General features: G+C 73.7%; 48 protein-coding genes and 1 pseudogene. 20 read left to right on the top strand and 29 right to left on the bottom strand.

Annotated elements, in window-relative coordinates; genetic code table 11:
• Nucleotides 1-53 precede the first annotated feature (53 nt).
• Together ACFRAR_RS24525 and ACFRAR_RS24520 are read right to left on the bottom strand one after the other, a co-directional pair.
• Nucleotides 54-239, bottom strand: coding sequence for a PspC domain-containing protein (locus ACFRAR_RS24525; protein WP_350735952.1), 186 nt, complete (start codon nucleotides 237-239; stop codon nucleotides 54-56).
• Between the two features lie 194 nt (nucleotides 240-433).
• Entirely contained in the window at nucleotides 434-1,033 is a 600-nt protein-coding gene (locus ACFRAR_RS24520; RefSeq protein WP_380700315.1) for a hypothetical protein, read from the bottom strand.
• Nucleotides 1,034-1,179: 146 nt separating this feature from the next.
• On the opposite strand from ACFRAR_RS24520, the gene ACFRAR_RS24515 reads away from it, so the two are divergent.
• Nucleotides 1,180-1,854 (top strand): PhzF family phenazine biosynthesis protein, encoded by a 675-nt coding sequence (locus ACFRAR_RS24515; RefSeq protein WP_380700314.1) that lies wholly within the window; start codon nucleotides 1,180-1,182, stop codon nucleotides 1,852-1,854.
• A 60-nt stretch (nucleotides 1,855-1,914) separates the two neighbouring features.
• Here ACFRAR_RS24515 and ACFRAR_RS24510 read toward each other — a convergent pair whose 3' ends face one another.
• The 4 genes from ACFRAR_RS24510 to ACFRAR_RS24495 all read right to left on the bottom strand — a co-directional run bounded on the left by ACFRAR_RS24510 (nucleotide 1,915) and on the right by ACFRAR_RS24495 (nucleotide 5,227).
• A complete protein-coding gene (locus tag ACFRAR_RS24510) occupies nucleotides 1,915-2,430 on the bottom strand; it encodes a VanZ family protein (RefSeq protein WP_380700313.1) in 516 nt (171 codons plus the stop codon).
• A 176-nt stretch (nucleotides 2,431-2,606) separates the two neighbouring features.
• Entirely contained in the window at nucleotides 2,607-2,945 is a 339-nt protein-coding gene (locus ACFRAR_RS24505; RefSeq protein ID WP_380700312.1) for a hypothetical protein, read from the bottom strand.
• On the bottom strand, nucleotides 2,942-4,492 hold the full coding sequence (locus ACFRAR_RS24500) for a sensor histidine kinase (protein WP_380700311.1): 1,551 nt from the start codon (nucleotides 4,490-4,492) through the stop codon (nucleotides 2,942-2,944). The genes ACFRAR_RS24505 and ACFRAR_RS24500 overlap by 4 nt, the downstream gene beginning before the upstream one ends.
• A 57-nt stretch (nucleotides 4,493-4,549) precedes the next feature.
• A complete protein-coding gene (locus tag ACFRAR_RS24495) occupies nucleotides 4,550-5,227 on the bottom strand; it encodes a response regulator transcription factor (protein WP_030257458.1) in 678 nt (225 codons plus the stop codon).
• A gap of 435 nt (nucleotides 5,228-5,662) precedes the next feature.
• On the opposite strand from ACFRAR_RS24495, the gene ACFRAR_RS24490 reads away from it, so the two are divergent.
• Nucleotides 5,663-6,478: a SigE family RNA polymerase sigma factor gene (locus ACFRAR_RS24490; RefSeq protein ID WP_380700310.1), complete on the top strand. Its 816-nt coding sequence runs from the start codon at nucleotides 5,663-5,665 to the stop codon at nucleotides 6,476-6,478.
• A gap of 208 nt (nucleotides 6,479-6,686) precedes the next feature.
• On the opposite strand, the gene ACFRAR_RS24485 is transcribed toward ACFRAR_RS24490, so the two are convergent.
• The 5 genes from ACFRAR_RS24485 to deoC all read right to left on the bottom strand — a co-directional run bounded on the left by ACFRAR_RS24485 (nucleotide 6,687) and on the right by deoC (nucleotide 11,385).
• Nucleotides 6,687-7,325 (bottom strand): ATP-binding protein, encoded by a 639-nt coding sequence (locus tag ACFRAR_RS24485; RefSeq protein WP_380700309.1) that lies wholly within the window; start codon nucleotides 7,323-7,325, stop codon nucleotides 6,687-6,689.
• 47 nt (nucleotides 7,326-7,372) lie between these two features.
• Nucleotides 7,373-7,777, bottom strand: coding sequence for a hypothetical protein (locus tag ACFRAR_RS24480; RefSeq protein WP_380700308.1), 405 nt, complete (start codon nucleotides 7,775-7,777; stop codon nucleotides 7,373-7,375).
• Between the two features lie 224 nt (nucleotides 7,778-8,001).
• Nucleotides 8,002-8,904, bottom strand: a complete 903-nt coding sequence (locus ACFRAR_RS24475; protein ID WP_380700307.1) for an aldehyde dehydrogenase family protein — start codon at nucleotides 8,902-8,904, stop codon at nucleotides 8,002-8,004.
• Complete coding sequence (locus ACFRAR_RS24470; protein ID WP_380700306.1) at nucleotides 8,897-10,393, bottom strand: aldehyde dehydrogenase family protein; 1,497 nt, start codon at nucleotides 10,391-10,393, stop codon at nucleotides 8,897-8,899. Before ACFRAR_RS24470 ends, ACFRAR_RS24475 begins: the two co-directional genes overlap by 8 nt.
• Nucleotides 10,394-10,398: 5 nt before the next feature.
• The gene (deoC, locus tag ACFRAR_RS24465) at nucleotides 10,399-11,385 is read right to left on the bottom strand and encodes a deoxyribose-phosphate aldolase (protein WP_380700305.1); all 987 of its coding nucleotides are present in this window, start codon (nucleotides 11,383-11,385) and stop codon (nucleotides 10,399-10,401) included.
• Nucleotides 11,386-11,491: 106 nt separating this feature from the next.
• Between deoC and ACFRAR_RS24460 the strand changes: the two genes are divergently transcribed.
• On the top strand, nucleotides 11,492-12,196 hold the full coding sequence (locus tag ACFRAR_RS24460; RefSeq protein ID WP_380700304.1) for a PH domain-containing protein: 705 nt from the start codon (nucleotides 11,492-11,494) through the stop codon (nucleotides 12,194-12,196).
• 124 nt (nucleotides 12,197-12,320) lie between these two features.
• Here the strand turns inward: ACFRAR_RS24460 and ACFRAR_RS24455 are convergent, their stop codons facing one another.
• The 6 genes from ACFRAR_RS24455 to ACFRAR_RS24430 form a co-directional block, all read right to left on the bottom strand.
• Nucleotides 12,321-14,045, bottom strand: coding sequence for a phospho-sugar mutase (locus ACFRAR_RS24455; protein WP_380700303.1), 1,725 nt, complete (start codon nucleotides 14,043-14,045; stop codon nucleotides 12,321-12,323).
• A gap of 177 nt (nucleotides 14,046-14,222) precedes the next feature.
• A complete protein-coding gene (locus tag ACFRAR_RS24450; RefSeq protein WP_380700302.1) occupies nucleotides 14,223-15,044 on the bottom strand; it encodes a purine-nucleoside phosphorylase in 822 nt (273 codons plus the stop codon).
• Nucleotides 15,045-15,220: 176 nt separating this feature from the next.
• Nucleotides 15,221-16,294, bottom strand: a complete 1,074-nt coding sequence (locus ACFRAR_RS24445) for a C40 family peptidase (protein WP_380700301.1) — start codon at nucleotides 16,292-16,294, stop codon at nucleotides 15,221-15,223.
• A 16-nt stretch (nucleotides 16,295-16,310) separates the two neighbouring features.
• Complete coding sequence (locus tag ACFRAR_RS24440) at nucleotides 16,311-16,793, bottom strand: poly-gamma-glutamate biosynthesis protein PgsC/CapC (protein WP_380700300.1); 483 nt, start codon at nucleotides 16,791-16,793, stop codon at nucleotides 16,311-16,313.
• Complete coding sequence (gene pgsB / locus ACFRAR_RS24435) at nucleotides 16,790-18,388, bottom strand: poly-gamma-glutamate synthase PgsB (RefSeq protein WP_380700299.1); 1,599 nt, start codon at nucleotides 18,386-18,388, stop codon at nucleotides 16,790-16,792. The genes ACFRAR_RS24440 and pgsB overlap by 4 nt, the downstream gene beginning before the upstream one ends.
• A gap of 22 nt (nucleotides 18,389-18,410) precedes the next feature.
• Nucleotides 18,411-20,675: a cache domain-containing protein gene (locus ACFRAR_RS24430; RefSeq protein WP_380700298.1), complete on the bottom strand. Its 2,265-nt coding sequence runs from the start codon at nucleotides 20,673-20,675 to the stop codon at nucleotides 18,411-18,413.
• Nucleotides 20,676-20,900: 225 nt separating this feature from the next.
• On the opposite strand from ACFRAR_RS24430, the gene ACFRAR_RS24425 reads away from it, so the two are divergent.
• Nucleotides 20,901-21,890, top strand: coding sequence for a hypothetical protein (locus ACFRAR_RS24425; RefSeq protein WP_380700297.1), 990 nt, complete (start codon nucleotides 20,901-20,903; stop codon nucleotides 21,888-21,890).
• A gap of 4 nt (nucleotides 21,891-21,894) precedes the next feature.
• Here ACFRAR_RS24425 and ACFRAR_RS24420 read toward each other — a convergent pair whose 3' ends face one another.
• Complete coding sequence (locus tag ACFRAR_RS24420; RefSeq protein WP_380700296.1) at nucleotides 21,895-22,332, bottom strand: gamma-glutamylcyclotransferase; 438 nt, start codon at nucleotides 22,330-22,332, stop codon at nucleotides 21,895-21,897.
• Between the two features lie 99 nt (nucleotides 22,333-22,431).
• On the opposite strand from ACFRAR_RS24420, the gene ACFRAR_RS24415 reads away from it, so the two are divergent.
• Both ACFRAR_RS24415 and ACFRAR_RS24410 read left to right on the top strand, forming a co-directional pair.
• Nucleotides 22,432-23,886, top strand: a complete 1,455-nt coding sequence (locus ACFRAR_RS24415; protein ID WP_380700295.1) for an NAD(P)H-quinone dehydrogenase — start codon at nucleotides 22,432-22,434, stop codon at nucleotides 23,884-23,886.
• Nucleotides 23,887-24,122: 236 nt separating this feature from the next.
• Nucleotides 24,123-25,079: a DeoR/GlpR family DNA-binding transcription regulator gene (locus ACFRAR_RS24410; RefSeq protein ID WP_380700319.1), complete on the top strand. Its 957-nt coding sequence runs from the start codon at nucleotides 24,123-24,125 to the stop codon at nucleotides 25,077-25,079.
• Between the two features lie 105 nt (nucleotides 25,080-25,184).
• Here ACFRAR_RS24410 and ACFRAR_RS24405 read toward each other — a convergent pair whose 3' ends face one another.
• From ACFRAR_RS24405 to ACFRAR_RS24380, 6 genes are all read right to left on the bottom strand, one after another.
• The gene (locus tag ACFRAR_RS24405; RefSeq protein ID WP_380700294.1) at nucleotides 25,185-26,975 is read right to left on the bottom strand and encodes an acetyl/propionyl/methylcrotonyl-CoA carboxylase subunit alpha; all 1,791 of its coding nucleotides are present in this window, start codon (nucleotides 26,973-26,975) and stop codon (nucleotides 25,185-25,187) included.
• A gap of 235 nt (nucleotides 26,976-27,210) precedes the next feature.
• Nucleotides 27,211-27,945 carry a hypothetical protein gene (locus ACFRAR_RS24400; RefSeq protein ID WP_380700293.1) on the bottom strand — a complete coding sequence of 245 codons (735 nt, stop codon included), beginning with the start codon at nucleotides 27,943-27,945 and terminating at the stop codon, nucleotides 27,211-27,213.
• 65 nt (nucleotides 27,946-28,010) lie between these two features.
• Complete coding sequence (locus ACFRAR_RS24395) at nucleotides 28,011-28,613, bottom strand: nucleoside triphosphate pyrophosphatase (RefSeq protein WP_380700292.1); 603 nt, start codon at nucleotides 28,611-28,613, stop codon at nucleotides 28,011-28,013.
• 74 nt (nucleotides 28,614-28,687) lie between these two features.
• Nucleotides 28,688-28,828, bottom strand: a complete 141-nt coding sequence (mmpB, locus tag ACFRAR_RS24390) for a morphogenic membrane protein MmpB (protein ID WP_380700291.1) — start codon at nucleotides 28,826-28,828, stop codon at nucleotides 28,688-28,690.
• 128 nt (nucleotides 28,829-28,956) lie between these two features.
• The gene (locus ACFRAR_RS24385) at nucleotides 28,957-29,178 is read right to left on the bottom strand and encodes an acyl-CoA carboxylase subunit epsilon (protein WP_380700290.1); all 222 of its coding nucleotides are present in this window, start codon (nucleotides 29,176-29,178) and stop codon (nucleotides 28,957-28,959) included.
• A gap of 29 nt (nucleotides 29,179-29,207) precedes the next feature.
• Nucleotides 29,208-30,797, bottom strand: coding sequence for an acyl-CoA carboxylase subunit beta (locus tag ACFRAR_RS24380; RefSeq protein WP_380700289.1), 1,590 nt, complete (start codon nucleotides 30,795-30,797; stop codon nucleotides 29,208-29,210).
• A 267-nt stretch (nucleotides 30,798-31,064) separates the two neighbouring features.
• Between ACFRAR_RS24380 and ACFRAR_RS24375 the strand changes: the two genes are divergently transcribed.
• The 3 genes and pseudogenes from ACFRAR_RS24375 to ACFRAR_RS24365 all read left to right on the top strand — a co-directional run.
• On the top strand, nucleotides 31,065-31,958 hold the full coding sequence (locus ACFRAR_RS24375) for a biotin--[acetyl-CoA-carboxylase] ligase (protein ID WP_380700288.1): 894 nt from the start codon (nucleotides 31,065-31,067) through the stop codon (nucleotides 31,956-31,958).
• A 173-nt stretch (nucleotides 31,959-32,131) separates the two neighbouring features.
• A complete protein-coding gene (locus tag ACFRAR_RS24370; protein ID WP_380700287.1) occupies nucleotides 32,132-33,256 on the top strand; it encodes an adenylate/guanylate cyclase domain-containing protein in 1,125 nt (374 codons plus the stop codon).
• Between the two features lie 464 nt (nucleotides 33,257-33,720).
• Nucleotides 33,721-34,854 (top strand): annotated as a pseudogene (locus ACFRAR_RS24365) (diguanylate cyclase domain-containing protein); the annotation flags it as partial.
• Between the two features lie 608 nt (nucleotides 34,855-35,462).
• On the opposite strand, the gene ACFRAR_RS24360 reads toward ACFRAR_RS24365, so the two are convergent.
• Complete coding sequence (locus tag ACFRAR_RS24360; protein ID WP_380700286.1) at nucleotides 35,463-36,083, bottom strand: TetR/AcrR family transcriptional regulator; 621 nt, start codon at nucleotides 36,081-36,083, stop codon at nucleotides 35,463-35,465.
• Between the two features lie 124 nt (nucleotides 36,084-36,207).
• On the opposite strand from ACFRAR_RS24360, the gene ACFRAR_RS24355 reads away from it, so the two are divergent.
• Together ACFRAR_RS24355 and hutH are read left to right on the top strand one after the other, a co-directional pair.
• On the top strand, nucleotides 36,208-37,389 hold the full coding sequence (locus ACFRAR_RS24355; protein WP_380700318.1) for a macrolide family glycosyltransferase: 1,182 nt from the start codon (nucleotides 36,208-36,210) through the stop codon (nucleotides 37,387-37,389).
• A gap of 110 nt (nucleotides 37,390-37,499) precedes the next feature.
• A complete protein-coding gene (gene hutH / locus ACFRAR_RS24350; protein ID WP_380700285.1) occupies nucleotides 37,500-39,077 on the top strand; it encodes a histidine ammonia-lyase in 1,578 nt (525 codons plus the stop codon).
• 58 nt (nucleotides 39,078-39,135) lie between these two features.
• Here hutH and ACFRAR_RS24345 read toward each other — a convergent pair whose 3' ends face one another.
• Nucleotides 39,136-39,552 (bottom strand): hypothetical protein, encoded by a 417-nt coding sequence (locus ACFRAR_RS24345; protein WP_380700284.1) that lies wholly within the window; start codon nucleotides 39,550-39,552, stop codon nucleotides 39,136-39,138.
• A gap of 254 nt (nucleotides 39,553-39,806) precedes the next feature.
• Between ACFRAR_RS24345 and ACFRAR_RS24340 the strand changes: the two genes are divergently transcribed.
• Nucleotides 39,807-40,676 (top strand): MurR/RpiR family transcriptional regulator, encoded by an 870-nt coding sequence (locus ACFRAR_RS24340; protein WP_380700283.1) that lies wholly within the window; start codon nucleotides 39,807-39,809, stop codon nucleotides 40,674-40,676.
• Nucleotides 40,677-40,765: 89 nt separating this feature from the next.
• Nucleotides 40,766-41,104, top strand: coding sequence for a hypothetical protein (locus ACFRAR_RS24335; RefSeq protein WP_380700282.1), 339 nt, complete (start codon nucleotides 40,766-40,768; stop codon nucleotides 41,102-41,104).
• Nucleotide 41,105: 1 nt separating this feature from the next.
• Here ACFRAR_RS24335 and ACFRAR_RS24330 read toward each other — a convergent pair whose 3' ends face one another.
• Nucleotides 41,106-41,465, bottom strand: coding sequence for a Uma2 family endonuclease (locus ACFRAR_RS24330; RefSeq protein WP_380700281.1), 360 nt, complete (start codon nucleotides 41,463-41,465; stop codon nucleotides 41,106-41,108).
• Between the two features lie 179 nt (nucleotides 41,466-41,644).
• Here ACFRAR_RS24330 and hutU point away from each other — a divergent pair, with 179 nt between their 5' ends.
• From hutU to hutI, 4 genes are read left to right on the top strand one after another with little or no spacing between them, the layout of a single operon-like run.
• Nucleotides 41,645-43,351, top strand: a complete 1,707-nt coding sequence (hutU, locus tag ACFRAR_RS24325) for a urocanate hydratase (protein ID WP_380700280.1) — start codon at nucleotides 41,645-41,647, stop codon at nucleotides 43,349-43,351.
• Between the two features lie 20 nt (nucleotides 43,352-43,371).
• On the top strand, nucleotides 43,372-44,553 hold the full coding sequence (locus tag ACFRAR_RS24320; RefSeq protein WP_380700317.1) for an allantoate amidohydrolase: 1,182 nt from the start codon (nucleotides 43,372-43,374) through the stop codon (nucleotides 44,551-44,553).
• Entirely contained in the window at nucleotides 44,544-45,911 is a 1,368-nt protein-coding gene (locus ACFRAR_RS24315; protein ID WP_380700279.1) for a formimidoylglutamate deiminase, read from the top strand. Before ACFRAR_RS24320 ends, ACFRAR_RS24315 begins: the two co-directional genes overlap by 10 nt.
• Before the next feature lie 30 nt (nucleotides 45,912-45,941).
• Nucleotides 45,942-47,117 (top strand): imidazolonepropionase, encoded by a 1,176-nt coding sequence (hutI, locus tag ACFRAR_RS24310; RefSeq protein WP_380700278.1) that lies wholly within the window; start codon nucleotides 45,942-45,944, stop codon nucleotides 47,115-47,117.
• 58 nt (nucleotides 47,118-47,175) lie between these two features.
• Here the strand turns inward: hutI and ACFRAR_RS24305 are convergent, their stop codons facing one another.
• Nucleotides 47,176-47,358, bottom strand: a complete 183-nt coding sequence (locus tag ACFRAR_RS24305) for a DUF397 domain-containing protein (RefSeq protein ID WP_380700277.1) — start codon at nucleotides 47,356-47,358, stop codon at nucleotides 47,176-47,178.
• Nucleotides 47,351-48,217, bottom strand: coding sequence for a helix-turn-helix domain-containing protein (locus ACFRAR_RS24300; RefSeq protein WP_380700316.1), 867 nt, complete (start codon nucleotides 48,215-48,217; stop codon nucleotides 47,351-47,353). The genes ACFRAR_RS24305 and ACFRAR_RS24300 overlap by 8 nt, the downstream gene beginning before the upstream one ends.
• 288 nt (nucleotides 48,218-48,505) lie before the next feature.
• Between ACFRAR_RS24300 and ACFRAR_RS24295 the strand changes: the two genes are divergently transcribed.
• From ACFRAR_RS24295 to ACFRAR_RS24285, 3 genes are read left to right on the top strand one after another with little or no spacing between them, the layout of a single operon-like run.
• Complete coding sequence (locus ACFRAR_RS24295) at nucleotides 48,506-48,871, top strand: ATP-binding protein (protein ID WP_380700276.1); 366 nt, start codon at nucleotides 48,506-48,508, stop codon at nucleotides 48,869-48,871.
• Entirely contained in the window at nucleotides 48,868-49,122 is a 255-nt protein-coding gene (locus tag ACFRAR_RS24290) for a hypothetical protein (RefSeq protein ID WP_380700275.1), read from the top strand. The genes ACFRAR_RS24295 and ACFRAR_RS24290 overlap by 4 nt, the downstream gene beginning before the upstream one ends.
• Entirely contained in the window at nucleotides 49,119-49,241 is a 123-nt protein-coding gene (locus ACFRAR_RS24285) for a hypothetical protein (RefSeq protein WP_380700274.1), read from the top strand. Before ACFRAR_RS24290 ends, ACFRAR_RS24285 begins: the two co-directional genes overlap by 4 nt.
• Nucleotides 49,242-49,384: the final 143 nt, after the last annotated feature.

The raw sequence follows: 49,384 nt of genomic DNA, 5'->3' as shown, positions 1-49,384 counted from the left end.
CCCCGGGATCCTCCGGGGCGGGCGGCCCGTCGCCGTGTGCCGGGCCGCCGGGCTCACGGTTCCTGGGGGAGCAGGACCCACAGGGCCAGGTAGAGCAGGAACTGGGGGCCGGGCAGCAGGCAGGAGAGCAGGAAGATCAGTCGGACGGTCCACGGGGTCAGGCCGAAGCGTTCGGCGATCCCGGCGCAGACACCGGCGATCACGCGGTTGTGGCGGGGACGGGCGAGGCGCGCGCTCATGGTGTTCTCCGTACGGTGGCGGCCCGGTCCGGCCGGTCCGGCGGGCTGTTTCCATACTCCGCCACCACCGGCCCCCGTTCCTCAGCCCGGCAGGTGATTCGCCACCCCGAAGGGTCACCGGCTGGTCGGATCCGGACGTCGGGGTACGGCTCAGGGTGACCCTGAGGCCCGGGGCCGGTCCGCGGACCCGCCGGTCAGCCGGCCGGGTTCCGCGGCGGCTGCGGCTGGGCGTACGGGTTGTCCGCCACCGGCTGCGGTGCGACGCCCGGCTGGTACGGCGAGGCGCCCTGCGGCGGGACGGGCGGCGCGGCCTGCGGCGCGACCGGCGGGACGGGGGCGCCCGGCTGCGGGGCGTTCGGGTTGAACGGGGCCTGCGGGTTGAACGGGGCCTGGCCGGCGGCCGGGTTGAACGGGCCCTGCGGCGCGTTCGGGTTGAACGGCGCACCCGGGTTGAACGCCCCCTGCGGCGCGTTCGGGTCGAACCCGGCGGCCGGCTGGGCGGGCTGCTGATTCTTGGCGTTGCCGCGCTCGGTCAGTGCCTTCACCGAGGCGACGATCGCCAGGACCGGCACGATGAACACCTTGTAGAAGATGGTGTACGTGCCGCCCTCGAAGACGAACGCCAGGTAGTAGGCGTATCCCAGGAGGCCGAGGCCGATGACGATGTTGAGGATGCGCAGGCCGACCTTCATCCCGCCGACGGCGGCGCCGAAGACCACCATGATGACGCCGCTGATCGCCAGCAGCACGACGTACCAGGAGAAGAGCGGTGCGGCGCTGAAATCGAGATTCAAAGAAGCTTCCTGGGGAGGGGAAGTGCAAACGGTGGACACCGTTCGGGGACGACAGCGCAGAGTACTGGAGGCGGCCGACATTCGCCGCCGACTTTGTGTCACGGTGTCATTGCGCTCCATCGGAGCGGTGATTGAAGGGGTGGGAAATGACGGGTTTTGAGGTGCTACGGGTCTTTTGCGGGCCCGACGGGAGTCACGGGAACGAGCTCGGAGTGGTGCGCGACGGCGCCGCCGTGCCGGAACGCGCGGACCGGCAGCGGATCGCGCACGAACTCGGTTTCAGTGAGACGGTCTTCGTCGACGACCCCGGGCGGGGGGAGATCGACATCTACACCCCCTCGGTGCGCCTGCCCTTCGCCGGCCATCCGTGCGTGGGCGCCGCCTGGCTGCTCGGCGTGGACCGGCTGGTCACGGCGGCCGGCGAGGTGGCCGTGCGGCGCGAGGGCGGGCTGACCGGGATCGAGGCCCGGCCGGAGTGGGCGCCGGGGCGCACGCTGCGGCAGTACGGCTCGGCGGCCGAGGTGGAGGCGCTGGAGGTGCCGCCGCCGGGGGAGTGGATCTACGCCTGGGCCTGGCAGGACGAGGCGGCCGGCACCGTACGGGCCCGGGCCTTCCCCGGGCGGGGCGACGGGATCGACGAGGACGAGGCGACGGGCGCGGCCGCCCTGCTGCTGGCCGCGAGCCTCGGCCGGGCGCTGACCGTCACCCAGGGCCGGGGCTCGCAGCTGCTGGCCGGGCCGCGCCCGGGCGGGCTGGTCGAGGTGGGCGGCCGGGTGCTCCCGGGCCGGGCCCAGGAGGCGGACGGCGTCGGCTCCGTGTAGGTGTCGGCTCCGCGTAGGCGCGGGGCTCAGCCGACTGGAAGGCCCGACCGGCCGGCGGGCTCAGCCGACCGGCGGCGTCGGCTCCGCGTAGACGCGCCGGGCGGCGCCCGCGCCGACCGCCACCGAGGTGACGGCCGCGACCGGCGGCACGGCGAGCATCGCCACCCGGGCCGCCCGCGGCCGCCGGTCCCGCAGCAGGTGCCGCAGGCCGGGGACGAGCGCGAGGTGGGTGACGGCCACGCCGGCCACCGCGAGCAGGATGTGGTCCACGTTGAGGACGTGGCCGGGCGCCCAGGAGGAGAGGAACTCCAGCGCGGTCGCCAGCAGCGCGGAGGCGCCGGTGGTGCGCAGGAAGGACGGCAGCCAGGGGGCCCGGAGCCGGCCGCCGGCCAGTGGCAGCAGGACTCCGAGCGGGGCCAGCAGCAGGAGCTCGCCGAGCACCTGCCAGCCGGTGGAGGAACGGAGCGAGGCGAGGGGCGTCAGGTTGGCGTCGTACACCCAGGCCACCGGCAGCGGTCTCAGCACCAGCCAGAGCGCCAGGGCCAGGTGGCCGGTGAGACCCGCCAGCCCGGCCAACCGGAGGGGACGGTGGACGGCCGTCGCCGGGCTGCTCTTCGTCCCCGCGCCGGAACGCTGACCGCGTGTCCTGGTGCCATCTCGCTGCACGGGGGGAAGGACGTGAGCCGGAGGCGCGTCGGTTCCACACTGGGCGTGAACATTCCGAACGCGCCCCCGGAACCCCTCGTACGCGGCTACTTGCAGCGCGAGGACGTCGGCACCGCGCCGAACACGTTGTCGGGCGGCGGACTGCCCGGCGCCACCGGGGTGGGCGACGGGCTCGGGCTCGCGGCCGCCTTGGTACCGCGGGCCGGAGTCACGCTCGGGACGGGGCCCGGCGGGGTGACCAGGGCTGTCGGTATGTGCGGGGTGGTCGGGCAGGCCGTCCGGCTGGCGGGCGCACCGGCGTCGACCGGTACGGCGGTCGGCCGGATGCCGCAGCCGGAGGCCAGGGCGAGCAGCAGCAGCACGCCGGCGCCGCGGCGCAGGGCGGTGCGGGTGACGGCGGGAGCGGTGCTGGTGGGGGCGGTCACGTCGTGGCGTCCTTGTCGTCGGCGGCGGCGCCGACGGGGCCGCCCTCGGCCTCGCCCGCGGACGGCGGGGGCGGCGGGGCCAGCGGCAGGGTCAGGGTGAACACCGCGCCGACCTCCCCGTTGGCCGCCGTGATCGTCCCCCCGTGTATCTGTGCGTTGGCCATCGCGATCGACAGTCCGAGGCCGCTGCCTTCGGAGCGCGCCCGCCCCCGGTCCGCCTTGTAGAAGCGGTCGAAGACGTGCGGCAGCACGTCCTCCGGGATGCCCGGGCCGCTGTCCGAGACCTCGACCACGACCGAGTCCCCGTCCTGCCGGACCCTGACCCGCACCGGCGAGCCGCCGTGCTTCAGGGCGTTGCCGATCAGGTTGGCGAAGACCACGTCGAGCCGGCGCGGGTCGACCACGGCCAGGATGCCGCGCGGGGCGTCCAGCTCGACGGCGTCGTACCAGGCCCGCCCGTCGATGCAGGACATGATCAGGTCGGCGATGTCCACCTCGTCGGCGACCAGCTTGGCGGTGCCGGCGTCGAAGCGGGTCACCTCCATCAGGTTCTCCACCAGGTCCGACAGCCGCCGGGTCTCGCTGACCACGAGCCGGACGGCCGGCTCGATCATCGGGTCCAGCGACTCCGCCTCGTCCTCCAGGATGTCGGTCACGGCCGTCATCGCGGTCAGCGGGGTGCGCAGCTCGTGCGACATGTCGGCGACGAACCGCCGGCTCTGCGCCTCGCGCGCGCTCAGCTCCTCGACCTGCTCGTGCAGCGACGCCGCGGCCCGGTTGAACGTCCGTGCCAGGTCGGCGAGTTCGTCCACCGAGCCCTCGACCTCCAGCCGGGTGTCCAGTCGCCCCTCGCCGAGCCGCCGGGCGGCGTCCCCGAGCCGCTTGACCGGCCGCAGCACGGTCGCCGAGGCGGCCTGGGCGAGCAGCGCCGAGCCGATCAGCGCGAACAGCGTGGCGATGGCCAGCGACCAGCCCAGCGTGTTGAGGTCGGCCCGCTCGTTCTCCAGCGACTTGAACATGTACGCCGTCGGGCCGTTCGACACCACCTTGGTGCCGCCGATCAGGAACGGCCGGCCCTCCAGGTTCTGCCGCTGCCAGTACAGGTGGTACGGGTACGGGTTGTTCTCGGTGATCTCGCGGGGCTTGGCGACGGTGGTCTGGAGCGCGGTCGGGACGTCGGCCAGCGTGAAGTGCGCGGGGTCGGAGGAGGCCGAGCACTCCGGGCGCGCCGGGTCGACCACCACCACGTCGTAGGTCAGGCCGGAGCTGGCCACCGTGGACGCCAGCGTGGCGAGCTCCGCGCAGGTCGCGTTCAGCGGCAGCTCGGAGACGTTGCGGGTGAGCGAGACCCGGAAGTCGTTCAGCACGGTGTTCTGGGCGCGCTTGAGCACCGCGTCGCGGTTCAGCCAGTACGCGATGCCGGAGGCCGAGACGGCGGCGAGCAGCGCGACGGCCGCGAACACCGCGATCAGCCGCACCCGCAGGGAGCGCAGCCGACGCCACCGGCCCGTCGAGAACCGTCGGGCAGTCGTCTGATGGTCAGTCACAAGAGCCTGTCGTGGTACGGGAGTTCAGAGGTCTGGGGAGGGCGGCGGGCGCCGGGGTCAGGCCGGCGGGTCCAGCCGGTAGCCGACCCCGCGGACGGTGCGGATCAGCGTCGGCGCGGACGGGACGTCCTCGACCTTGGCCCGCAGCCGTTGCACGCACGCGTCCACCAGGCGGGAGTCGCCGAGGTAGTCGTGCTCCCAGACCAGCCGCAGCAGCTGCTGGCGGGAGAGCGCCTGACCGGGCCGGCGGCTGAGCTCCAGCAGCAGCCGCAGCTCGGTCGGGGTGAGCTGGAGGTCCTGCCCGTCCTTGGTGACGGTCATCGCCGCCCGGTCGATCACCACGCTGCCGTACGCCGAGGAGTCCGAGCTCTCCCGCTCGCCGCGCCGCAGCACGGCCCGGATCCGGGCGTCCAGCACCCGCGGCTGCACCGGTTTCACCACGTAGTCGTCCGCGCCGGACTCCAGACCCACCACCACGTCGATGTCGTCCGAGCGCGCGGTCAGCAGGATGATCGGCAGCTGGTCGGTGCGGCGGATCCGGCGGCACACCTCGAAGCCGTCGATTCCGGGCAGCATCACGTCCAGCACGATCAGGTCGGGCCGTTGCTCCTTGAAGAGCCTCAGGCCGTCCTCGCCGGACGCGGCGGTGGCCACGCGGTGGCCCTGGCGGGTGAGAGCGAGTTCGAGGCCGGTCCGGATGGCGTCGTCGTCCTCGATCAGTAGGAGGAAAGGCACGGCCCCATTTTGGCCCACCCGCAGCCCCGAATCACCCCCCGGACCGTTCCGGCCTCCGCCCGGGAACCGGAACGGACGCCACCGGCGTCCGGTTCACAGGGGAGCGGATCGGGATTCGCGGGCAACTCCTGTGACACCCCTGTGACAGTCGGCGGACAGTGCCATCACAACCGGCGGGCAGGATTTTCCATGTCGCCGCAGGACAGCGGGCCGAGAGGCCGGCTGAACGGCGGCCACCGGAACCGCTCGTACCGACCCAGGGGGCGCACGATGAACGCCACGCTTCAGACCCGGACCAACCCGGCTGTCCGCACCGCGCGTTCGTCAGCCACGTCCCACCGGACCCGGTACGAGGTCAGGACCGACGAGAACTCCGGTGCCGTGACCGTGCGGGGGTGCGCGCACAGCACCGGTGGAAACCCTGTCGTCCGTCGGGTGAGCGGCGGCGGCAGGACGGGGGAGCTGTACGGGATCGGCCGGCTGGGGAGTCCGGCCGACTCCGCCAACACCCTCACGCTGCGGGGAGTCCTCCCCGTCCGCGTCGAGGGCAAGGACGCCCCGGGCAACCGGGGGACCGGGGGGAACGGCCTGCGGACGGTCGGTTCGGGGGAGCCGACCGGTCGCGAGGCCGCCGGTGCGACGCTGCTGCGGCTGAACCCCGCACCGGCCCGCACCGCCGAGGCAGGGCAGGGGGGCGCGCAGGGGGAGCACCCGGCCGTCGCGGAGGACCACATCACGGAGTTCACCGCGTACGTCCGCGAGCGCCGCGCCTCCCTGTACGCCACGGCCTACCACCTGACCGGTGACCGCTACGAGGCCGAGGACCTGCTGCAGAGCGCGCTCTTCAGCACCTACCGGGCCTGGGGCCGGATCACCGACAAGGCCGCGGTCGGCGGGTACCTCCGCCGCACCATGACCAACCTGCACATCTCCGCCTGGCGGCGCCGCAAGGTCAACGAGTACCCGACCGAGGAGCTGCCGGAGACGGCCGGCGACACCGACGCGATGGGCGGCACCGAGCTGCGCACCGTGCTCTGGCAGGCGCTGGCGAAGCTGCCGGAGAACCAGCGCACCATGCTGGTGCTGCGGTACTACGAGGGCAAGACCGACCCGGAGATCGCCGACGTGCTGGGGATCAGCGTCGGCACGGTCAAGAGCAGCATCTGGCGCGCCCTGCGCCGGCTGCGCGAGGACGAGCACCTGAACAAGTCCGGCGACACCGTCCGGGCGTTCGGCGAGCTGGTCGCGTAACGAGGACTCCCGTCGGGGGACGGGGATCGGACGGTCACGGTCCGGGGGCAACGGCTCGGGGGAGCGTGCCCGTGGGGGAGCCGCGGATCGTTCGGGGAAGGCGGAGGGCCCGGTGCGGGGGAGACGCACCGGGCCCTCCGTCGCGTTCCCGGGCCCTTCGTTCCGGGGGCTGTCCGTCAGACCGCCGGGAGCTCAGACTGTCGGGAGCTCAGACCGCCGAGAGCTCCGTCGGCCGGGCCGCGGCGCGGATCCGTCGCTCGGCCTCCGGGCCGGCGCACGCGTACGAGCCGAGCGCGACCTGCCGCCCGACGATGGACCGCTCGGCCCGCATCAGCCGCGCGCCCCGGCGCAGCAGCACCGGCAGCGACTTGCGGCCCTCCCGGACGTCCCGGCGCAACCGGCGCCAGGCCGTGGTGAGCGCGCCGTTGCGCAGGCACAGGGCGTCGCCGAGCAGGCCCTGGTCGGCGCACTCGGCGGTGATCTCGGCGGCGAAGATGCCCTCCGCTATGAACGCGCCCGCCCCGTCCAGCTCCAGGCCGCGGGTGCCGGTCCGCCCGTTGTCCGGGATCGAGTACACCGGGACGTCCGCGCGGCCGTGCTCGTGCAGGGCGCGGATGGCGGCGACGGCCTGGTCGCGGTGCCAGGCCAGCGGGGAGTCCCAGTCGACGGCGCCGTCCGGCAGCCGCGGCAGGGTCGGGTCGTCCCCGTCCTTGTAGAAGTCGTCGAGCTGGAGCACCGGCAGACCGCTGCGCTCGGCGAGCGAGGACTTCCCCGACCCGGAGGGCCCGGAGAGCAGGATCACCCGGGCATGCCCGGTCGGTGCGGGGTTCATGGGGGAGTCACTCACGGGACACCAGTCTGACGCATCCCGGCCGGTTGCCGAAACGGGTCGGCTCAGACCTTTCGCGGCGGCGGCCCGGCGAGGGCGGCGCGGACCATCGGCAGGCAGCGGCTGTCCACCTGGAGGTAGACCGGTTCCCCGGCGCCGGGCGGCCGGTACGCGGTGGCGGCCCAGTCCTGGTCGTGCCAGGTGTCCGGCTCGGGCTCGTGGAAGGTGCCCCCGAGGGGCAGTTCGAGCGGTGTGGCGCCGCGGGCCCGGAAGCACGCGGTGGCGGCGCCGGGGGTGATCGCCAGTTTCCCGTTGACGTAGCCGGGCCGCCGGTCCGGTCGGTCGGTGCGGGCCGAGCACGGCAGCCGCACCGCCTTCCCGGCGGCCAGCCGGCGCCGGGCCCGGGCCACCTGCCAGCGGCGCAGCACGCCGTCCGTGACGAGTGCCATCAGCTCGCCCAGTTCCTCCATCGCGCCCCCTCGGCCGGTCTCCGTGACCGCGATTGTGGTCCGGGCGCGCCCCGCGCCGGGATCCCCGAAAGTCGGCCCGGGCGGAGACGAAAGTCGTCGGAACGCCGACGGACCCGCGCCAGGGGGGGAGAGGCGCGGGTCCGTCCAATGACCGTCCGGGCCCTGGGGGGGTGAGGGCACTGGGGACGGCCAGTCTGTGGGGTTGTTACGCGGAGCGGTCGAGGTCAGATACCCATCGGGTGCCAGACCGTCTTGGTCTCCAGGAACGAGAGTAGCCGGTCCGTACCGGGCACATTGGTCCAGTCCTGGGCGAACGGGTCCAGCACCGGACGGACTACCCGCTTCAGGGTATCCGCGGCAGCGGCTTCCAGCTCCTTCGCCGCGCCGGGACCGTCCTCGGCGATCGCTCCGGTGAGGTCCACCGCGTTGACGTCCTGGTGCGAGGCCAGGGTGGGGGCGATGTCCGCGGTCCGGCCCGAGACGATGTTGACCACGCCGCCCGGGACGTCCGAGGTGGCCAGCACCTCGCCCAGCGACAGCGCGGGCAGCGGGGCGTCCGCGGCGGCCGCGACCACGACCGTGTTGCCGGTGGCGATCGCCGGGGCGATCACCGAGACCAGGCCGAGCAGCGAGTGCCCGTACCCGGCCTGCGGGGCGACGATCCCGACCACGCCGGTCGGCTCCGGGGTGGAGAGGTTGAAGAACGGCCCGGCGACCGGGTTGGCGCCGCCCGCGATCTGGGCGACCTTGTCGGTCCAGCCCGCGTACCAGACCCAGCGGTCGATCGCGGCGTCCACCAGCGCGGCGGCCTTCTTCGGGCCGATGCCCTCGGAGACGGACACCTCGGCGGCGAACTGCTCGCGCCGGCCCTGGAGCATCTCGGCGACCCGGTACAGCACCTGGCCGCGGTTGTACGCGGTGGTGCCGGCCCAGCCCTTGACCGCCTTGCGGGCGGCCACGACGGCGTCCCGGGCGTCCTTGCGGGTGCCCAGCGGGACGTTGGCGAGCCACTGGCCCTTTGCGTCGGTCACCTCGTACACCCGCCCGCTCTCGGAGCGCGGGAACTTCCCGCCGACGTACAGCTTGTAGGTCTTGAGGACGTCAAGACGCGCAACGACATCAGACATCTCGGGCCTCGACATTCAGGTAGGGCTCCAGACCGTGGCGGCCACCCTCGCGGCCGTAGCCCGACTCCTTGTAGCCGCCGAACGGCGAGGTCGGGTCGAACTTGTTGAAGGTGTTGGCCCAGACCACACCGGCCCTGAGCCGGTTCGCCATCCAGAGGATGCGCGAGCCCTTCTCCGTCCAGATGCCGGCGGAGAGGCCGTACGGGGTGTTGTTGGCCTTCTCGACCGCCTCGGCGGGGGTGCGGAAGGTCAGCACCGACAGGACCGGGCCGAAGATCTCCTCCTGGGCGATCCGGTGGGCCTGGCTCACGCCGGTGAACAGGGTCGGCTTGAACCAGAAGCCGGTGCCCGGGAGCTCGCAGGCCGGCGACCAGCGCTCGGCGCCCTCGGCCTCGCCGGCCTCGGTCAGCGCGGTGATCCGGGCGAGCTGCTCGGCCGAGTTGATGGCGCCGATGTCGGTGTTCTTGTCCAGCGGGTCGCCGACCCGCAGGGTGGCCATCCGGCGCTTCAGCGCGTCCAGCACCTCGTCCTGGACCGACTCCTGGACCAGCAGGCGCGAGCCCGCGCAGCAGACGTGGCCCTGGTTGAAGAAGATGCCGTTGACGATGCCCTCGACCGCCTGGTCGATCGGCGCGTCGTCGAAGACGATGTTCGCGGCCTTGCCGCCCAGCTCCAGCGAGAGCTTCTTGCGGGTGCCGGCGACCTGCCGGGCGATCGCGCGGCCGACCGGGGTGGAGCCGGTGAAGGCGACCTTGTTGACGTCCGGGTGCGCGGTCAGCGCCGCGCCGGTGCGGCCGTCGCCGGTGACGATGTTGACGACGCCCTTCGGCAGACCGGCCTGGCGGCAGATCTCGGCGAAGCGCAGCGCGGTCAGCGGGGTGGTCTCGGCCGGCTTGAGGACGACCGTGTTGCCGGTCGCCAGCGCGGGCGCGATCTTCCACGCCAGCATCAGCAGCGGGAAGTTCCACGGGATGACCTGGCCGGCCACGCCCAGCGGCTTCGGGTTCGGGCCGAAGCCGGCGTGGTCCAGCTTGTCGGCCCAGCCCGCGTAGTAGAAGAAGTGCGCGGCGACCAGCGGCAGGTCGACGTCACGGGTCTCGCGGATCGGCTTGCCGTTGTCGATCGACTCCAGCACGGCCAGCTCGCGGCTGCGCTCCTGGATGATCCGGGCGATCCGGAACAGGTACTTGGCGCGCTCGCTGCCGGGCAGCGCCGACCAGTCGGCGAAGGCCTTGCGGGCGGCCGCGACCGCGCGGTCCACGTCCTCCTCGGTGCCCCGGGCGAACTCGGCGAGCACCTGCTCGGTGGCCGGGTTGACCGTCTTCAGGGCCTCGCTGCCGGAGGAGTCGACGAACTCGCCGCCGATGAAGTGGCCGTAGGAGGTGGCGATGTCGCCCGCGGCGGCCGGGGACTCCGGGGCCGGGGCGTAGGCGAAGAGGCCGCCGGCGGGCTTGGCCGCGGGCTCCTCGGTGTTCTTCTTCTTGGCCATGGTGATCAGTCCACCGTCACGTAGTCGGGGCCGGAGTAGCGGCCGGTGGCCAGCTTCTGGCGCTGCATCAGCAGGTCGTTGAGCAGGCTGGAGGCGCCGAAGCGGAACCAGTGCGGGCTCAGCCAGTCGTCGCCGAGGGTCTCGTTGACCATCACCAGGTACTTGAGCGCGTCCTTGGTGGTGCGGATGCCGCCGGCGGGCTTGACGCCGACCTGGACGCCGGTGGCCGCGCGGAAGTCGCGGACCGCCTCCAGCATCAGCAGGGTGACCGGCGGGGTCGCGTTGACGGCGACCTTGCCCGTGGAGGTCTTGATGAAGTCGGCGCCGGCCAGCATCGCCAGCCAGGAGACCCGGCGGACGTTGTCGTAGGTCTGGAGCTCGCCGGTCTCGAAGATCACCTTGAGGTGGGCGGAGCTGCCGTCGGGGCGCTCGCACGCCTCCTTGACCGCGACGATCTCGTTGAAGACGTCGAGGTAGCGGCCGGAGAGGAAGGCGCCGCGGTCGATCACCATGTCGATCTCGTCGGCGCCCGCGGCCACCGCGTCGGCGGTGTCGGCGAGCTTGACCGGGAGGGCGGCGCGGCCGGCCGGGAAGGCGGTGGCCACCGAGGCGACCTGGATGTCGGTGCCCTTCAGGGCGGCCTTCGCGGTGGCGACCATGTCCGGATAGACGCAGATGGCGGCGACGCGAGGGGTGGTCGGGTCGGTCGGGTCGGGGGTCCTGCCCTTGGCGCACAGCGCGCGCACCTTGCCGACCGTGTCCGCGCCCTCCAGCGTGGTCAGGTCGATCATCGAGATCGCCAGGTCGATGGCGTACGCCTTCGCCGTGGTCTTGATCGAGCGGGTACCGAGCGCGGCGGCACGCGCCTCCAGGCCGACCTGGTCGACGCCGGGCAGGCCGTGCAGGAAACGGCGGAGCGAGGCCTCGGACGCCGCAACGTCCTGAAGGCCGCTGCCCGCAACGCCGAGGGCATTGGCTGCAACAGTGGACATAGTCACCAGAGCAGCATATCTACGCGCGTAGTGAGTCGCCAGGGCACCCGCCATTCGTGGCCGGACCGAGACCTCGGGGTGAGGAGCATGGGGCAGAATCGACGCCATGACCGAATCCGACGGCAAGCCCCACCAGGGCCCGGCCGCCCCCGACGGGGAGCCCGAGTACGCGGACCGCGTGTACCGCTCTGTCCCCGGTGTGATCTCCGGAGTGCTGCTGCTGGTCGTCGCGGCCTGGCTGATCGGCGACGCGGTGGTGAGCGGCACGGGGAAGACCCCGTACGTCTCGCTCGCGGCGGTGCCGGTGTTCGCCTTCCCGGTGATCGCGTACACGCTGCGGCCGGCCGTGACGGCCGGGCGCGACCGGCTGGTGGTGCGCAACCCGTGGCGGACCGTCGTCGCGCCGTGGGCCTCGGTGGACGGATTGCGCGCGGGGTACTCGGTCGAACTGTTCGCGGGCGGAAAGAAGTACCAGGTCTGGGCGGTGCCGGTGTCGCTGCGCCAGCGCAAGCGCGCCACCCGGACGCAGAGCTCCGGCGCCACCCGGACGCAGAGCCCCGGCGCCGCCGGGCACGCCTCCCGGACGGGCCTGGGCATGGGCCTGGCCAAGCGGACCAACCCGGTCGTCCAGGGCTCGCCCGACCCCACCCGCGCCTGGTCCGACCAGGTCACCGCCGTCCTCCAGGAGATGGCCGAGCGCAACGCCGGGCGCCCGGCCGCCGCGGGCCCGGTCGCGGTCCGCTGGTGCTGGTGGGTGATCGCCCCCACCGTGCTCGGCCTGGTCGCGCTGATCACCGTCATCGCGGTCTGAACCCCGAGCGGTCCGAACCCCGAGCGGTCCGAACCCCGAGCGGTCCGAACCGCACGAGCCGGTCCGAACCGCACGCGAAGGGCCCGCCGGTGCGCCACCGGCGGGCCCTTCGCGTGCGCGGGCGTCAGGCGGTGATGCCGGCGGCCTCGGCCAGGTCCCGCTTGATGCCGGCCAGGAGCGCGGTGGCGGCCTCGCGGGTGGCGGCCAGGTCGGCGGCGCTGGTGACCGGGAGGACGACCTCCAGGTAGCACTTGAGCTTGGGCTCGGTGCCGGAGGGGCGGACCACGATCCGGGCGGAGCGGACGGCCTCGCCGGCCAGGTGGTAGCGCAGCCCGTCGGTGGGCGGCAGCTCGGCGGAGCCGGCCGACAGGTCGTCGGCGCGGGTGACCTGGAGGCCGGCCAGGACGGTCGGCGGCCGCTCGCGCAGGCGGCGCATGGCGTCGGCGATCAGCGAGAGGTCCTGGACCCGGACGGAGAGCTGGTCGGTGGCGTGCAGGCCGTGCTCCAGCGCCAGGTCGTCCAGCAGGTCGGACAGGGTGCGGCCGGACTTCTTGAGGGTGGCGGCGAGTTCGGCGACCAGCAGGGCGGCGGTGATGCCGTCCTTGTCCCGGACGCCCTGCGGGTCGACGCAGTAGCCGAGCGCCTCCTCGTAGCCGTAGCGCAGGCCCTCGGCGCGGGAGATCCACTTGAAGCCGGTCAGCGTCTCGGCGTAGCCCAGGCCCGCGGCCTCGGCGATCCGGCCGAGCAGGGTGGCGGAGACGATGGTGGTGGCGAAGGTGCCCTCGGCCTTCTTCGCGACCAGGGCCGAGCCGAGCAGCGCGCCGACCTCGTCGCCGCGCAGCATCCGCCAGCCGGAGGTGCCGTTGCCGCTGCCCGCCGCGTTGCCGCTGACCGGGACGGCCACCGCGCAGCGGTCGGCGTCCGGGTCGTTGGCGATCACGATGTCGGGGCCGACCGAGGCGGCGGTGCGGAAGGCGAGGTCCATCGCCCCCGGCTCCTCCGGGTTGGGGAAGGCCACGGTCGGGAAGTCCGGGTCGGGCTCGGCCTGCTCGGCGACCACGGTGGGGGCGGGGAAGCCGGCCCGGCGGAAGGCGGCGACCAGGGTGTCGCGGCCGACGCCGTGCATCGGGGTGTAGACCACCTCCAGGTCGCGCGGGCTGTGCTCGTCCACGATGGAGACGGCCCGGGCCAGGTACGCCTCGACGACCTCCTCGCCGAGGACCTCCCAGCCGTCCTCGGCGCGCGGGACCTCGTCCAGCGAGCCGATCGCGTCGATCTCGGCGGCGATCCCGGCGTCGGCCGGCGGGACGATCTGCGAGCCGTCGCCCAGGTAGACCTTGTAGCCGTTGTCCTGCGGCGGGTTGTGGCTGGCGGTGACGGTGACGCCGGCGGCCGCGCCCAGGTGGCGGACGGCGAAGGCGAGCACCGGGGTCGGCAGCGGGCGCGGCAGCAGCGCGGCGCGCAGGCCGGCGCCGACCACCACGGCGGCGGTGTCGCGGGCGAAGTCGTACGACTTGTGGCGGGCGTCGTAGCCGATCACGACCAGGTCGCCCAGCCGCTGCTGCTTCACGTACGCGACCAGGCCGGCCGCGGCCCGGATCACCACGGCGCGGTTCATCCGCATCGGGCCGGCGCCGAGTTCGCCGCGCAGACCGGCGGTGCCGAACTGGAGGCGGTCGGAGAAGCGCTCGGCGAGCTCCGCCCAGGCGAGCTTGCCGTCGGTCTCGACCTCCGGGGCCTCGGCCCGGACCAGCAGCGCGGTGAGCTCCTCGCGGGTCTGCGGGTCGGGGTCCTCGGCCAGCCAGGTCCGGGCCCGGGCGAGGAGGTCGGGGTTCAGTGCCTGCGTCATGCCAGCTCCATCGGGAAGTGCGTCGGGGTGTCGGCCGGAGGTTCCGCGCAAGTGAGGAAGGGAGAGCGGGGGAGGAAGAGGGGTGTGCGCATGCGGAGGGGCCCACGGGATGGCGTGATCAGCGGATCACGCCGCCCGTGGGCCCCGTCTCACTCATGATTCTGCGCCCGGCGGGCGTCAGATCCGCTCAAGGACCTTCGCCAGCAGCTCGCCCATGCGCTCGGCGGAGGCCTTGCCGGCCTCCAGGACCTCTTCGTGGTTGAGCGGCTCGCCGGTCATGCCGGCGGCCAGGTTGGTGACCAGGGAGATGCCGAGCACCTCGCTGCCGGCCTCGCGGGCGGCGATGGCCTCCAGGGTGGTGGACATGCCGACCAGCTCGCCGCCGATCACCCGGGCCATGTTGACCTCGGCCGGGGTCTCGTAGTGCGGGCCGCGGAACTGGACGTAGACGGCCTCGTCCAGGGTCGGGTCGACCTCGTGGCAGAGCGCGCGCAGGCGCCTGGAGTAGAGGTCGGTGAGGTCGACGAAGTTCGCGCCGACGATCGGGGAGTCCCCGGTCAGGTTGATGTGGTCGCTGATCAGCACCGGCTGGCCGGGCGTCCAGCCCTGGCGCAGGCCGCCGCAGCCGTTGGTCAGCACGATGATCCCGCAGCCGGCCGCGGCGGCGGTGCGCACACCGTGGACGACGGTGGCGACGCCGTGGCCCTCGTAGTAGTGGTTGCGGCCGAGGAAGATCAGGGCGCGCTTGTCGCCGATCTTCACCGAGCGGATCTTGCCGGCGTGGCCGGCGACGGCGGGGGCGGGGAAGCCCGGGAGGTCGGTGACCGGGAACTCGGCCACGGTCTCGCCCAGGGCGTCGGCGGCCGGCACCCAGCCGGAGCCCATCACCAGGGCGACGTCGTGCCGCTCGGCACCGGTCAGCTCGCGCAGGCGCTCGGCGGCGGCCTGGGCGGCGGCGTAGGGGTCGGCGGAGACGACCGACTGAGGAGAAGCGTTCACGGGTCCGAGGATAGACGGGATTCGGCTACGCGCGTAGAAATTCCGCCGGGGCGTGCCGGATCGTTACCCGGTTGACCCGAAAACACGGCTCGGCGGCGTTTCCGGGCTGTTCCGGGCCGCTCGGGCCGGTGGTTCCGGTGCGGACGGCGTCCACCGCCGGGCGCCGTCCGCGGGGCTCAGAGCCGCTTGGCGTTGCGCAGCCCCTTCGCGTACATGCCGTTGTCGTCGAGCCGGGAGGTGCCGCCCTTGTCGCCGAACGTCGGGCCGTCCGCCTCCTCCCGGCTGGAGATGTACCGGGGGTGGCCGTCCGTGTCCAGGCCCAGGTAGATGCCGATGTGGTCGAGCCGGGCGCCGGTGCGCGCGTCGATCTCGAAGAACACCAGGTCACCGGGTTGCAGCGGGTCGAGCGAGGCCGGGCGCAGGGTGGTGTCCGAGCCGGGCGCGGTGGTCAGCGGGATCACCGGGACGCCGGGGCCGACCCGGGCGAAGCCGTTGGCGGTGCGCGGCAGGCCGGGGCCGGCGACGTCCTTGGAGAGCATCGGGTAGCCGGAGCGGTAGCCGTACACCATCCGGACGAAGCCCGAGCAGTCGAAGCCGCCGTAGCGGGTCTTGTCGGGCTGCTTGGTCACCTTGTCCGCGAACGTGTACGGGACGCCGAGGTAGTCGAAGAAGTCGGTCTGCTCCAGCCGCAGGTCGTTGCCGACCGAGCCGTTCGGGTTGAGCGGGCCGAAGGAGGCGTCGCCCTTGAAGCGCACGCCCTTGGCGTCCTTCTCGGCGGGCGCGCCGTTCATGTACTGGGTCGCCACCGCGAGGACGTCCTCGGCGGTGGAGCCGAGCGACTGCTGGAACCAGGTGCGGAACCAGGCCTCCTGCTCGGCGCCCGCCTTCCAGGGCTGGGGCATCAGCCGGACCCAGGTGTCGGTCACGACCTTGGCGGTGGTGGTCTCCGGCTCGGCGAAGGTGCGGCCGGGGCCGGTCAGCACGGCGGTGCGGGCGTTGTCGGTCAGCGTGGCGACCACGCCGCCGTGGCCGTCCCGGACCACCGTGCGGTCCGGCCCGGTCAGCCGCTCGTAGCGGTAGTCGGCGGGCGCGCTCGTCCCGGCGGGGGTGGGGGCGGCGATCAGCGGCGCGCCGCTGCCGGCCGACGGCTGCCGGTCGCGGTCGCGCAGCTGGACGGTGAGGTAGCCGCTGGCGGCCAGCAGCGTCACGGCGAGGCCGCCGCTGAGCAGGGACTTGCGGGTGACGGGCATGGGGGCTCCCCGGGGATCAGGTGCCGGGCAGGGCGCCGAGCAGCACCCCGGCGGTCAGCACGACGTAGTTGGCGAGCGTCACCGTGCTGGTGGCCATCAGGGTGGCCGCCTTCGGCTGACGGACCAGCTGGTAGGCGATCAGGCCGGGGACGATGAAGCCGAGCGTCTGGTTGGCGTAGAGGGTGGGCAGCTGGTGCTGGAGGACCAGCATCACGGTGGCCTGGAGCAGCACGCCGATCAGCACCACGGCGGCGAACAGCCGCTTGCCGTACAGGATCACCAGCTTCTGGACGCCCCGGGTGGCGAGGTAGGTCAGCACCGTCACGCCGATCACGATGGCCACCCGCTGGAGGTCCTCGACCAGGGTGAGGGCCAGCCAGCCGGGGGTGATCATGCCGCCGGGGGAGAGGTTGGTGGTCAGGTAGCAGACCAGTGAGAAGACCAGACCGAGCGCGATGCCGATGGCGGCGATCTCGGGGGTGAGCTCGGTGGGGATCACTGCTGGTCTCCGTAGGGGGTCGTGCGGTGGTGGGGGTCGTACCAGGAGTCGGGGATCGGCTCGGGGCGGTAGACGGGCTGGGCGTAGCCGGGGTCCGGGTGGCCCGGGTCCGGGTGGCCGGGCTGGGCGTCGTAGGGCTGGGCGTAGCCGGGGTCGGCGTAAGCCGGCTGGTGGCCGTACCCCTGTTCCGGGTACCCCGGTTCCGCGTACTGCGGCGCGCCGTGTGCCGGTGCGCCGTAGGCCTGGTACGGGACCTGGTCCTGGTACGGGTACGAGTACGGGGCCTGCCCGTAGGCCGGTTCGGCGTGGACCGGTTCGGCGTGGCCGGGTTCGACGTACGCGGGGTCGTCGTAGTCCGGCTCCGGGTAGAGCGGTTCGGGTTCGTGGTACGCGAACTCCGGTGCCCCGCCGTCCTCGTCGGGCTCCAGCCGGGCCAGCTCCTCCAGGAACAGCTCGCCCTGGCCGTGGATGTTGCCGACCGCCACCAGCGAGGAGTCCGGCCCGAGTTCGGCCAGCAGTTCGGCGGTGAGCCGGGCCGGCTCGCGCCGGTCGCCGCCGAGGTCGACGACCCGGCCCGACCAGCCGGCCGGGATGCCGTCGCGGGCGCTCTTGGTGGGGTGGCCGATCAGGAAGACCGTCTCCGGGTCGAGGTCCGGGACGATCTGGCCCATCTGGCCGTTGCGCTCCACCCGGTCGGGGCGGCAGTTGATCACCACGCTGAGCGGCCGGTGGATCGCGCCCAGGTCCTCCAGCTGGCGGACGTTCATCAGCGTGGACTCGGGGTCGTTGGCGGCGAAGACGTTGGCGAAGCGCAGCCGCTTGCCGTCCGCCGTCCGGTAGCGCTCGACGGAGAGCACGCCCGGGTCCGGCGGGGCCGCCCACATGCCCTGGAGCGCGGTCTGCCGCTCCACGCCGAGGAGTTCGGCGACGGCGAGGGCGATCGCCACGTTCTCCTTGAAGGTGAACCAGCTGAACCCGCGCAGCTCCTCGTCGGTGACCGTCTCCGGGTCCACCACGATCAGCCGGCAGTCCCGCTTGGCCGCCTCCTCGCGCAGGATGTGCGCGCGCTCCCGCTCGGCGGTCACGCACACCCCGCCGACCGGCATCGAGCGGGACAGCGAGCGGGCGACGTCGTCGAGGGTGGGCCCCATCTCGGCGAGGTGGTCCTCGCGGACGTTGCACAGCACGCCGATCGTGGACCGGATCAGCTTGGTCTGGTTGACCTCCTGGAGCGCCGGCATGACGGCCATGCACTCGATGACCAGGGCGTCCGGCCGGTAGGTGGCGGCCCGGCGGACGATGCCGATCTGCTCCACCACGTTGGCGATGCCGAACTTGCGGTAGACCGGCTCCTCGGTGGCGTCCGGGTGGATGAAGCGGGCCGCGGTGCCGGTGGTCTTGGCGACCGTCACCAGCCCGCCGCCGCGCAGCGCGCCCGCGCACAGCCGGGTGATCGAGCTCTTGCCGCGGATGCCGTTCACCAGCACCCGGGTCGGGATCTGCTCCAGGGCGGTGAAGTGCCGGCGCTGCTCGACGATGCCGGCCACCAGCAGCACGGCGCAGCACACCAGCAGCACGACGTAGAGGAAGAGCACGGGGGGTCCTTCGGGCGGGGGCTCAGCGGGCGGTTGTGGTGGTGGCCGGGGCGGCGGGTGCGGACGGCCGGCGGGCGGCGCGTTCGGCCTGTTCGGCGCGCACCAGCTCCTGGCGGATCAGCTCCAGGCTGCGGGCGACGGCGCCGACCTCGTCGTGGTGGACGGGGTAGAGCACGGTGCGGCGGTCGCCGGCGGCCAGCGCCTCGGCGCTCGCGGCGAGCCGGCGCAGCGGCAGGCCGACGGCGATGAACAGCCAGCCGAGGCAGAGCGCGGCGGCGGTCAGGCCGAGCATGCCGGCCAGCACCACCCGCCGGTCGGCCCGGTTCTGGTCCAGGTGCAGCCAGGCCACCGGGTGGACGGTGACCACGGACCAGCCGAGCTTGGCCACGCTGCCGTTGCCGCCGAGCGGGGCGGCGGCGAGCAGCGCCGGGTCGCCCCCGTCGCGCAGCACGTCGGCCGCGGCGGACTTCTTGGCGGTGTCCAGGATCTTGCGGGCCCGGTCGTCCGGCAGGTCGCCGAAGGAGCTGTAGCCCTCGTTGGCGGCCAGCACCCGCTGCCGGTCGTCGACCAGCCAGACCCGGCCGAGGCCGGGGCGCACCAGCAGCGAGCCCAGGAAGTCGGTCTTGAACTCGCCGACCACCACCGGGCCCTTGGGCTCCGGGGCCCCCTCCTTGCCGGCGTCCGCCTCGGCGTCGGCCGGGGCAGCGGTCAGGGCGACCCGCGCGGCGATCCGGGGCTCCTTGCCGGAGGTGTTGAGCAGCAGCACGCCGCTCGCGCCGAGCGCCTCCGGGCCGGTGCGGTGCGGGGCCTCGCCGGCCCGGGCGAGCACCTCGCCGTTCGCGCCGAGGACGTAGAGCGCGCGGTAGCGGTCGTGTTCGGCGAGGGTGGCGCGCAGCAGGTTCTCGGCCTTGCCGACGGAGGCGTCGGTGAGCGAGGGGGCGAGCGAACGCAGGTCCGCGTAGCCCTCGTTGAGCGCCTGGCGGATCCGGTCGGCGGCGGTGTCGGTGCGGTCGCGCTGCCCGGCCACGACCTGGGTGGGCACCCGTACGCCGGAGTCGTTGCCGCCGAGGAACATCAGCGGGACGGACCAGCCGAGCACCAGGACGGCGCAGAGCGCGAGCGGCAGCGCGGTGCCGGGGCGGCGCTTGCCCGCCGGGGCCGGCGCCGGCGGGCGGGCCGGGTCGCGCAGCTGGAGCCGCAGCTCCTCCAGCGCGCGGGCGATCCGGGCCGCCTCGCCGCGCTTCGGGCCCCGTACGGGCTGCTCCAGCCGCTCGCCGCGGGTGAGCCGACGGGACTCCAGGAACAGCCGCAGCAGCGGGCGCTGGAGGCTGCGGCTCAGGTACCAGGCGAGCAGCAGGGCGAGGACGAGCAGGGCGCCGGCGGCGGCCAGGCCGAGCATGGGGTGGCGCAGGCTGCCGGGCTTGCCGTCGACGGTGCTGGTGGAGACCACGGTGAGGCCGAGCGGGGCGGCCAGGTCGCGCCCGTCGGGGTTGGCGACGGCGGCCCAGCCGGCGACCCGGCGCACGCCCTTGCCGTCCGCGTCGCCGGTCAGGCTGCCGGAGGCCGTCTCGCCGGGGACGGGGCGTTCCCGGGCGGCGCGCTCGCGGGCGGCGGTGACCACGGCGCGGTCGGCCTCGGCGTCCAGTGCGGCGCCGGTGGTGTCCAGGACGGCGCCGGTGGCGTCCAGGACCTGGATGGTCTGTTCCTTGCGGGTGGCGATGCCGGGCAGCCGCAGGTTGTCGGAGGCGACCAGCAGCGCGCGGCCGTCGGCCTTGGTGGCGACCAGCGCGAAGGTGAGCAGCCGGGTGCCGGTGGCGGAGGGCACCAGGAGGGGCGCGGGAGCGGTGTCGGTGACCTTGGTGAGGTCCAGCCCGGCCAGCGGGACGGTCTCGCCGCGGGCGGCCAGCAGCCGGCCGGTGTCGGGGCGGACCATCACCGTGCCGCGCCACTTGTGGTACGCCTGGCCGAGCGCGCTCAGCACCTCGGAGGGCTCCGCGGGGGCGCTCTCGTAGCGGGCGGCGGCCCGGCGCAGGTCGGTGGCGCTCTCGTGCAGTCCGGCGCGCAGCGAGGCGGCGGTGTCCTCGGCGGCGTACTGGTGGGACTCCCGGACGGCCTGCGGGGTGTCGTCGACGCGCAGTCCGCCGACGGCCAGGGCGGTGATCGCGGCGACGGCGAGCAGTAGTACCAGCAGCAGCGCGATGGGGGGCCGGATGCCTCCGAGCAGCGGCATGTCGGCCCGGCGGCGGGAGCGGTGCTGCCGCGGCGGATTGGGTGCCGTGCCGCTCACAGGGGCCTCGTTCTCCTCCGGGCCCGGGGCCGCCCGTTCCGGGAGTCCGCGGCCGGCCTTCTCGGTCAAGCAGTGATCAAGAGCTGGTCAAGCCGCCTCAGCGTACGAAGAGGATTCGGAAAAGTTGTCACGAATTGGTCTCCTACGGGTGTCTCTTTGGTGGAGATCTGTTCGGCGCGCCTGTGGATCATGGCCTTCGCGACCGGCAGGGTAGGTTCGTCCGCCATGGAGATTCGGGGTTCGCGACGCTCGTTGCTGCTGCCCGTGGCGGTGCTGCTGGTGCTGGCGGCGCTCGCGGGGGTGCTGACCCTGGCCGCGCGCGGCCGGGCCGAGCGGCCGCGGGCGGCCGAGCCGTCCCGGACGGCCCAGGTGTCCGGGACGGCGCCCACCGGTCCGGCCCCGGTGGACCTGGCGGCCCGGGTGGACGGGTTCACCGGGGACTTCGCGCCCGGAGGCCCCTACACCGCGCCGGACGCCGGGCAGCGCCGGGCGCTGGCCGACGGCGTCCTGGGCCTGCTCGACGGGCAGACCGAGCAGGCGGACCGCGCGCTGGCCCGGGTCGGCTACCGGCGCACCGAGTTCACCGAGGCCGTCACCGGCCGCCGGGTGGCCGAGCTGGCCGACGCCGTGGCGGAGCCGGGCCGCGGCTGGGGCCGGGTCTACCTGGACCTCTCGGTCCGCTCGGCCTGGTCCGTCCAGGTGCCCCACCCGGTGTCGGACGCCCGCACCGAGGCGCTCGGGGTGGACGTGTTCCGGGCCGCGCCGGGCGGGGTGCTGGTGCTCGCCGGGGCGCACCGCCGGGCCGGGGCGGACGGCTCCTCGGACGTCGCGCACCGCACCGACACCGTCTTCGCCGCCGTGGTCGAGGCGCTCGCCGGACGCGGGGTGCCCGGCATCCAGGTGCACGGCTTCGACGAGGGCAGCCTGCCCGGGCAGGACGCGGTGGTCTCGCCCGGTGTCGGGCAGCCGGGGACGGCCGCCGAGCTCACCGCCACCGGGCTGACCCGGAGCGGGTACGCGGTCTGCCGGGCCTGGCGGGAGAAGTGCGGGCAGCTGGGCGGCACCACCAACGTCGAGGGCCGGTTCGCGGCCGGCGTCGGGGTGCCGTGGCTGCACGTCGAGCTGGGCAACGGGCTGCGCACCGAGCCGGCCCGGCGCGCGGTGGTGGCCGGGGTGCTGGCGGACACCGCGCTCGCTTGGGGGCCGCGCCCCTGAGGGATCAGCAGGGGCGGCGGCGCAGGTCCAGCACGTAGTCGTGCGGGGCGCCGGCGCTCTCCGCGGCGTCGGCGACCAGGCCGAGGTAGCGGGCCGCAGGCAGGCCGCCCTCGTAGTCGTTGAGCACGTACGTCCAGACCTGGATGTCCCCGTCCAGGGTCTGCGCGCGCAGCTTGATCTTGCGGTAGATGCCGAGCTGGACGCCCTCCCAGCGGTCCAGGCCCTCCTCGTCCATCGGCGCGACGTCGTACAGCGAGACGAAGACCCGGTCCTTCTCGTCCTCGACCACGGTGGCCAGCGAGCCTTCCCAGCCCAGCTGCTCGCCGCCGAAGGTGAGCCGCCAGCCGTCCAGCCACCCCGTGCCGCGCAGTGGGGAGTGCGGGGCGCGGCGGGTCATCTGCCGGGCATCGAGGTTGGTGGCATACGCGGCGTAAAGGGGCATGGGGGCCAGCGTAGCCCGGGTGGCGGGCGGGCCGGGGCGACTGGGCGAAGGTACGGAAGCCGGGACCCCGGCGTGGCGGCGCTCCGGGCGTGCGGGACAATGGGGAACGTGACTCGGATCGTGATCATCGGTGGCGGACCCGGCGGCTACGAGGCGGCCCTGGTCGCCGCACAGCTCGGCGCGGAGGTGACCGTCGTCGACACCGACGGTCTGGGTGGATCGGCGGTGCTCACGGACTGCGTTCCGTCGAAGACGCTGATCGCGACCGCGGAGGTGATGACCACCTTCGACAGCTCGTACGAGGAACTCGGCATCCTGGTCGCGGACGACACCCCGCCGGTCGAACAGGCGGCCCGGGTGATCGGCGTGGACCTGGGCAAGGTCAACCGACGCGTGAAGCGCCTCGCCATCGCGCAGTCCCACGACATCACCCAGTCCGTCACCCGGGCCGGCGTCACCGTGCTGCGCGGCCGCGGCCGGCTCGGCGGCGGCGGGCAGGCCGTGGACGGCTCCCGGGAGGTGCTGGTGGACGCGCCCGACGGGACCGTGCAGTCGCTGCGCGCCGACGCCGTGCTGATCGCCACCGGCGCCCACCCGCGCGAGCTGCCGGACGCCCAGCCGGACGGCGAGCGGATCCTCACCTGGACCCAGGTGTACGACCTGGAGGAGCTGCCCCGCGAGCTGATAGTGGTCGGCTCCGGTGTGACCGGTGCCGAGTTCGCCGGCGCGTACCAGGCGCTCGGCTCCAAGGTGACCCTGGTGTCCAGCCGCGACCGGGTGCTGCCGGGCGAGGACCCGGACGCCGCCGAGGTGCTGGAGGACGTCTTCCGCCGCCGCGGCATGAACGTGATGGGCCGTTCGCGGGCCGAGAGCGTCAAGCGGATCGGCGACCGGGTCGAGGTCATGCTGGCCGACGGCAAGGTCATCGAGGGCACCCACTGCCTGATGGCGGTCGGCTCGATCCCCAACACCTCCGAGATGGGCCTGGAGGAGGCCGGGGTCAAGCTCAACGACTGGGGCCAGATCCAGGTCGACCGGGTCTCCCGCACCAGCGCCCCGGGCGTGTACGCGGCCGGTGACTGCACCGGCGTCTTCATGCTCGCCTCGGTGGCGGCCATGCAGGGCCGGATCGCGATGTACCACGCGCTCGGTGACGCGGTGCAGCCGCTGAACCTCAAGACCGTGGCCTCCAACGTCTTCACCGACCCGGAGATCGCCACCGTCGGCTACACCGCGGCCGACGTGGAGTGCGGCAAGATGGACGCCGTCGTGGTCAAGCTCCCGCTGCGCGGCAACCCGCGGGCGAAGATGCAGGGCATCCGGGACGGCTTCGTGAAGCTGTTCTGCCGCCCCGGCACCGGCATCGTGGTCGGCGGCGTGGTCGTCGCCCCGCGCGCCAGTGAGCTGATCCACTCGATCTCGCTCGCGGTGGACGCCAATCTGACGGTCGAACAGGTGGCCAGCGCCTTCACCGTCTACCCGTCCGTGTCCGGCTCGACCGCCGAGGCCGCCCGGCAGCTGCACATCCGCAAGCGGGCCGACGGCGAATCCTGAGCATCCGGCGCGCAGTTGGGGGCGGCTGCCGATCGGCGGCCGCCCTTCGCGCGGGCATGGCCGTCACCCGGACGGCGGGCGCAGTTCCGGGCAATCGGCGGCGCGTATTCTACGGTCACGCGCCGCTCGGGCGTGAGCAATTCCCGCTACTAGCTGGAAACGCCTGAAAGCAGACGGTCACGCAGGTTACCGTCAGTTCTGTGTTTGCTGCAGAACGTCGCCAGTTGATCCTCGAAATGGTGCGCGCCAACGGAGCCGTCTCGCTCCGGGAGTTGGCCCGCGTCGTCCAGACCTCCGAAGTGACCGTGCGCCGTGACGTGCGGGCGCTGGAGGCAGAAGGGCTCCTCGACCGCCGGCACGGCGGCGCGGTGCTCCCCGGCGGCTTCAGCCGCGAACCCGGTTACCCGCAGAAGACCCACCTGTCCGCGGCGGAGAAGAGCGCCATCGCGGACGCCGCCGCCGCCCTGGTGGAGGAGGGGGACTCGGTGGTGGTGGGGGCCGGGACCACCACCCAGGAACTGGCCCGCCGGCTGGCCCGGGTGCCCGGGCTGACCGTGGTCACCAACTCGTTGCTGGTCGCCCAGGCGCTGGCACACGCCAACCGGGTCGAGGTGGTGATGACCGGCGGCACCCTGCGCGGCTCCAACTACGCGTTGGTGGGCAGTGGTGCGGAGCAGTCGCTCCAGGGGCTGCGGGTCAACAAGGCCTTCATCTCCGGCAGCGGACTGACGGCCGAACGCGGCCTGTCGACCGCGAACATGCTGTCCGCGAGCGTGGACCGGGCCATGGTGCTGGCGGCCGCCGAGGTGATCGTCCTCGCCGACCACACCAAGCTCGGCGCGGCCGGCATGTTCCAGACCGTCGCCACCGAGACCATCACCCGCCTGGTCACCGACGAGCAGGCCACCGCGGACGACGGGACCGCCCGCGAGCTGGACGCGCTCGCCGACTGCGGGGTGCAGGTCGATCTCGCCCCGCTGGGCGGCCCGGGCGGGGACGCCCCGGTGCACGGCACCGGCAGCGGCCCGGTCCACCAGACCCAGCCCGGCCCGATGGCCCGGCGCGGCGGCCCGCCCCCCGGCGGCGCCCCGCTGCCCGGCCAGCGCCGCCCCGGCGCGCACGGCGGGCCGGCCGGCCCGGGCGGCATGCCGACCCGGCTGGCCGAGATGGGCCTGCCGCGCGGCGGGCGCTGAGCCGTACCGCCTCGGCCCCGCGACCGGTGGAAGGGCCCGGGGAAGACGGAACCGGTCCGCACACCCCCGAAGGGCGTACGGACCGGTCCGAGGGTCAGGGACGGGTCAGTCCTTGATCTCGCACAGCGCGGCGCCGCTGCTGACGCTCGCGCCGACCTCGGCCTTGAGGCCGACGACGGTGCCCGCCTTGTGGGCGTTCAGCGGCTGCTCCATCTTCATCGCCTCCAGGACCACGATCAGCTCGCCCTCGGCGACGACCTGGCCCTCCTCCACGGCGACCTTGACGATGGTGCCCTGCATCGGCGAGGCCAGGGTGTCGCCGCTGACGGACGAGCCGGCCTTCTTGGCGCCCACCCGGCGCTTGGCCTTGGCGGCACTCGTGGCACCGGCCGCCGGGGCCGCCGCGACGCCCAGCGAGGACGGCAGCGAGACCTCGATCCGCTTGCCGCCGACCTCGACCACCACGGTCTCCCGGGTCTCGGCCTCCTCGCCGTCACCGGCCGCGCCGGCGAACGGCGGGATGGTGTTGTCGAACTCGGTCTCGATCCACCGGGTGTAGACCTTGAACGGCTCGTCGCTGCCGGATCCTTCAGGAGCACAGACCTCGGGCGCGAACGCCGGGTCGGTGACGACCGCCTGGTGGAACGGGATGGCGGTGGCCATGCCCTCCACCTTGAACTCGGCCAGTGCGCGGCGGGCCCGCTCCAGGGCCTGCTTGCGGTCCCGGCCGGTGATGACCAGCTTGGCCAGCAGCGAGTCCCAGGCCGGGCCGATGACCGAGCCGGTCTCCACGCCGGAGTCCAGGCGCACGCCCGGGCCGGACGGCGGGGCGAACAGCGTCACGGTGCCGGGCGCGGGCAGGAAGCCGCGGCCCGGGTCCTCGCCGTTGATGCGGAACTCGAAGGAGTGGCCGCGGACCTCGGGGTCGCCGTAGCCGAGCTCCTCGCCGTCGGCGATCCGGAACATCTCGCGGACCAGGTCGAGGCCGGTGACCTCCTCGGTGACCGGGTGCTCCACCTGGAGGCGGGTGTTGACCTCCAGGAAGGAGATCGTGCCGTCCAGCGCGACCAGGAACTCGCAGGTCCCGGCGCCCTCGTAGCCGGCCTCCTTCAGGATGGCCTTGGACGCCCGGTACAGCTCGGCGTTCTGCTCGGGGGTCAGGAACGGCGCGGGCGCCTCCTCGACCAGCTTCTGGTGGCGGCGCTGGAGCGAGCAGTCACGGGTGGAGACGACCACCACGTTGCCGTGCTTGTCGGCCAGGCACTGGGTCTCCACGTGCCGCGGGTTGTCCAGGTAGCGCTCGACGAAGCACTCGCCGCGGCCGAAGGCGGCGACGGCCTCGCGCACCGCGGACTCGAACAGCTCGGGGATCTCCTCCAGCGTGCGGGCGACCTTGAGGCCGCGTCCGCCGCCGCCGAAGGCCGCCTTGATGGCGACCGGCAGGCCGTGTTCCCGCGCGAACTCGACGATCTCGTCGGCGCCCGCGACCGGGTCGGGGGTGCCGGCCACCAGCGGGGCACCGGCCCGCTGGGCGACGTGGCGGGCGGTCACCTTGTCGCCGAGGTCGCGGATGGCCTGCGGCGGCGGGCCGATCCAGATCAGGCCCGCGTCGATGACGGCCTGGGCGAATTCCGCGTTCTCCGACAGGAACCCGTAACCGGGGTGGACGGCGTCGGCGCCGGAGTCGGCGGCCGCCTTCAGGACCTTGGCGATGTCCAGGTAGCTGGTGGCGGGGGTGTCACCGCCCAGCGCGTAAGCCTCGTCGGCCGCGCGGACGTGCAGCGCATCCCGGTCCGGCTCGGCGTAGACGGCGACGCTGGCGATACCGGCGTCCGAGCAGGCCCTGGCGACGCGGACGGCGATTTCCCCGCGGTTGGCGATGAGCACCTTGCGCACTGTGGCTCCCTTCTTGAACCTCGTCGAGTTTATGGATTCCTCAGCAGTACCGGCGAGTAGCCCCAGGTTGTGAACTATCCCACACACTGGGTGATCCGTTTCCCGGCCCGGCGGGCGGACGCGCGGACGGCGCCGCTGGTCGGTGCGGGTGAGGTCGGAGCACCGGAGCCGCGGCGGCCCGCCGGGCGGCGGCGTGGCGGGAGGGTGGCATCGGCCACACTCCCGCGCGGACCGCTCAGGCGGCGCCGGAACGAGCGCCGGGACGCTCCAGCGCCTCGGCCGTCACGTCGGCCGCGAGCTCGACCATGTCCGGCCCGTACGCCTCCGGGTTGACCACCCGCAGGACGAGCGCGAAGGTGCCGTCCGGCCCGTACTTCCGGGCGAGTGCGCGGTGGTGGGAGACCAGGTAGCGGACACCGGCCTGGTTGGCGGTGCCGGTCTGGCCGGAGACCAGGAACACCGGGCGGCCGCCGTCCGGGGTGGCGATCCGGGCGAGCAGGGTGTGCGCCCGGTCGTGGTCGGCGGTGTAGTCGTGCCCGCCCACCACGATCACGTTGCTGCCCGGCCCCGGCCCCGAGGTGACGTGCGCGCCGGGCAGGCCCCAGGCCAGGTGCGCGGCCATCCGCTCGTTGGAGACCGGACCGCCCAGGCACAGCTCGGTCTTGGCGCCCAGGCCGCGGTGCGCGGCGTCGTGGGCGACCAGCTCGGGCCGAGCCCCGCACTCCTCGACCAGCCCGGCCAGCCACATCAGCGCGTAGGCGTCGCGCCGGGTCACGGTGTGGGCGTGCGAGCCCGTCCCGATGCTGCGCGGCACCACGATCAGGCACTCGCCGCCGCTCGGCAGCCCGAAGAAGGCCCGCACCCGCTCGATCCTGCGGCGCCGGCGCAGCGCCTGGGCCAGCCAGCCGAGGCCGGCGCTGATCGCGCTGGCCACCAGGCCGAGCACGACGTTGAGCACGCTGTCGTTCATCTGCCGCGTTCCTCCCCCGGATCGAACGCGGCCAGCTTAGAGGGGCAACGGCAGGGTGCGGCAGGTCAGTTGGCCCAGAGGTCCGTGATGCGCACGTCCAGGTCGGCGAGCAGCCGGCGCAGCAGCGGCAGGGAGAGGCCGATGACGTTGCCCGGGTCGCCGTCGATGCCGTCGATGAACGGGGCCGAGCGGCCGTCCAGGGTGAACGCCCCGGCCACGTGCAGGGGTTCGCCGGAGGCCACGTACGCGGCGATCTCGGCGTCGTCCGGGGTGCCGAAGCGGACGGTGGTGGAGGCGGTGGCCGAGGACTGCCGGCCGGTCGCGGTGTCGATCACACAGTGGCCGGTGCGCAGCACACCGGCCCGCCCGCGCATCGACCGCCAGCGGGCCAGCGCCTCGGTGGCGTCGGCGGGCTTGCCGAGGGCCTGGCCGTCCAGCTCCAGGACGGAGTCGCAGCCGATCACCAGTTCGCCGCCGGAGAGATCGGCGGCGACGGCCTTCGCCTTGGCCTCGGCCAGGACGAGCGCGAGCTCGGCGGGGGTGGCGGCGGTGATCGCGTCCTCGTCGACGCCGCTGACCACCACGCGCGGGTCGAGCCCCGCCTGGCGCAGCAGCCCGAGGCGGGCGGGGGAGGCGGAGGCGAGGACGAGGGCGCGCTGGTCGGTCATGCCCACCAGGGTAGGGGGTGCCGGTGTCCGCCGTTCGGGTGAAGGGGTTCCTCCGGACGGCTCAGGCGAACGGCTCAGGTGAACGAGCGGGCGATCATCACCAGCACGGCGCCCACCAGCGCCAGGGCGGCGAGCACCCGGCCGGCCCGCTGCATCCGCTGCTGCATCCGACGGGCCTCGGGCGAGGGCTCGTCGCGGGGGTCTGACCAGAGCACCCGTCCAGAGTGCGCCGTGCGGGGGCGCGGGCGCCTGAGTATCCGTACTCAGGTTCCGGGCCGAGCGGTCTCCCGGCGGTGCGGAGCGGGCGGCCGGCGGGGCCGACTTCCCGCTCCGCACCGGGACTTCAGTGCGCCCAGCCCGAGGTCCGCCAGGCGTTGGCGCCCGGGTGGACGGCGGGGCGGAGCGTCCGGGCGCGGTCGTTCCAGGGGGAGGCCGGGCCGGCACCGGTCAGGCGCGCCGCCTCGGCGGCGGCCTGCGCGGCGGCGGCCCGGGACTGGACCACCGCCAGGACGGTGGCCAGCTCCTCGGGGGTCGGTTGTCCGTGCAGCACGTGGATCGGGGACATGGCTGGTTCTCTCCCGACAGGGACGGGGCCTACAGGGGGATGTTGCCGTGCTTCTTCGGCGGCAGCACCTCGCGCTTGCCGCGCAGCGCGCGCAGGCCGCGCACGATGTGCCGGCGGGTCTCGCTCGGCGCGATCACCGCGTCCACGTAGCCGCGCTCGGCCGCCAGGTAGGGGTTCAGCAGGGTGTCCTCGTACGAGGCGATCAGTTCGGCCCGCTTCTCCTCGGCGGTGCCGGCCGCCTCGGCCTCGGCGATCTCCCGGCGGTGCAGGATGTTGACCGCGCCCTGCGCGCCCATCACGGCGATCTGCGCCGTCGGCCAGGCCAGGTTGAGGTCCGCGCCCAGGTGCTTGGAGCCCATGACGTCGTAGGCGCCGCCGAAGGCCTTGCGGGTGATCACGGTGATCAGCGGGACGGTGGCCTCGGCGTAGGCGTAGATCAGCTTGGCGCCGCGCCGGATGATGCCGTCCCACTCCTGCTCGGTGCCGGGCAGGAAGCCGGGCACGTCCACGAAGGTCAGCACCGGGACGTTGAAGGAGTCGCAGGTGCGGATGAAACGGGCGGCCTTCTCGCTGGCGTTGATGTCCAGGCAGCCGGCCAGGTCCATCGGCTGGCTGGCGACGATGCCGACGGACTGGCCCTCGACCCGGCCGAAGCCGGTGATGATGTTGCCCGCGTACAGCGGCTGGGTCTCCAGGAACTCGCCGTCGTCGACGATGTGCTCGATCACCTGGCGCATGTCGTACGGCTGGTTCGCCGAGTCCGGCACGATGGTGTCGAGTTCGAGGTCCTCGTCGGTGACCGTGAGGTCGGCCCGCTCGGGGTAGGACGGCGGGTCGCTCAGGTTGTTGGAGGGCAGGTACGAGAGCAGGCTCTTGACGTACTCGATCGCCTCCTTCTCGTCCGCGGCCAGGTAGTGGGCGTTGCCGGACTTGGTGTTGTGGGTGCGCGCGCCGCCCAGCTCCTCCATCGCGACGTCCTCGCCGGTGACGGTCTTGATGACGTCCGGGCCGGTGATGAACATGTGCGAGGTCCGGTCGGCCATCACCACGAAGTCGGTGATCGCGGGGGAGTACACCGCGCCGCCCGCGCACGGGCCCATGATCAGCGAGATCTGCGGGATGACGCCCGAGGCGTGCACGTTGCGGCGGAAGATCTCGCCGTAGAGGCCGAGCGAGACCACGCCCTCCTGGATCCGGGCGCCGCCGGAGTCGTTGATGCCGATGACCGGGCAGCCGGTCTTCAGCGCGAAGTCCATGACCTTGACGATCTTCTCGCCGAAGACCTCGCCGAGCGAGCCGCCGAAGACGGTGAAGTCCTGGGCGAACACGGCGACCTGGCGGCCGTCCACGGTGCCGTAGCCGGTCACCACGCCGTCGCCGTACGGGCGGGTCCTCTCCTGGCCGAAGTTGGTCGAGCGGTGCCGGGCGAACTCGTCGAACTCCACGAAGGAGTCCTCGTCCAGCAGTTCCACGACCCGCTCACGGGCGGTCAGCTTGCCCTTGGCGTGCTGCTTCTCCACGGCCTTCGCGGAGCCGGAGTGCCCCGCCTCGTCCAGCCTGCGGCGCAGGTCGGCGAGCTTGCCCGCGGTGGTGTGGGGGTCGTACGGCGCCTCGGTCATCCGGTGGCTCTCCCTGATCCATGGCCGACCTGTTCGAGTGCGCGCGGGGCCGGGTGGTGGGCCCGCGCAGGAGGGCAGGGCGGCGCTACGAACTACCGCTGGGTAGCGTAGCCAGCGCGGAGGGCGATCCGGCACGTCCTGGCGTTATGGCCCTCGACACAGTGTGTCCGGCCGCGTTCTGCGGGACGATGGGGCGGACTGCGGACTGCGGACTGCGGACTGCGGCCTGGGGCGCGGCCGGGGGAGCGGCCCCCTAGTCTCGACACCATGACCGCATCCGACACCCCCCGCCGCAGTGGACTGCGCGGCTTCGGCCACGCCGGACCGTCGCCCTGGACCGACCTGGACCGTCCGCCGCTGGACGAGGAGGCGCTGCGCCGGGACCTGCTGGTCCCCGGCGGTCTGTGGACCTCCCTGGACGTCGTCGCCGAGACCGGCTCCACCAACAGCGACCTCGCCGCCCGGGCCAGGGCGGGCGCCGGGCAGGGCGCGGTGCTGGTGGCCGAGGCGCAGAGCGCCGCGCGCGGCCGGCTGGACCGGCAGTGGACCGCCCCGGCCCGCTCCGGGCTGTTCCTGTCCGTCCTGCTGCGCCCCGAGGAGGTGCCGGTCGAGCGCTACGGCTGGCTGCCGATCCTGGCCGGGGTGGCCGTGGCCGGCACGCTCGGCCGGGTCGCCGGGGTCGAGGTCGGGCTGAAGTGGCCCAACGACCTCCAGGTGGAGATCGACGGCGCGGAGCGCAAGCTCGGCGGCATCCTCACCGAGCTGGCCGGCGGCGCGGTGGTGGTCGGCATGGGCCTGAACGTCTCGCTGCGCGCCGCGGAACTGCCCGTCCCCACCGCCGCCTCGCTCGCCCTGGCCGACGCCACGACCACGGACCGGGGCACCCTGCTGCGCGCCCTGCTGCGCGAGTTCGCCGTGCTGTACCGGGAGTGGACGGCCGCCGCCGGCGACCCGCACGCCAGTGACCTGCTGCGCGCCTACGTGGACCGCTGCAGCACGCTCGGCCGCCGGGTGAAGGTGCACCTGCCGGGCGACCGCGAGCTGGTCGGCGAGGCGGTGGCGGTGGACGGCGACGGCCGGCTGGTGGTCCGTACGGCCGACGGCGCACGCCGGGCGGTCGGCGCCGGGGACGTCGTCCACGTGCGCCCCGAGCCCCGCTGAACGGCACTCTTCACCTCCCCTTGACCCGGGCTGATGCCCCGGATCCGACGATTCCGTGCGAACATTCCACCTGGCAGTGGTGTGAGGCGCGCCACTGCCCGCCCGGGTGGCGGACGGCGCGCCCGGACAGGTAGGACACGAGGCGAGTGCGGCGATCGCACGGGGACGGACCGGTGGCAGAGGACGGCGGCAGCGGCGCGACGGGGGGCAGCAACGACCCCACGGTCGCGCTCGAACTGGAACACCTGATCCTGGACGCGCCACGCCGCTACACCCCGTACCAGGCCGCGCGCGCCGCCGACGTCCCGATGGAGCTGGCCACCCGGTTCTGGCGGGCCATGGGCTTCCCCGACATCGGCCAGTCCCGGGCGCTCACCGACGGCGACGTGATCGCGCTGCGGCGGTTGGCCGGCCTGGTCGAGTCCGGGCTGCTCAGCGAGTCGATGGCGATCCAGGTGGCCCGCTCCACCGGCCAGACCACGGCCCGGCTGGCCGGCTGGCAGATGGACACCTTCCTGGAGAACCTCACCCAGTCCGCCGAGCCCGGGCTGACCCGGGCCGACGTCGCGTACCCGCTGGTCGAGCTGCTGCTGCCGGAGCTGGAGCAGTTCCTGGTGTACGTCTGGCGGCGCCAGCTGGCGGCCGTCACCGGCCGGGTGGTGCAGGCCGCCGAGGACAACGAGATCACCAGCGGGCGGCTCGCCGTCGGCTTCGCCGACCTGGTGGGCTTCACCCGGCTGTCCCGGCGGCTGGAGGAGGAGGAGCTCGGCGAGCTGGTCGAGACCTTCGAGAACACCTGCTCGGACCTGATCGCCGGTCAGGGCGGCCGGGTGATCAAGACGCTCGGCGACGAGATCCTCTACGTCTCCGAGGACCCGGCGACCGCCGCCGAGATCGCGCTCAGCCTGATCGAGGCGCTGACCGAGGAGGACACCATCCCGCCGCTGCGGGTCGGCATGGCCTTCGGCACGGTCACCTCGCGGATGGGCGACGTCTTCGGCACCACCGTCAACCTGGCCAGCCGGCTCACCTCGATCGCGCCCAAGGACGCGGTGCTGATCGACGGCGAGTTCGCCGCCGCGCTGGAGCAGAACGGCAGTGTCGCCCCGGCTGACTCCGAGGGGCCGGGCCTGGCGGAGGCGCTGTCGGCCGCGGCCGGGATGCCCGCCTCCGGGCTGCCGATGCCGGGCCCGGACGCCGGGGCCCGGTTCCACCTCCAGCCGATGTGGCGCAGACCGGTGCGGGGCCTCGGGCTGGTCGAGCCCTGGCTGCTCACCCGGCGGCTGAAGGCCGAGTAGGGCCCGGCCCGGCGGGGCCGTCGCGCGGGGCCGGGGGGCGGCCCGACACGCGGGGCCGGGCCATGGCGGGCGACGGCCGGGTGGCGGCCGACGCGCGGGGAAGACGTCCGCGGTGGAGCAGCCCGTGGGCGCGCCCCGCCGAGAGGCGATTCCCATGGGCAGTGCGGCGTTCCGGGCATCAAGCGGTTGAAACCCGTACGGTCTACTGCGGGTCCTTCCGGGCAAACAGGGCATAACCGAACGAAATCGCCCTAGTCTTGGTGCAAGCGGCCGATCGGGTACGGCCGTCCGACGGGGGCCGTCGACGGGGGTCCGGCAGGACCGCGCAGAGGGAGCGAGGCGAGTCGGTGAGCAGTGAGGCGATCATGATGGACCGCGACCACGACTGCGACTGCGGCCGTCCGCGGCACCCCGACCCGCTGCCCGACCTGCGGCTGCAGTCCGTGGTCGAGCTGGCCCAGGACATGGCCGCCGCGATCACCCCGCTGGAGGCCGTCCGGGCCGCCGCCGCCCGGGCCACCGAGGCGCTCGGCGCCACCATGGCCGCCGTCTCGGTCTGGGACCGCGAGTCCGGCCGGCTGCGGGTCCTGGTCAACCACGGCGAACTCGCCCCGGGCGAGGAGGAACTGCCCGAGGACGAGTCGTACCCCGTCGCCGACTTCCCCGAGATCGTCACCTACCTGGAGGAGCGCTGGACCACCGGGCGGCTGCCGCGCGCCTGGCTGCAGAGCGCCGAGAACACCGAGCCGCACGCCGGGCACGCGCACCCGACCGCCGGCGCGTACTGCCAGGAACGCGCCGCGGCGCTGCGCCGGCGCGGGCGGGCCTGCTGCGTGGTCGCGCCGATCGTGCTGCACGGGCAGGCCTGGGGCGAGCTGTACCTCGCCCGCTCGGCCGGGATGCCCGAGTTCACCGACGCCGACGCCGACTACGCGACGCTGCTCGCCGCCCAGGTCTCGGCCGGGCTGGCGCAGACCGAGCGCCTGGCCGACCTGCGCAGGCTCGCCTTCTCCGACCCGCTCACCGGCCTCGCCAACCGCCGAGCGGTCGACGCCCGGCTGGAGAACGCCCTGCTGGCCCACAACCGGGACGACACCGTGGTCTCGCTGGTGGTCTGCGACGTCAACGGGCTGAAGCGGGTCAACGACCGGCTCGGCCACGAGATGGGCGACCGGCTGCTGGAGCGCTTCGCCCACCAGCTCTCGCTGGCCGCCGCCAAGCTCCCCGGCAGCCTCGCCGCCCGGCTCGGCGGCGACGAGTTCTGCCTGCTGGTCGAGGGGCACAAGGCCGACGAAGTGGTCGCCGTCGCCGAGGAGTTGTGCGCCCGGGCGCTCGCGCTGTCCGAGGGGGAGGGGGTGGCCTGCGGCGTCGCCTCCACCGGGGACTCGATCGGGCCGGTCACCACCCCGGACCGGCTGTTCCGGCTCGCCGACGCCGCCCAGTACCGGGCCAAGGCCGCCCGGGCCGCCCACCCCGTGGTCGCCGGACGCAGCCACGGCCCCGGCTTCTCGCCCGACCCCACCGTGCTGCTCGCCGACGCCGCCGACCCGCACCACCGGGCGGACGGGCGGCGCGGGTCGAACGGGCGCGCCGGGGCGGCCGACCGGCGGCGGTTCCGCGGCGCCGCCCACAGCGCCGACCCGGGACAGCTGCTCACCGCCGTCCTCGCCTCCCTCGACCAGGCCGCCGCCGGCCGGGCCGTCCACCCGGCGGACACCCTCGGCAAGCTGGTCGTGGTCGCCGACTCCTCCGCCCGGCTGCTGGACGCCGTGGGCTGGTGGGTCTCGTACGTCCCGCCCGGCTCCCACCTGATGCGCACCGCCCAGCACGCCGTCTACCGGATGACCAGTGGGCCCAGCAGTACCCGCGCGGAGACCCAGCGGGCCCAGATCGAGGCCCCCGACGCGGTCTTCGACCTCCGCCACTACCCGATGACCCGCCGCGCCGTCCGCGGCGGCGCCTTCGCGCTGCGCGCGGGCGCGGCCGGCAACGACCCGGCGGAGGAGGCGATGCTCGTCGTCTCCGGCTACCGGGGCATGATCGCCGCGGGTGGCCAGAACCCGGCCGGCGGCTGGCTGGTGGAGCTCTTCGCCGACGACGCGACCCTCCCGTTGGGCCAGGCGGCGTGCGCCATGCGGGCGCTGGTGGCGGTGGCGCTGGCGGGGCCGGCTTCGCCACCGGCGGTGTGAGGCGCCCGGGTGCTGGTTCAGGCGACCGAACCGCGGCTGGCCGCGGGCGGGTTGAGGGCCCGTAGCGCGGCGTCGACCAGGCGGTCGGCGTGCTCGTGGGTGAGCGGGCCGAGCCGGTACTGCCAGCGGTAGTAGAGCGGGCCGTAGAGGAGTTCGACGGCCAGGTCGAGGTCGGCGTCGGGGGCGATCTGGCCGGCCTCGCGGGCGCTGCGCAGGCGGTCGCGGGTGACGTCCAGCAGCGGGTCCAGCAGGCGGGTGCGGTACTCGGTGTGCAGCGCCGGGTCGTTGAGGATCTCGGCGGCGAGCGCGCGGTAGGTGCGGTCGGTGTCCGGGTCGCCGAGTTCGTCGCTGGTGGGGCGCAGCACGGCGCGCAGGTCGGCGGCGAGGTCGCCGGTGTCGGGGAGGGCGAGGCCGCCCTCGTGCTCGCCGGCGGCGAGGAGGGCGTCGAAGACGACCGCCCCCTTCGACGGCCACCACCGGTAGATGGTCTGCTTGCCGACCCCGGCGCGGGCGGCGATCGCCTCGATGGTCAGCCTGCCGTAGCCGATCTCGGCGACGAGTGCGGCGGCGGCGGTGAGGACGGCGGTGCGCGAGCGTTCGCTGCGGCGGGCCGGGTCGGGGGCGGTTCTGGAGGTCATGGAGAAAATCCTAGGCGAGAAGGCGAGACGAGACGTATTGTCTCTTCTCGACACAGCGAGACGGAACGTCTCGTCTCACCCATCGTCCCCGGAGGTGCCCGTGAACCGCCCCGCACACATCCTGATGGTCTCCGTCCCGGCCCACGGGCACGTCAACCCCAGCCTCGCCGTGATCGCCGAGCTGGTGGCCCGAGGGCACCGGGTCGGCTACGTCAACGACCCCTCCTTCCGCGAGGTCGTCGAGTCCACCGGCGCGGCCTTCGTCCCGTACCCGACGAAGCTGCCGCTCGCCGACGACCCGAGCGGCTGGCCGGAGGACCCGGTGGCGATCCAGGACGTGTTCCTGGACGACGCGCTGTCGATGTGGTCCGTCCTGCTGGAGGCCTTCGAGGAGGACCGCCCGGACCTGGTGCTCTGCGACATCGCGGGCTTCGCCGGGCGGGCGCTCGGCGAGCGGCTGGGGGTGCCGGTGGTGCAGCTGTCGCCCGCCTTCGTCGGCTGGGAGGGCGCCGAGGAGGAGATGGCCGAGGTCTTCGAGGCGGTCCGCAACGGCCCCGGCGGCCCCGGGCACTACCGCCGGTTCGCCGCCTGGCTGGCCGACGCCGGCGCGGTGCAGCGCGACGTGGATGCCTTCAAGGGCCGCCCGGAGCGGGCGATCGCGCTGATCCCGCGCGCGCTCCAGCCCAACGCCGACCGGGTCGACGAGCGGCGGGTCAGCTTCGTCGGACCCTGCTTCGGTGACCGCGCCCACCAGGGGGAGTGGCGGCGGCCGGCCGGCGCCGAGAAGGTGCTGCTGGTCTCGCTGGGCTCGGCCTTCACCCACCAGCCCGCCTTCTACCGGGCCTGCGTGCAGGCCTTCGGCGGGCTGCCGGGCTGGCACACCGTGCTCCAGGTCGGCAGGCACACCGACCTCGCCGAGCTGGGCGAGGTGCCGGACGGCGTCGAGGTGCACCGCTGGGTGCCGCAGCTGTCGGTGCTCTCCCAGGCGGACGCCTTCGTCACCCACGCGGGCATGGGCGGCTCCAGCGAGGGGCTGTTCCACGCCGTGCCGATGATCGCGGTGCCGCAGGCCGCCGACCAGTTCGCCAACGCGGACGCCCTGGTGGGCCTCGGCGTCGCCCGCCGGCTGGACACCGGGGAGGCCACCGCCGAGGCGCTGCGCGCCGCCCTGCTGGAGCTGGTCGGCGATCCGGCGGTGGCCGACCGGCTGCGGGGGCTGTCCGCGGCGGGCCGGGCCGAGGGCGGCACCGCCCGGGCGGCGGACCTGATCGAGGCGGAGCTGATCGAGGTGGAGCTGACGAGGTAGCGGAGGGGAGGGGGCTCGGGGGCCCGGGGTCCGTCCGGAGGGTGGAGAATCCGGATGGCGAGCACCTGTTGTCATATCTTCATTCACCTGATGTGATGGTGTATATGGATATGCACAGTGCTGTGGCCCCCGACGCTCCGCTGGTCCTGGTCGGCAAGGCCGACGTCGGCGCGGAGGACGTGCTGGCCGTCGCCCGGGGCAACGCCCGGGTCGAGATCGACCCCGACGCGCTGGCCGAGATGGCGGCCGCCCGTGCCCGGATCGACGCCCTCGCGGCCGAGCCGCGCCCCGTCTACGGGGTGTCGACCGGCTTCGGCGCGCTCGCCGTGCGCCACATCAGCCCCGAGCTGCGCGCCCAGCTCCAGCGGTCGCTGGTGCGCTCGCACGCCGCCGGCATGGGGCCGGTGGTCGAGCGCGAGGTGGTCCGCGCGCTGGTGTTCCTGCGGATGAAGACGCTGGCCTCCGGCCGCACCGGCGTCCGGCCGCTGGTCGCCGAGACCATGGCCGCCCTGCTCAACGCGGGCATCACCCCCGTGGTGCGGGAGTTCGGCTCGCTCGGCTGCTCCGGCGACCTCGCGCCGCTGTCGCACTGCGCGCTGGTCCTGATGGGCGAGGGCACCGCCACCGGCCCGGACGGCGTGGAGAAGCCCGCCGCCGAACTGCTCGCCGCCGCCGGGATCGAGCCGGTCGAGCTGCTGGAGAAGGAGGGCCTGGCCCTCATCAACGGCACCGACGGCATGCTCGGCATGCTCGTGATGGCCATCGCCGACCTCCAGCGGCTCTTCACCACCGCCGACATCACCGCCGCGATGAGCCTGGAGGCGCTGCTCGGCTCCGACAAGGTGCTCGCCCCCGAACTGCACGCCCCGATCCGCCCCCACCCGGGCCAGGCGCTCAGCGCCGCCAACATGCTCGCCGTCCTCAAGGACTCCGGCCTCACCGGCCACCACCAGGACGACGCGCCGCGGGTCCAGGACGCGTACTCGATCCGCTGCGCCCCGCAGGTGGCCGGCGCCGGCCGGGACACCCTGGCGCACGCCCAGCTGGTCGCCTCGCGCGAGCTGGCCGCCTCGGTGGACAACCCGGTGGTGCTGCCGGACGGCCGGGTGGAGTCCAACGGCAACTTTCACGGCGCCCCGGTCGCGTACGTGCTGGACTTCCTCGCCATCGCCGCCGCCGACCTCGGCTCGATCTCCGAGCGCCGCACCGACCGGCTGCTCGACAAGGCCCGCTCGCACGGCCTGCCGGCCTTCCTGGCCGACGACCCGGGCGTGGACTCCGGTCTGATGATCGCCCAGTACACCCAGGCGGCGCTGGTCAGCGAGAACAAGCGGCTCGCCGTCCCGGCCTCGGTCGACTCGATCCCGTCCTCCGCGATGCAGGAGGACCACGTGTCGATGGGCTGGTCGGCCGCGCGCAAGCTGCGCCAGGCGGTGGCGAACCTCGGCCGCATCCTGGCCGTCGAACTCACCGCCTCCGCCCGCGCGCTGGAGATCCGTCAGCAGGCCGACGGGGTCGGCGGGCTCGCCCCGGCCACCGCGGCCGCGTTGGCCGCCGCCCGGGAGGCCGGGGTCGGCGGCGCCGGCCGCGACCGCTTCCTGTCGCCGGACCTGGAGGCCGCCGCGGCGCTGGTCGCCTCCGGTGAGCTGGTGCGGGCGGTCGAGCGGGTCACCGGCCCGCTGGCCTGAGGTGTCGCGCTCGCCGCGGGGTGGCTGGGGCTCGGGTCCTCTCCCGGGAAGGGAGGACCTAGTCCCAGTCGCTCCGCGACGAGCGCTCCCGGCGGTCGCGGCGGTTGCCCAGCGCGGCCGCGAAGTTGACCCCGACGATGCCCGCCCAGCAGGCCAGCAGCCCGGCGAAGCCGCCGCTCTCGGGGCTGGCGGCGATCGCGCTCAGCGGGATGCCGAGGGCGAGCGAGACCACCGCGAGGCGGTTGCCGGCGCGGCCGGAGCCCCGGGAGCGGTCGTCGCGGTCCAGGTCCCGGCGGGACGGCTCGAAGTCCTCCGTCCGCCGGGCCGCCGACCGGTCGACCCGGGCGTCCATCCGGGCGTCGAGCCGCTTCATGAAGGAGTCGACGAGGGCGTCCTCGTACTCCTTGCCGAGTTCCTTGCGGGCCTGGAGGGTGGCGTCGAGGTCGCGCCGCAGTTCGTCCTGACGAGTGTCCATGGGGACCAGCCTGGGGCAGCCGGGGCGTCCGGTCCATCCGTTCGCGGAGGAATCCGGGCGGACTCAGGGACAATTCAGGGTTTCCCCGAACCCGCGGACCGGGCGGGCCCGCCGAATCCGTCCGATCCGTCCGATCCGTGGGCGTCTCACCAGGCGTCTCATCGGGCGTCCCGCCGTGCGAGACGTCTTTGCCCAGCCGAGGCGCGCTGCTGCACAGTCGACGTCCGAACCGCTCCCATCCGGAGGTACCGCTGATGACCGCCACCGACGAGGCCGGCAGCGTCGGCCCCTCCGCCCGGCTGCTCCAACTGTTCGAGGGGCACCGGCTGACGCCGACCCAGCGCCGGATCGCCCACTCGCTGGTGCGGCACGCCACCGAGGCGCCGTTCCTGTCCAGCGTGGAGGTCGCCGAACTCGCGGGCGTCAGCCAGCCGTCCGTCACCCGGTTCGCGGTCGCGCTCGGGTACGACGGCTACCCGGCGCTGCGCAAGCAGCTGCGCGAACTCGGCGGCGGCGAGCCGGCCGCGCCGGAGAGCCCGGACGACGCGGTGCGCAACGAACACCAGCAGGCGGTGCTCGCCGAGATCGCCCACCTGCGCCACCTCGCCGAACTCCTCGCCGACCCGGCGCCGATCCTCCGGGCCGCCCGGCTGCTCGCCGCCTCCCGCCCGCTGCCGGTGCTCGGGCTGCGGGCCGCCTCGGCGCAGGCGCGCGGCTTCGCGTACTTCGCGTCCAAGGTGCACCCGGACATCCGGCTGCTGGACGAGGGCGGCAGCATGCTCGCCGACCGGCTGGAGCAGGCCCGGGCGGCCGGGGCCAGCGCGCTGCTCTGCTTCGCGCTGCCGCGCTACCCGCGGGAGTTGATGGACGCGCTGACGGTGGCCCGGGAGTGCGGGCTGACGGTGCTCACCGTGGCCGACAGCGCCTTCGCGCCGGTCGCCAAGCTGTCCGACCTGATGCTGCCGGCCGCCGTCGGCACCGGGCTGGTCTTCGACACCGCGTGCGCGCCGATGATGCTCGGCCGGGTGCTGCTGCAGTCCATGTGCGACGAACTCCCTGGCGCGGAGGCCCGCTTGGAGGCGATCGAGCACTCGGCGGCGGCGCGCGGGCTCTTCCTGGAGTAGGCGTGGCCCGGAGTGGGCGCGGCCCGGAGCGGTGGCGGGGGAGTAGCCGTCACAAACCCGGGCATCCCCTCCTACAGGGGGTGCCGCCCATGCGCGTGATCCACGAGATGAAGTTCGTCGCCCGCCTCGCCTCTGGCGCCGACGAATGGTCCTGCCCCACCTGCGGACGCCGCGTCACCCTGCGGCGGCTGCCCGATCCCGAACTGACCGTCCTCGACCCGGGCGACGAGTCCGCCGTCCACGTCGGCGTCATCGAACCCGACGCCCGCTCCGCCGCGGCCGCCGAGAGGTACGGCCTCGGCCCCGTCCAGAACATCCCCCGCCCGCCGTCCCCGCCCGCCCCGGACGCCGCCGACCGCCGCTGGCTCGCCGAGATCGGCATCGACTGGGACGGCGGCGACTGGGACGGCGGCGACGCCGCGGCGTGACTCAGCGGCGCGGGGCGTACAGCGGGAGGCCGGAGGTGTCCAGCTCGGCGGGCAGTGGCGCGGGCAGCGGGACGGGCTCGCCGTACTTGCCGAGCAGGACGCCCTGGTACGCCCCGTCGCGGGGGTGGGTGTGGAGCGCCCAGGTGCCGTTGCGGGGGTCGAGTGCGAGCAGGGCCGGAGCGCCGGCGCTCGCGTACCAGTCCGTCTTGGTGGAGACGGCCTTCACGCCCTCCGAGTTGGAGACCACCTCGACGACGAGGGCCGCCTCGTGGGGATCGGCGAGCCATCGGTCGTCGTTCTCCCGGTCGGTGGGGAGGACGATCAGGTCGGGTGTGGCGTAGTCCTCGTCGTTGCCTGGCATGTAGACCGCTCCTTGGCGCTGGGCCGAGTGGCTGGTGTTCGCCGGGTTCAGGCTAGCGCTCCGAGTCGCTCGACGGCGTGGCTGATCGGATCGGTTCGGGGTCTGGTCGTGAATTGATTGTTTGGTTATATTCAGCCGAAGCAAAGCTGAATGAATCCATCCGCAGGGAGGCCGGGACCATGGTGCAGCAGCAGGCGAGCGGGCCGCGTGAGGTGCGCGCGGCGCGGGGGACGGGGCTGACGGCGCAGGGGTGGCAGCAGGAGGCCGCCCTGCGGATGCTGATGAACAACCTCGACCCGGAGGTGGCCGAGCACCCGTCGAAGCTGGTGGTGTACGGCGGGACGGGCAAGGCGGCGCGGGACTGGCGGTCCTTCGACGCCATGGTGCGGACGCTGGAGGGGCTGAAGCAGGACGAGACCATGCTGGTCCAGTCCGGCCGCCCGGTCGGCGTGATGCGGACCCACGAGTGGGCGCCGCGGGTGCTGATCGCCAACTCCAACCTGGTCGGCGACTGGGCCAACTGGGAGGAGTTCCGCCGGCTGGAGAGCCTCGGGCTCACCATGTACGGGCAGATGACCGCCGGCTCGTGGATCTACATCGGCACCCAGGGCATCCTCCAGGGCACCTACGAGACCTTCGCGGCCGTCGCCGACAAGCGCTTCGAAGGGACGCTGGAGGGCACCATCACCCTCACCGCCGGCCTCGGCGGGATGGGCGGCGCCCAGCCGCTGGCCGTCACCATGAACGGCGGCGTGGCGATCTGCATCGACTGCGACCCGTCCCGGATCGCCCGCCGGATCGAGCACCGCTACCTGGACGTCGAGGCCAAGGACCTCGCCCACGCGCTGGAGCTCGCCACCGCCGCCCGCGACAAGCGGCAGCCGCTCTCCATCGGCGTGCTGGGCAACGCCGCCGAGCTGGTCCCGCAGCTGCTCGCGATGGACGCGCCGATCGACATCGTCACCGACCAGACCAGCGCCCACGACCCGCTGGCCTACCTGCCGGTCGGCGTGGCCTTCGAGGACATGGCCGACTACGCGGCCGCCAAGCCCGCCGAGTTCACCCAGCGGGCGCGCGAGTCGATGGCCCGGCACGTCGAGGCGATGGTCGGCTTCCTGGACCGCGGCGCCGAGGTCTTCGACTACGGCAACTCGATCCGCGGCGAGGCCCAACTGGCCGGGTACGACCGCGCGTTCGCCTTCCCGGGCTTCGTCCCGGCGTACATCCGCCCGCTGTTCTGCGAGGGCAAGGGCCCGTTCCGCTGGGCCGCGCTGTCCGGCGACCCGCAGGACATCGCCAAGACCGACAAGGCCGTCCTCGACCTCTTCCCGGAGAACGAGTCGCTGGCCCGCTGGATCCGGCTGGCCCAGGAGAAGGTGCACTTCCAGGGCCTGCCGGCGCGGATCTGCTGGCTCGGCTACGGCGAGCGCGACAAGGCCGGGGAGCGCTTCAACGACATGGTCGCCTCCGGCGAGCTGTCCGCGCCGATCGTGATCGGCCGCGACCACCTGGACTGCGGCTCGGTCGCCTCCCCGTACCGGGAGACCGAGGCGATGCTGGACGGCTCGGACGCGATCGCCGACTGGCCGCTGCTCAACGCCATGGTCAACGTGGCCTCCGGCGCCTCCTGGGTCTCCATCCACCACGGCGGCGGCGTCGGCATCGGCCGCTCGATCCACGCCGGCCAGGTCACCGTCGCCGACGGCACCGCGCTGGCCGGGGAGAAGATCCGCCGGGTGCTCACCAACGACCCGGGCATGGGCGTCATCCGGCACGTGGACGCCGGGTACGACCGGGCCGCCGAGGTCGCCGACGAGCGTGGCGTGCGCATCCCCATGAACGAGCACGGCCCGATGAACGAGCACGGCCCGACGGGTGAGCTGTGACGGCCTCGTCCTTCGAACAGATGTGGGCGGAGCTGCTCCCGGTGGGCCGCTCCGCCGCCTCCGGCGGCTACCGCCGCTTCGCCTGGAACTCCGCCGACGCCGAGTGCCGCGCCTGGTTCGAGCAGCAGGCCCGCGACCGCGGTCTGGCGTACGAGCTGGACCGCAACGGCAACCAGTGGGCCTGGCTGGGCGACCGGACGGCGCCGGGAGCGGTCGTCACCGGCTCGCACCTGGACTCCGTCCCGGACGGCGGCGCCTTCGACGGCCCGCTCGGCGTGGTCTCCTCCTTCGCCGCGCTGGACGAACTGCGCGCCCGCGGAGCCGAGTTCACCAAGCCGCTGGCGATCGTCAACTTCGGTGACGAGGAGGGCGCCCGGTTCGGCGTGGCCTGCATCGGCTCCCGGCTGACCTCCGGCGTGCTCAGCCGCGAGCAGGCGTACGAGCTGCGCGACGCCGACGGCGTCCGGCTGCCCGACGCGATGGAACGGGCCGGCTACGACCCGACCGGGATCGGCGCGGACGACGACCGGCTGGCCCGGATCGGTGCCTTCGTCGAGCTCCACGTCGAGCAGGGCCGCTGCCTCGCCGAGGGGCAGCCGGTCGGTGTGGCCGGGGCGATCTGGCCGCACGGCCGCTGGCGGTTCGACTTCCACGGCGAGGCCAACCACGCCGGGACCACCCGGATCGAGGACCGCCGCGACCCGATGCTGACCTACGCCAACACCGTGCTCGCCGCCCGCAAGAAGGCGAAGCTGGCGGGCGCGCTGGCCACCTTCGGCAAGGTCGCCGTCGAGCCCAACGGCACCAACGCCATCGCCTCGCTGGTGCGCGGCTGGCTGGACTCCCGGGCGGCCGACGAGCGCACCCTCACCGAGCTGGTCGCCGAGATCGAGCGGGCCGCCGCCGAGCGCGGCGGGCGCGACGGCGTCCGGGTCGAGCTGACCCGCGAGTCCTACACCCCGGTGGTGGACTTCGACGGGCCGCTGCGCGACCGGCTGGCCAAGCTGCTGGACGCCCCGGTGCTGCCCACCGGCGCGGGACACGACGCCGGCATCCTGGCCTCCGCGGTCCCGACCGCCATGCTGTTCGTGCGCAACCCCACCGGCGTCTCGCACTCCCCGGCCGAGCACGCCGAGCGGGCCGACTGCCTGGCCGGGGTCGCCGCCCTCGCCGACGTACTGGAGGACCTGGCGTGTCAGTGACCCCGTCGACCCCCGTGGCGTACTGGGCGCAGTACGCCTGGCTGCCGTACGACAACGGGCCGGTGGTCGAGCAGGACGTGCTGATCACCACCGGCCCCGGCGGGACGATCGCCGCCGTCACCCCGGACAGCGGCCCCTGCCCGCCCGGCGCCGTCCGGCTGGCCGGGCTGCTGCTGCCCGGCCAGGCCAACGCCCACTCGCACGCCTTCCACCGGGCGCTGCGCGGGCACGTGCAGGTCGGCTCCGGCACCTTCTGGACCTGGCGCGACACCATGTACCGGTTCGCCGGCGCGCTGGACCCGGACAGCTACCTGGAGCTCGCCACCGCCGTCTACGCCGAGATGGCGCTGGCCGGCATCAGCGCCGTCGGCGAGTTCCACTACCTGCACCACGCGCCCGGCGGCGCCCGTTACAGCGACCCGAACGCGATGGGCGAGGCGCTGATCGAGGCCGCCGCGCGGGCCGGCATCCGGCTCACCCTGCTGGACACCTGCTACCTGTCCTCCGGCTTCGGCGCCGAGCCGACCCACCCGCAGCTGCGGTTCAGCGACGGCGACGCCGAGGCTTGGGCCGTCCGGGCGGACGCGCTCAAGCCGCGCGAGCACGCCCGGATCGGCGCGGCCGTCCACTCGGTCCGGGCCGTCCCGGCCGGGCAGTTGGGCACCGTCGCGCACTGGGCGGCGACGCGCGAGGCGCCGCTGCACGTCCACCTGTCCGAGCAGACCGCCGAGAACGACGCCTGCCTCGCCGCGCACGGCGTCACCCCGACCCGGCTGCTCGCCGACCACGGCGTGCTCGGCCCGCGCACCTCGGCCGTGCACGCCACCCACCTCACCGACGAGGACGTCGAGCTCCTCGCCGGCTCCTCCACCACCGTCTGCATGTGCCCCACCACCGAGCGGGACCTCGCGGACGGCATCGGCCCGGCCCGCCGACTGGCCTCGGCGGGAAGCCCGATCAGCCTGGGCAGCGACAGCCACGCGGTGATCGACCCGTTCGAGGAGGCCCGGGCGCTGGAGCTGGACGAGCGGCTGCGCACCCGGACCCGCGGCCACTGGACGGCGAACGCGCTGCTGCGGGCCGGCACCGAGGACGGGCACGCCTCGCTGGGCTGGCCCGAGGCCGGGCGGGTCGAGGCCGGGGCGCTCGCCGACTTCACGGTGATCGCGCTGGACACCGTCCGTACGGCGGGACCGCCGCCCCGGCTCGGCGCCGAGATCGCCGTCTTCGCGGCCTCGGCGGCGGACGTACGGCACGTGGTCGTCGGCGGGCGGCACGTGGTGCGGGACGGCGTGCACCAGCTGGTGGACGACGTGCCGGGGGCGCTGCGCTCCGCGATCGGCGCGCTGAACAGCTGACGTTTCCAACCTCCTCAGGAAGGCGTTGTCTTGAGCACCAGGACCACCTTGATCACGGGCATCGGCAGCCTGGTCACCAACGACCCCGGGCAGGGCGCCGGGCCGCTCGGCCTGCTCACCGACGCGGCCGTGGTGGTCGACGGCGGTACCGTCGCCTGGGTCGGCCCGGCCGCGCAGGCCCCGGCGGCGGACGAGCGCTTCGACGCCGGAGGCCGGGCCCTGCTGCCCGGCTTCGTCGACTCGCACGCCCACCTGGTGTTCGCGGGGGACCGTACGGCCGAGTTCAACGCCCGGATGTCCGGGCAGGCGTACTCGGCGGGCGGCATCCGGACCACGGTGGCGGCTACGCGGGCCGCTTCGGATGCCGAACTGGAGGCCAACCTGGCCGGGTTCGTCCGGGAGGCGGTGCGCCAGGGCACCACCACCATCGAGTGCAAGTCCGGCTACGGGCTGACGGTCGAGGACGAGGCGCGGGCGCTGCGGATCGCCGCCGGGTACACCCCGGAGACGACATACCTGGGGGCCCACGTGGTCGCCCCCGAGTACGCCGAGGACCCGGCGGCGTATGTGGACCTGGTCACCGGCGAGATGCTGGACGCCTGTGCGCCGCACGCCCGTTGGGTGGACGTGTTCTGCGAGAAGGGCGCCTTCGACGGGGACCAGGCGCGGGCTGTTCTGACGGCGGGGATCGAGAAGGGCCTCACGCCGCGCGTGCACGCCAACCAGCTCACCTACGGGCCGGGCGTGCAGCTGGCGGTGGAGCTGGGGGCCGCCTCGGCGGACCACTGCACCCACCTGACGGACGAGGACGTGGCGGCGCTGGCGGGGTCGGCGACGGTCGCGACGCTGCTGCCGGGGGCGGAGTTCTCGACGCGGGCCGAGTACCCGAGCGGGCGCAGGTTGTTGGACGCGGGCGCGGTGGTGGCGCTGTCGACGGACTGCAACCCGGGCTCCAGTTTTACGAGTTCGATGGCGTTCTGTATCGCGGTGGCGGTGCGGGAGATGGGGATGACGCCGGACGAGGCCGTCTGGGCGGCCACGGCGGGCGGCGCCCACGCGCTGCGGCGCACGGACGTGGGGGTGATCGCTCCTGGCGCCCGCGCGGACCTGCTACTGCTGGACGCGCCGTCGCACGTCCACCTGGCCTACCGCCCGGGCGTGCCGCTCACGGCGGCGGTCTGGCGGGCGGGCGTTCGGGAGGTCTGAGCCTTTGGGTGGCAGACGGCCCCCGTGCCCCCGTGATGGCGGGCACGGGGGCTCTTCGCTAGTCGAACTCGCCGTCCTTGGCGCCCTGGAGGAAGTCGGCGAGGTTGAGGCGGGTGGTGCGGACGGTGACATCGCCCTCGTCGGACTCGCGTACTTCGACCAAACCGTCGATGGACCGCACCTCGACGCAGTTGTCGCTTGCGGCAGAGTAGCTGGACTTCTGCCACGCGGAGCTAGACATGCTGGCCTGCCATTTCTTCCTTGATCGACTGCAGGAGGTCACGTGACTTCTCCTCGGAGAGTGCCGTGGAGTCCATCATGGCAAGGAGAGCGCGGAACCTCGTGAGGTGGGCGGGGCTGTCGAAGAGCTGGCCGCCATGGCCTGTGTCCATCTGCGCGGCGTCGAGGTCCGTTATGGGCCCTTCGGCATAGATGAAGTTCTCGCACGGGCTCGGGACAGCACCGGAGGCGAACGGTACGACTCGGACCGAGATGCTGGGCTGTTCCGAGTCGGCGAGGAGTGCCTCGATCTGTTCGATGTTGACCTTCGGATCACTGAACTGCATGCGCAGGGCAGCCTCGTGGATGAAGGCCGTATACGGCGTCGCTCCGGATCGGACGATGCGCTGTCGCTGCATGCGAAAGGCCGTCTTGAGATCGACCTCGTGACGCAGCGGTGGCGGGTAGGCCTGAGCGAACAACGCTGCCGTGTAGGCGCCGACTTGGAGTAGGCCAGGCACGAAGGTGGTCCCGTAGGTCGAGAGCCTCCGAGCGTGACCCTCCAGTTCGGCGACGTCGAGGAAGTCTGCTGCCAGAGTCTCCCGATACTCCTCCCACCATCCGGGCTTGCCTCGCTCGGTGATGATGTCGGCGAGCGCGTCGATCAGCGGCTGGTTGGAGCACATGCATGTCGTGGCGATCGTGTGCAACCGCTCCACGCTGATGCCGATTCTTCCGGCCTCCATCTGCGTCACCTGCGCTGGGCTCATACCGACGAGGCGGCCGAGCTCGCTGCCACCGAAGCTGGCCTGCTCACGCATCCTTCGCAGCTCTGCACCGAGCCGTCGCTGACGGAGCGTCGGGTTTGCGCGTGGAGCCATGACTTCCTTCCGGGGTGGGTCGCCCCCAGTCTGCCGCGCGTCTTGCCGGTCGGTCCATCTGGGGCGGCCAGTACCACGATAGAGGGAAGATCTGAGCTTGGGGTAAAACTTGATCTCATCTTGGGCTATCGTCATTCTCAGATCGATCCGACGGATCGTCAGTAATGCCTGCATCCACGGCAGTAGGCGCCTGCTGCCCGCGCACCGAAGAGCAACCGCCGCCCCGGCCTGGCTCACGGCGACGACCGTCATCCCCCCTCCCCACACCACAGCCTCACGGAGGTTCCCGTGTGCACCCGTAACACCCCCTCGCTCACCCTCTCCCGCCAGGCCCTGCGGGACGCCATGACCCACAGCGGCGGCTGGGACGGCGACACCATCTTCAACGCCGAACTCGCCCTGATGGAGCTCGTCGTCAACGCCTGGCGGCACGGCGACACCCCCGCGCCCGTCGTCTGGTTCTCCGTCCTCGGCCGCACCCTCCGGGTCACCGTCTCCGACGAGAGCGACGCCCTCCCCCAGCAGCGAACCCCCACCGACTCCGCCGAGTCCGGCCGGGGCCTCCAGCTCGTCGCCGGGCTCACCCACCGCTGGGGCGTCGACCCGCAGAAGCGCGGCAAAACCATCTGGTACGAGCTGGACTCCCACGCGTGACCCGCGACCCCGTCCTGCCGGAGGACCCCCGGATGCGCGACTACACCAAGCCCCACCTCATGGCCCTCCTAGGCGAGTTGCACCGGCGCGGCCTGCCGCACGGGCTCCTCTGGGGGTCCGCCTCGCCGGGCGAGACCACCATCGACGGACGTGTCCTGATCGACTTCGGGAACGCTCCGGTGAGCACGCTGCTCAACCTCCTTCACCTGCTCCGCGACCTGGACGACGACGACGAGGCGTGGCACCGGTGAGGTTCTTCGTCGGCGCGGCCCTCCTCGCCCTCCTCGCCCTCGCGATCGCCACCGTGGCCCTCGGCGTCGTCGTGACCCTCAGGATGCCCCGCCCCGAGGGCCACGACGAGCAGCACTGAAAACACGCGAAGGCCCTCGCCCACCCCTTGGGTTCAAGGGGTCGTCGCAACACCGCTTGGTTTCAGACGGTGAGTAGATCACGTAGACGCGCGGGGGGGGGTTGCCACCCCGGCGGCGGGCGGGGGGGGGCGGTGTGGAGCGG

Source organism: Kitasatospora sp. NPDC056651 (genome assembly GCF_042792155.1).
Lineage (GTDB): Bacteria > Actinomycetota > Actinomycetes > Streptomycetales > Streptomycetaceae > Kitasatospora.
The sequence above is the reverse complement of the archived record's forward strand: the minus strand, read 5'-3'. Positions and strand labels throughout refer to the sequence as shown.

What these genes read in the sequence shown, in the direction of transcription:
- ACFRAR_RS24525 (WP_350735952.1), bottom strand. Translation starts at nt 239, where the DNA reads ATGAGCGCGCGCCTCGCCCGTCCCCGCCACAACCGCGTGATCGCCGGT.
- ACFRAR_RS24515 (WP_380700314.1), top strand. Translation starts at nt 1,180, where the DNA reads ATGACGGGTTTTGAGGTGCTACGGGTCTTTTGCGGGCCCGACGGGAGT.
- ACFRAR_RS24480 (WP_380700308.1), bottom strand. Translation starts at nt 7,777, where the DNA reads ATGGAGGAACTGGGCGAGCTGATGGCACTCGTCACGGACGGCGTGCTG.
- ACFRAR_RS24475 (WP_380700307.1), bottom strand. Translation starts at nt 8,904, where the DNA reads ATGTCTGATGTCGTTGCGCGTCTTGACGTCCTCAAGACCTACAAGCTG.
- ACFRAR_RS24470 (WP_380700306.1), bottom strand. Translation starts at nt 10,393, where the DNA reads ATGGCCAAGAAGAAGAACACCGAGGAGCCCGCGGCCAAGCCCGCCGGC.
- deoC (WP_380700305.1), bottom strand. Translation starts at nt 11,385, where the DNA reads ATGTCCACTGTTGCAGCCAATGCCCTCGGCGTTGCGGGCAGCGGCCTT.
- ACFRAR_RS24460 (WP_380700304.1), top strand. Translation starts at nt 11,492, where the DNA reads ATGACCGAATCCGACGGCAAGCCCCACCAGGGCCCGGCCGCCCCCGAC.
- ACFRAR_RS24455 (WP_380700303.1), bottom strand. Translation starts at nt 14,045, where the DNA reads ATGACGCAGGCACTGAACCCCGACCTCCTCGCCCGGGCCCGGACCTGG.
- ACFRAR_RS24445 (WP_380700301.1), bottom strand. Translation starts at nt 16,294, where the DNA reads ATGCCCGTCACCCGCAAGTCCCTGCTCAGCGGCGGCCTCGCCGTGACG.
- ACFRAR_RS24425 (WP_380700297.1), top strand. Translation starts at nt 20,901, where the DNA reads ATGGAGATTCGGGGTTCGCGACGCTCGTTGCTGCTGCCCGTGGCGGTG.
- ACFRAR_RS24420 (WP_380700296.1), bottom strand. Translation starts at nt 22,332, where the DNA reads ATGCCCCTTTACGCCGCGTATGCCACCAACCTCGATGCCCGGCAGATG.
- ACFRAR_RS24415 (WP_380700295.1), top strand. Translation starts at nt 22,432, where the DNA reads ATGGGGAACGTGACTCGGATCGTGATCATCGGTGGCGGACCCGGCGGC.
- ACFRAR_RS24410 (WP_380700319.1), top strand. Translation starts at nt 24,123, where the DNA reads ATGGTGCGCGCCAACGGAGCCGTCTCGCTCCGGGAGTTGGCCCGCGTC.
- ACFRAR_RS24400 (WP_380700293.1), bottom strand. Translation starts at nt 27,945, where the DNA reads ATGAACGACAGCGTGCTCAACGTCGTGCTCGGCCTGGTGGCCAGCGCG.
- ACFRAR_RS24395 (WP_380700292.1), bottom strand. Translation starts at nt 28,613, where the DNA reads ATGACCGACCAGCGCGCCCTCGTCCTCGCCTCCGCCTCCCCCGCCCGC.
- ACFRAR_RS24385 (WP_380700290.1), bottom strand. Translation starts at nt 29,178, where the DNA reads ATGTCCCCGATCCACGTGCTGCACGGACAACCGACCCCCGAGGAGCTG.
- ACFRAR_RS24380 (WP_380700289.1), bottom strand. Translation starts at nt 30,797, where the DNA reads ATGACCGAGGCGCCGTACGACCCCCACACCACCGCGGGCAAGCTCGCC.
- ACFRAR_RS24375 (WP_380700288.1), top strand. Translation starts at nt 31,065, where the DNA reads ATGACCGCATCCGACACCCCCCGCCGCAGTGGACTGCGCGGCTTCGGC.
- ACFRAR_RS24360 (WP_380700286.1), bottom strand. Translation starts at nt 36,083, where the DNA reads ATGACCTCCAGAACCGCCCCCGACCCGGCCCGCCGCAGCGAACGCTCG.
- ACFRAR_RS24355 (WP_380700318.1), top strand. Translation starts at nt 36,208, where the DNA reads ATGGTCTCCGTCCCGGCCCACGGGCACGTCAACCCCAGCCTCGCCGTG.
- hutH (WP_380700285.1), top strand. Translation starts at nt 37,500, where the DNA reads ATGCACAGTGCTGTGGCCCCCGACGCTCCGCTGGTCCTGGTCGGCAAG.
- ACFRAR_RS24345 (WP_380700284.1), bottom strand. Translation starts at nt 39,552, where the DNA reads ATGGACACTCGTCAGGACGAACTGCGGCGCGACCTCGACGCCACCCTC.
- ACFRAR_RS24340 (WP_380700283.1), top strand. Translation starts at nt 39,807, where the DNA reads ATGACCGCCACCGACGAGGCCGGCAGCGTCGGCCCCTCCGCCCGGCTG.
- ACFRAR_RS24335 (WP_380700282.1), top strand. Translation starts at nt 40,766, where the DNA reads ATGCGCGTGATCCACGAGATGAAGTTCGTCGCCCGCCTCGCCTCTGGC.
- ACFRAR_RS24330 (WP_380700281.1), bottom strand. Translation starts at nt 41,465, where the DNA reads ATGCCAGGCAACGACGAGGACTACGCCACACCCGACCTGATCGTCCTC.
- hutU (WP_380700280.1), top strand. Translation starts at nt 41,645, where the DNA reads ATGGTGCAGCAGCAGGCGAGCGGGCCGCGTGAGGTGCGCGCGGCGCGG.
- ACFRAR_RS24320 (WP_380700317.1), top strand. Translation starts at nt 43,372, where the DNA reads ATGTGGGCGGAGCTGCTCCCGGTGGGCCGCTCCGCCGCCTCCGGCGGC.
- ACFRAR_RS24305 (WP_380700277.1), bottom strand. Translation starts at nt 47,358, where the DNA reads ATGTCTAGCTCCGCGTGGCAGAAGTCCAGCTACTCTGCCGCAAGCGAC.
- ACFRAR_RS24300 (WP_380700316.1), bottom strand. Translation starts at nt 48,217, where the DNA reads ATGGCTCCACGCGCAAACCCGACGCTCCGTCAGCGACGGCTCGGTGCA.